The organism is Allocoprococcus similis, from assembly GCF_054660775.1.
The window spans coordinates 1-57,148 of the sequence record NZ_BAAHSG010000018.1; the positions used below are offsets into that span (position 1 = coordinate 1).

Sequence of the window (57,148 nt, forward strand, 5' to 3'; positions counted from 1 at the left end):
CACTTCATATTATCTATCCATGAAAGTATGCCTGTGGATGAACCGTATGTTCCTTAGCATTCAGCTGTGCCAGTATCTTATCCTGATACATAAATGCTCTCTGAATACTCTGATAGCCAAACCTTCCACGGATCTCATCTACCACCTGGTCCATCTTTTTGATTTTTTCTCTCTTCGTTTCATCCATAAATAAATCAAGCTGATACGGCATCTCTTCTGATACCAGATCACATCCTCGAACACCAAGACTACGAATTGGATGTTCCCAATTATAGTTTTTCTGGAATAACTCAAATGCAGTTCTGGCAATTTCTTCTGTAAGATTACTTGCCCTGTCCAACTTGCACTGTCTCGTGAAATGATACAATCCATTATCCCGAATCGAGATTTCTACTGTCCTGCATTGAAAACCATTTTCACGAAGCCTGGCTCCTACACTTTCTGAAAGAGCCATCAAAATAATCTTCACGTCCAATTCACTAACAAGATCTCTTGGCGTTGTTGTACTGTTCCCGATAGACTTGATCGGTACTTTATATCCTTCTACCAAAACTGGAGTTTCATCCCATCCATTTGCAAAGGTATGAAGTACCAATCCCATCTTTCCAAGATATGTTTCTAATATAGAAGGTTCTGCTCCTGCCAGATCTCCGATTGTACAAATGCCAAGTTTCTTCATCGTCCGTTCAGTGCTTCTTCCGACCATGAGTAAATCACCTACTGGAAGTTTCCATGCAATATCCTTGTAATTGTCTTTGGAAAACTCTGTAATGGCATCCGGCTTTTTATAATCAGAACCGAGCTTTGCAAATATCTTATTCCAGGAAACACCAATACTTACGGTAACCCCCAGTTCATATTTAATCCGACTGCTGATCTCTTTTGCAATCTTCATTCCGTCTCCCTTGATAGAAGTACTGGCGGTCACATCCAGCCAGCTTTCATCAATCCCAAATGGTTCTCTCTGATCTGTGTATTCACTGTAAATCTCCTGTGCCATTCTAGAAAACCTCAAATAAAGATCCATGCGAGGCGGTACAAAGATTATTTCTGGGCAAACCTGTCTTGCCTGCCACAATGCCATGCCTGTTTTTACTCCGGCTCGCTTCGCAATATAATTCGCAGTCAGCACAATTCCATGTCTTGCTTCCGGATCGCCCCCAACTGCCATCGGCTTTCCGGCAAGTTCCGGATGATGCAGCATCTCAACACTTGCGTAAAAGCAATTCATATCTGAATGAAGAATTGTCCTGCTCATAACATTCACCTACCAGTCTAAAAATCGTAATAAAACTTCTTTGCTTCATATTGACTTTGTGAAGTTTTTGAATTATAATTTCTACTAACTTCACGAACGTTTGTTTGTATTCTATACGTGATAATGAACTCTGTCAATAGTTTTTATGAAGTTGATGAAGTTACGATTTCAAAAACTTGGAAAGGATCCCACTATGAATTTTTCAGACAAGATTAAATTTCAACGAGAACAAAATCATCTGACACAGAAAGAACTTGCAGAACTGGTCGGCGTATCCCAGCGTGCAATCGCAGCTTATGAAAGTTCCGGCACAATCGCACGAATCTCTACTATGAGAAAGCTCGCTCATGCATTAAATGTCTCTTATGATTATTTAAAACATGATGAGATCACAGATCCTTCTTATGGAATTGAAAAAATGGATTATATTGATGAAGTCAATGGACAGCTTGGTGAAAAAGGTGCCAGGGACATCAATGAGATTCTCGAAGCCAACCGTGCTCTTTTTGCTGGTGGCGAACTCGATGAAGAAGCAAAAGATGCTTTCTATCAGGCTGTAACCAAAGCATATCTTTCCTGTAAGATGGAAGCTAAAAAGACATTTGGACGGAAAAAGAAAAACACTGAAACGGAAAGGGATTCATAGGTGTCCGTATTTTCGTACAGCACTTTTGCTACTCTATACTTGCAGCAAACTATCTTATGAAATATCGAGGTGTTTTTATGAGTTCAAAATGTATAAGAGACACTGTTAGTAAAGTAAAAACAAAATATCAGGAAAGTGATCCGTACCGCCTTGCAGCCGCTATGCATATTATTGTTAAAAAGCTTCCGCTTGGAACTGATCCAAACTGTTGCAAAGGCTTCTGTATGCGGGAATGTCGAAAGACCTGCATCGTCATTAACTGCGACCTACCGGAAATCATACAGCAGATTATCCTGATCCACGAGATCGGTCACGCACTCCTTCATCAGAAACCCCTTCAGATCAAGTGTTTTCATGATTTTGAATTATTCGATGGAGTGTCACAATGTGAATATGAAGCGAATTGCTTTGCCGCTGATTATCTTCTGGAAGATGAAGATGTCCTGGAGATGCTTAACGCTGATATGTCCTTTTTCCAGGCTGCCGCAGAACTGAAAGTTCCACCGGAACTTCTTGATTTCAAATTCCGAATGATGAAACGAAGCGGCGTTCAGATTGTAGATTCTCCGATTACTTCCAACAGTGACTTTTTAAAAGATATCCCTACTTCGGGAATAATAGAAAATTACTAAATATGCTATTTTTGAAAAAGGAGATTTTTGAAAATGATCAACTTAAATAAACATAGAATAGACTTTGGAAAAGGGGATGTAGGCATTGGTGTCATCGGTAACACTACAGATTCCGCACAACTGGCATTTTATAATCAGAGTGCACGTCCCATCCATATACTCAAGAATCCAGATCAGAATCCTGGGTTCGAACCCATGGAATTTAAAGAAGAACCTTTTATCATGAGCTTCTCCAATCCTGAAAGCATTGATGCAGTTATTTCAATTTTACAACGTGCCAAATATATTAATTTCACTTCCAAAAACGAACCGCAAAAAACAGAATAGATGAATGATGTATCTTATAAAGAATGGCTGTCTTTTCTCCAATGAGCAGGCAGCCATTTCTCATGTAATTCTTTAATACAAGTCTCCCACATATCCATCTGCTTCCAGATGCATATAGCACTCGTCCACCTTCTCTGATTCCAGAATCCGCAAAACGTGTTCCATACCTGTAGCAAGTTCTTTTGTTTTTAACTCTTCCAGCGGAATCCAATAAACTCTTCCTTCCTCAGAACTCTTTAATTCTCCGGTAAACTTATCCGCTTTATACAAGGTAATAACATAGTGCACTCCGCTCTTATGCCAATGATATAATCCTCCAAGCTTCGGTGCTTCAACCGTAAGTCCTGTTTCTTCCCAGACTTCCCGAATCATAGATTTCTGAAAAATCTCATTTGCTTCTACGTGACCGCCTGGAAAAGTTGTACCGGTATAGCTATCATTTACTTTATCCAGAGCCAGTACATTCCCTTTATGATCCTGAATCATACACATATTCATAAAACAGACCTTCTCAATCTGACTCTCTTCTTTTTCATTCAGAGATTTTCTGACACGTTTGTTGATATCCGATCGTTTGGATTTATAATGCTTGAAGACCTCTCCATACGGAATCCAGATTTCTGCATCTTCAATTTTTTCATAAACAGAATCCACCACTTCTTCCAGATGTTTGTCACTCGGAAAAGTACATTTTTTCATATAATAATCTCTGGTTGCCTGAAACATCCATTCCGCAATCTTTTCTTTCTGCTTCATTTTTAACTGGGAATACTTCTTATTCGTTTGCAGTAATCTCCCATCTATCATCTTATGGTTTTTCCGTGACATCGGTTTGACCTCTTTTCTTCTTTTTCATTCAGATTTTACTATACCACAGAATCATGCTTGCGTCATACTTCTGAGCTTCGATGTCCTCTTTTTCTTCTCTCAGTACCTTATTTATAGAGGGTTCTTTTTTAAGACTCTCTTCCGGCGGCTGTGCCACCGGTAAATAGCAAGGACAGGAAGTGTATATACACTTCCGGAAAACCAGCAATTTAGGGAACCCTGCCCTAAATTAAAAACACAGAAGTCACTACTTCGAAGAACCAAAGAAAGGAGAATCTGCCTATGGCAAAGAGAAAAAGAAATATACAGATTTTGTTTTGTGTTTCCCCAGAAGAAAAAAAGCTTATTCGTAGAAAGATGATTGAATCAAAGACAAAAAATATGGGAGCTTATCTTCGTAAAATGGCAATCGACGGTTACATCGTCAACACCGATACCACTCCACTGAAGAAACAGTATGAGGAAATGCATAAGATCGGTGTGAATATTAATCAGATTGCCAAAAAAGTAAACAGCACCGGTGATCTGTATCCGGAAGAAAAGCAAGAATTAAAAGAGATGGTGAAAGAATTATGGCGTATCTTAAGATCTTCCCAATTAAAGTAACAGACAAGAAAGCTCTGGACTACATCACGAATCCAGATAAAACAGAAGAAAAACTGTTAGTTTCCAGTTTTGGCTGTTCCCCGGAAACTGCAGATCTTGAATTTTCTATGACAAGAGAAATGGCAAAAAAGAATGGAATGGACAAAGGTGATAACCTGGCATTTCATCTGATCCAGTCATTTAAACCTGGAGAAGTTGATGCCGAAACTGCCCATCGCTTAGGGCAACAATTTGCAAACGAAGTACTGAAAGGAAAATATGAATATGTGATAAGCACCCATGTTGATAAAAATCATATCCATAACCACATCATCTTTAATGCAGCAAGTTTTGTTGATCATCACAAGTATGTTTCCAATAAGCGGAGCTACCATAAAATCTGCCGGATCAGTAATCGTATCTGCCATGAAAATGGACTTGCCACCAGTATGCCAACCGGAGAAAAAGGCAAAAGTTATAAGGAGAACATGGAATATCATCGTGGCACCAGCTGGAAAGCCAAGCTACGTGTTGCAGTTGATAAAGCAATCTGGACTTCCATCAACTATGAGGAATTTTTACAAAAAATGCAGTTAGCCGGATATGAAGTCCGACAGGGAAAACACCTGTCCTTCCGTGCACCGGAACAGAAAAACTTCACTTATATGAAATCTCTTGGAAGCTATTATTCAGAAGAAAATGTCCGCATCCGTTTGGCAAAAAACCGTAACAAAATAAAAGCTCCAAGGCATCTGTCCAGAGAAGCTCGCCTGTATATCAATATCTCCACTTATGTTACGACCGGCAATCGAGAAGGATTTGAACGATGGGCAAAACTAAATAACCTGAAAGAAGCGGCACGCACCTTCAACTATCTTTCCGAAAATAACCTGCTGAATTATGAAGATTTCCAACAGCATGTTTCTGATGTTGATGCTTCTGTTAAAGCGGCTGATCAAAGAATAACGCAAATCAACAGTGAGCTGAGCACACAGAAAATCATTCAAAAACACTGTGATTCTTACCGTCTCTGCCGAAAAGTGATTGAAGATTGCAAATCTGCTAAAAATCCAAAAGCATACCGAACCAAACATCAAGCAGAATACCAACTGCACGATTCACTAAAAAAAGAGCTTCAGGATCTCGGTGTTACCAAAATCCCAAGCTCTAATAAAATCCAGAATAGGATAGAAAATCTTGAATCTGAACAAGCTGCTACTGTCCGGGAAAAACAAGAATTGCAGAAAAAGCAGAAGACACTGAATATCATTAGACAGAATTTCACAGCACTACTTAATGCTCCGGAGATGCAAATTCCCATATCAGAAAAAGAGCTAACTCTCTAAAAAGAAGGAGGTACCTACTTTAACGGTGCCTCTTGCTTTTCGTCTAATCTATTTATATCTTCCTCTTTATGCAATTTCCCATATTACAGTTGCCGTATCAGTAACATTAATATCGTCTGCCTCAATATCTATATCATATGCTCCCGGTGCACTCATTTCACATTCCGTACACTCCATTAATCTCATTTCATTCAATGGCTTTGTTACAAAATCTATCTCTCCCCAAGAATAATCAATTGCCTGTATTTCACCCAATTTCACATTTGCTGCTGTTGTAAGCACCTGTGCCTTTTGAATGGAATCCTCGATTGCTTTATGTAACAGCTCATTTTTACATTTTTCTACATCTGCCACTGTATACTCAATAGAAAACTCTGGCCTTAATGAGCTATGAGCCAAAGCGTAAAGGACTTGCCCTAATCTTTTATTATCAGCTGCAAACTCTATTTTCATATGGTGATTATACTTATAACCTTTAAATCTTCGCTTCCAGCTCTTATCTCTGTCCTGATAGCTTTCATATTCTGTATCGACATTAAAATATACTGTTTTAAGGTCTTTTCTCTGAAAACCAAGTTTCTCAAACAAATCCTTGAGAAGCTCTGTATCTTCTGTTGACCTTCGGAGAGTATCTTCATATTCTTTGCAAAGTTCTTCCTTGTTGACATATAACCGGATTTTATCCGGCTTTACTGCTATTTTCCCTTTTCCTGTAACTTTAATTGTTCTCATCATCTTTGCTCTTCCTTTCATTCTCATTATATTCATACCCATTGATTAAAAGCTCTATCATCTTCTTTGTCATCTGAATATACTTACCAAACGGATTAATCACAATTCCATTCACCTGTTCCCAATTAAGTGCCAGACGAAGTATTGATTCAATAGACTGATTCATCTGCACATTTCCAGCAGAACCCTTATGCATCTCTTCAGAAGATGTAAATACTCCAATCCATTCTTTTTCATCAGCATCTTTTACAGTCTCTATTTTAAGTCTTACATCATGGTCAAGCGAAATCGTGTCACCAGCCTTTACTTTACTTATCTGTTCTTCCGACATAAAAGGATTTTCCGTGATATATGGAACAATAACTTCTCCTGCCTGCTGCATTCTTGTTACCATAACTTCCATAAATAACAGCATTCCATTTTTATCCTGCTGAATATAATACTGGTCGATTGCTGCCTCAATCATCTGATTTGCCTGTGTCTCATCCACTTCATCTGAATAAGTATCCACGCTCCTGCCAAGTACATGATCAAATTCATCAAGAACATCCGTCATCAGTCCCTTATCAATCCGGCTTTTACACTCTGCAATCAGCACAGCTGGGATCCCATAAAATGCTTCTGCAATACTTCCTGTAATAGCACCAAGCGTATCCGTATCTCCACCAAGTGATACTGCATTCCGTATGGCATCCTCAAAATCTTTGGATTCCAGAAATGCGATGATTGCCTCTGGTACTGTTTCCTGACAGCTTTCAACATGATGGTAGTAGGTTCGGATATTATCCAATGTTCTACTCAGATCATAATGAAATTCCCTCTCGATATAAGCTTTGATTTCTTCTTTTGAAGATCCATTCCTTGCCATATATATTGCACTTGCAGTTGACTCTGCACCCTTTATACCTTCTGGATGATTATGTGTCACATTCGCTGTAGCTCTAGCTACCTCTCTGGTTCTTTCCATCGAATCATAAAGCCAGCCTACCGCTGACACTCTCATGGCTGAACCATTTCCATAGCTTCCGTATGGCTTCGGATTATTTTCTTTAAGCCAATGTCTGAAGCATCCACCATAGCCTGCATGTGGATATCTTTTTCCCCAATCCTGCATATTGGATGCTACCGCATCTTCAATTTTCTTTACTGCTGCTTCCGGTCCGACTGCCAGGAGAGCTTCTCCAACTGCTATTGTCATAACAGAATCATCTGTAAAGCCACAGCCTTCACTAAACAAATCAAAATTCTTTGTTTTATCACCTCTGTCAAACTCAAACGGACTTCCTATAATATCTCCTAAAATTGCTCCGTACATATATGCCTCCAATTCCCGGATTACTCCGGCACCTCTCTTTCTCTGTTACAATATGAGTATAATTAAAAGGCATCTTCATATGGTCGCTGTTTGGGCGACACTTTCAGAAAATAAAAATGCCGGTACAATATTGCACCGACACTAATTTCTCTAATATTTTTCATTTTGTTCTGACCATACTGGCGTACCATATTTTTTTCTTGCCACATCGCAAATTGCCATTAAAGCATAATAATTAACCCGATTAGGATAATGCACAGCAGGGTGATAATAATCAAGCACCAATGTATCCTTCCAAAGCGCCAACATATTATCCCATGTATCATCATTCTGTAATTCTTCCCCTAATACAAGTTTCAATAGACTGAGATTATTCCCACATACAATGATATCCGGTTGTATAATTTCCAATTCACGCTTTATTTCCAGCCTGTCTTCAAGTGCGTATTTTTTCAAATCTTCATATTCAGATTCGCTTCCGCCATTGCTTTTTTTCACATTGACCACTGCAATACGGTCTATGATTTCTTTTTCCTTAGAACGTAATACTTCATCGTCATACTCACAGATATTATCGTTAAATGCATTATATATTGCCTGTGTCCATATTGCTACCTTTCTCCACATAGTCCATGGACGTTCACAATCATGCAAATCTTCTACCAGATTATAACCATTTTCATTAGAAGTGTATGCTTCCTTTAAGAAATAACATACTCTTGGTGTATGCTGTGCTTCCCATTTTTCTTCACACACTATACCATCTCTGATAAAACGCTTATATGCCTCTCTTATTCACTCTCTTCTTAAAATCGCAGTTGCACAGATATGTCTGCATCATAAGATTCGTTATAGCACCATCAAATCCCTTTTCTCCATCCTTACCAAATCCAGCCTGTTTTTTCAATTCATTTGAATAAATCTCTGAATCAGCATTATCTTCCATAAAATTGACCATTATCTTTTTATGCTTATTAGGTGCTTTCCCATCATCATATAATGCATCAAAATCATATCCATCCCGGCGATAATTAGCAAATACAGGAAGCCACTTTTTTGATATAAATCCTGCCTTCTTATCAAAGAACTTTCCATAGACGATATCATGCCGCCTTGCTATAATAGCCCGCCACATCCATGGATCAATCTCCGGATTATCACTCCACCAGTACTCTGGAACAGTTCTTTCTTCAAGTGAAAACCCATCTATATCATTCTTAAATAATGGTAAAAAGCCAAATTCATTTATATACTTGATTGCTTCATCTACAGAATGGATACATTCCGGGTTGTCCCACTTCATGCCATGCATAATCCATTCACCTGATTCGTTTCCCATAATATATGTACCTCATTACTCAGCGTACTTGTCAATCCAATTTTCGCCATCATATTCATCAATCTGTTTTACTAATCTCGTAAGATAATCTTGTAACCGGCTATCTTCTTCACTTGCATACCACACATTTGCCCGTCCAAATCCATAAGCCCAACCATTTGATTTTCTTGGGACTTCCCATTGTACCTTTCTTGATCTGATCCCTGCAGGAAGTAAGACACAATCAGATGAGTTTGCAATTGCATTGTAATATTGTATATCTTCTGGAGCAAACACTGCCTCTTGATAATGTCTGTAAACTGTAGCATGTTTATACCATCCCACGACCGTCGTAAACTTATGTGCCGGATGCTTTGCACAATAAACAACAAGCACATCATCTACTGATTCTTCTTTTTTTAATAGTTCACAACCTGCAATATTCTCAATCCGCATTTGATTGACATCTTTACCATTATGTGATTTTGTCTCAAAAAATCCCAGACAATATAAGCCTTCCCTTCCCTCCATATTCACCGGTGTAAAATTATATTTTTCATGAGCATCTCCTGTCTCATCAACATAGCTTCCACCATTTAACGGAATATCCTTTCCATCTTCATTTCCTCGATACTCCTTCATCCACGCTATGTTACAAAAAAGTATTCTCATCATATCAACCTTCTTTTCCCTTTGAAAATGGACTCAAGTCGATAAACAATTTCTTCAATCCACTTGTTTCCTTGAACTCTTTGAATAAATACTCCAGAAGTTCTTCCTGCCTTGCCTGCCCTAATGTAAGCCGGTAAAGAGACAGAATCTTTATCAGCCTTTCATAATTAACCTCATCCTTACTCATAGGATACATTGGCACAAGCCTTTCTATTTTTACACTCTGATTTTTTCCGAAACACCAGAATGGTACAAGCTCTGACTGGTCATTCTGCTTTTCCGCTTTAGCAGCTTCAAACATTTCTGTCCATATGTCTCGCTTAAATGTGATACCATCTGCCTTACCATATTTATCAGCAACATTCTGTCTTATTGCCAGACACTTAAATCTATTGATTCTGCCTTCCCTTTGTTCCAAATCAGTCGGTCATTTTTTGCGGACAGTTCATACATGCTATCTGTCCTATCTGTTTTCATGTCCCATTGCGTACATTCTAAGCGGACAGCCCCTCATTGTCGAAGGTGTCGCCCTCGGCAATCTTCTTCCGAATATCCTCGGAGATAATCGGGACAAACGCTTCTGTAACGGTCTGTGTGCCGACATATTCACGGCTGATTATCATCTGCACTGGTGCTTTTGGCACGATACGCTTTCTCTTTTTATCTGCTTTCTTATCCTCGCCCATACTTAAATCTTCCTTTCCAGACAGGGCAGGGAAGAGTTTGGAAATGTCCCCGCCCTGCCAATCAGATACCATTAATCCTCGCTGTTTAATTCTTTCTGTAATGCTTTAAGGAGTGCCGCCGCTTCATCAGCGTTCAGCGTGATTCCCTTGCCGCACTTTTCACGGTTCGGGGAAAAGCTGCGGATGTCATACTTCGGCTCTTTCCCATTCCATGAAATGAGATTGATTTCCTTTGTGTAGCCACTGTCGCCCGTAGACAATACTGCGATTTCCTTTACGATTTCATACTGGATTTCTCTCATTCTCCATACCTCAACTCTCTGTATTTACTTCCCGAAAAAAGAAGATTAGCGGCTGTCACGGTTGCGTTTCCTCTGCAACTCACGCTCCAAAAGTTTGATGATGGTTTCCTCCATCTGCTTCGGCGTTGTGTTCTTCGGAAAGTATTTTTTCAGCTTGCTTGTGTTGATTTTCAAGGTTTCTTTCTGGTTGCCCTTTTCCTCCGTCATAATCGCAAATATCGTATCCATGTCAAGCCGCCCGCTCTGGCTTAACTGTTTCATCCGCTGTGCCTGTGAGAGTGAGGGCGTTGCTTCTTCGCTCTCCATCGTGGCAAAGAGGTTTTCCTGCTCGTCTTTCTTCAAGAAGGACAGTTCCACCGCAGGCGTGAGGGCGATTTTCCCCTCGTCCACCATCTGCAAAATCGGCGGTATCAGTTCCGTCAGGCGGATAAAACGCTGCACGGTCATCCTGCCCACGCCGAAGCCCTGTGCCACCTTGTCGTCCGTCCGCAACTTCGTCACAACTTGTGACGAGGTTAAGTCTGTGCGGAAACCCTGCCGCTTCATGGCTTCGGATTTCATCTTGTAAGCAAACGCCCGCTCCGATGGCAGGATATTCTCACGCTGCAAATTGCTGTCTACAAGGGTGATGATGGCTCGGTCACGGTCTAAGGGCAGGACAAACGCAGGCACGGTATTTATCCCTGCAAGTTCAGAAGCACGGACACGCCGCTGTCCTGCAATCACTTCATAACCGTCCCCGTCCTCTTTCGGGCGTGTGATTATCGGCGTGACAATGCCAAATTCCTTGATGCTTTCCGCTAACTCTGACAGTGTTTCATCTTCTGCCACATGAAACGGATTGTCGGGGAACGGGTACAAGTCTTTGGTCTTTAACACCTTAAAATCCTGTTTCTTCATTCACATATCTACCTTTCTTTCGCTCTGCTTCTATGATTTTTCTGCAATTCTTCCAACACTTCGGGCGGTATTTTTGACAGCAGCCGCCCCATCTGCTCGTTGGTTCTCTGCAATTCAAATATCTTCTGATTCGCTTTCTGCACCTTTAGTTCCTGCTCGTACTTTTCATCACGCATACGCCCCGCATAGTCTGATTCCTGCCCAATTCTCTCTTTCAAACTGTCGATATACGCCTGCTGTTTCCCGATTTCCTTAGAGAATTTCTCCACGTCTGGCAGCCATGCAGAGAGTAAATCTAACGCTTTATCCCTTTTCTTCCCTGCGTTAAAGGCGTTGATGTCGGATAGGGCAGACACGATTTCTTCATACCGTTTATCAAGCCTGCCGCCTAATTTATAGAGCCATGTGGGGACGTGTTTCCGCTTGGTTTCCATTGAGGACTGCCCCCGTTCAAGCTGATTCCACCGTGAGGACATCCGCTCATGGTAGGCGGTCTGCCACTCGGATAATGATTTCTGGTTGCCTAAGATAGCTTTCGCTGACAGCTTATTGTCTGGCGTAATCGGCACAAAGCAGAGGTGCATATGGGGCGTTCTCTCGTCCATATGGACGACAGCGGAGAGGATATTCTGCTTTCCAACACGCTCCGAAATGAAGTCAAGAGCCGTCTGGAAATACGCTTTTTGTTCTTCGGGCGGTAACTGGTTCATAAATTCTGGTGAAGCTGTGATGAGCGTTTCCACCATCATCACGCTGTCTTTCCTTGTCCTGCACCCCGCTTCGGCTACCATGCGGTTAATCTCTTTCTTGTAGGTGTACTTTGGTGGTGCTATGAGATGGTAATTGTTTTTAGAGCGTTCCATATCTATATCTGGGTTGCTTTTGTAGGCTTCTTTCTTCCGCTCGTTGTGGCGTTCACAAGCCGCAACGCCGCCCGCTTTTCGTTTCTGGAAACGCAGGATTGCATAAGGCATAGGCGGATTCCTCCTTTCTTTCGGCGGGTGACCGTCCTTTGGGGTGACAGCGGTGACGGTGGTGACAGCAGTTTTGGGATACCCCCTGCCGACTGCCGCAACTGTCACCCTCACCCCCTGCATGACGGTCATGTCGATGATGACGGTGTTTTTGGGATACCCCCCTCGCAAGAGCCGTCACCGTCATGCCGCCATTCTTTTATCCGAAGCCGTAAGGCGTAGGATAGCAGGGCACAGCCCTGCCTTAAGGGAGTCCAGAGGGAACGTCTGGCACACGACTTTGCAGGGCAAAGTGTAGTGTGTTACACCCTGTAAACGCAGTCGGAAAAATCGGAATGATTTTTCTGACCGCAGGGGTGGTTTTACACGACCGAAAAGGGCGAGTAAATCTCACGCCTGCATTTTGCGTTTACGGGGTGTTCTCCCGTAGGGATGACAGCGGCAGGGTATCCTAATATCGCTGTCACCACCATCACCGCTGTCACCCGCCCTCCTTGCAAGGGCAATCCGCCTGCCGTCTTTCCTGCGGCTGTACTGGTAGCAGATACGGTTCTCGCTTAAAAATGTGGTGCGGTATTCATTCAGCCATTTCGTAATCACCGTGGGTATGGTTTCCGTTTCCCCCATAGCGGCTAACAGTTCCGTTGCCGTGCCTATCCATTCTTCCTTATCCCTCATAAAATCCACCAACCGAAAAAGGACATCTGGTATCGTTTCTTTCGCAAGCTGCTCCTGCGTTTTCCGCTCCACAAGCTCCCAACGGCAATCACGGAAACGCAGCGTGTATTCCTGATAAGGCGTGTCCCTGCCCGTCACATACAGCTTGGCGGTGTCAGACGCACGTTTCTCCTTTTCCAGAACAAAGGTAGCGTCCGCACTCCCCGTTAATCCTGTCGTCCCAGACACCTTGTTGAACACGTCGCTGTCATTCTGCTTTCGGATGTGGTGTACGACAATGACCGCCAGAGAGTGCCTGTCGGCAAAGTCTTTGATGAGGGAGATGTCCCCATAGTCGCTTGCATAGGCATTGTCTTTTGAAGCTGTACGGACTTTCTGCAAGGTATCAATGACAATGAGCCTGCTGTCTGGGTAATCTTTCAGATAATCTTCAAGCTGCACGATAAGACCGTCTGACAGCTTGCAGCTTGCCACGGCAAAGTGGAGCCGCCCGCTTGCTTCGTCCGTCAAACGAAATAACCTGTCCTGTATGCGGCAGAACGTGTCCTCAAGGCAGAGGTAAAGCACATCGCCCTCCATTGTCGGCATATCCCATAAAGGGATTCCCTGCGACACGCATAAGCATAGCTTCAGCATGAGCCAGCTTTTGCCTATCTTCTGTGAGCCGCAGAACAGCGATAAGCCTGTCGGGATAAGGCTGTCCACCACAAAGGATGGTTTCTCAAGCGGTTCATAAAGGAGCGTTTCGGCGTTGACTGTCTGTAACTTCTGCATGGCTTTCCTCCTTTCGGGCGGTGTCTTTGTTTTCGTTGCACATAGGCGTTGACCTCCTTAAAAATAGATTTACTCCCACGGAAAAAAGTGAGAGTATGTAATGCCGCCAATCCCACACAAATAAAAAACAGATTTCTTTTTCGGGCGGTGTCGGTCACGGTTGGAGATATTTCTTCAATTTCCGCCTTTACTTTCTCCTTTGCAATCGCAACAGATTTCTGTATTGCCGAAGCGGTGCAATGCTCCATAGCGGCGATTTGGTAAAAATTGAACTCATACTCGTAGTAGAGCAGGAAACGCCGCCTTTGTATCTCTGGAAGGCTCCCAACCGCCTTATAGAGCGTTTCATTCCGTTCTTCCTCAACCATGCGTTCATCAAGGCTCTTAGGCACACGCAACGCCCGTCTGTAAAGGGTTTCGTCCCATACCTCGTTAAACTCCCTGTGCCGCTCGTCCCATTAGAAAAGATTCCTGTTCCTGCGCTCCATCTGCCGAAACTCCATAAAGAACTGTTCCGACACTTCCAACTCGTGGGATTTGCCCTGCCCGTCCTTAAAGCTGATAAAATACCTTGTGCCGCTTTCCGTGGATTCCTCCCGAAGCGTGTATGCCTTAACCCTGTATGCCATCCTGTTGTCCTCCTGCAAAAAATGAGTGAGGGGATTTCCATCCCTCACCCAGTAGCCCGCAGGATGGCAGGCTGTTTTAGAAGCTATAAAATTTTCCGCAGCTTCTTCCGCAGATGGTCTAACCTCGCATAGATGGCACCAGTCGTCAAATGCACAAGCGGGGCAATCTCCTTTGTGGAATACCCCTGCATTTTCAGCAGGACGATTTTCAAGGTACGCCCGTCCACCGTGACTAATACTTGATAGAGATTTTCGCTCTCAATCTCTTCCAGTAACTCCGCAACCGTACCCACTTCCGCCTGCCGCTCCCTGCCTGCCATGTCCTCAAGATATTCCGCAACGTCATTCGTCCATCGGTAAAACCGCCTGTTGGAATTGAAGTCTGCCCTGTCCGCCATGCGTATCTGCTCAATGGTCGCTTCATCAACGCCGCACTCACGCAGCAGCTTTTCCTCCGCTTCTTTCCAGATACGCCATTTCCTGTCCTCCCGTCCGTGGTTGTATGCCATTCTTACTTCCTCCAATCAGAATTGATTGAGAGGGCAGAGAAAAGCCCCCTCATCTTCCCAAAGGAAAAAACAAGGGGGCTGAACGCCTTAAATTTTAATTTTCTATTATCTTTCTTAGTTTTATTAGGATTCTGGCTTTGCGTTTGTTTACAACGCTCTGGGTTATGCCCAACCTCGCCCCGACTTCACGCTCGGAAAGTCCGTCAAAAAAGATTGCCTGTATCAGCTCCTGTTCACTATCCGACAGCAAAGGCAGGGCGGCTTTCAGCCTGTCCACCATGACCGCATTGACAACGGTTTCTGCAATGTCCACCGCTTCATCAGTGATAAAGTCCAGAGGATTCCCCTCGCTGTCCGTAAATCCGTCGAGAGATAGCAGTCTATTCTTTGTATCTAATTTTTGCAGATAACGCCACCGTTCCTTGTCACGGTAGAAGTCTGTGTATTGCTCCCTCACGACTTCAAGCAGACAGCCTTGAATGGGGATAAACAGCTTGTCCATATAGGTCTGGTCGGATTCCCTGCAACGGCAGAACTCCGTGTAGGATAATTCCACATAGCCGCCACTTTCTCTGATATATACCTTTCTTGGTGCATATTTCACCATAAATACCTCCCATCTGAATTTTTGAAATGTAAAAAATCCAGATGGAGAGGCGGAGAACGACACCGCATATCAGAAACAGCCCTACGGCACTTTCCAACAAAAATCGACAAAAGAAAAACCGCAAAGGCTCTGTGACCTTTACGGTTATAGGAAATAGTAATTCTATTGTATGGAGATTGTACTTCTACTTTCAAGGTGAGAAGTACCGTTGCACTGGCAGAAATTTTTTTAACTGGTTTCCTGCCGTTCTCTGATATGCTATGTATTGATAAATTTTGCTTCGTATGAGCAGATAGATAACTGCCCGAAAAAAGGACATAAAAAAATCCCTCCAAATTTAAAAACAAATTCAGAGGGTAATTTAGGGTATAACAAAATAACCCACCCGAATATCGTTTTTTTTATTTGGTGAGTTTGTTCTTTCAAATACGAAACAAAAAGAGCCGATGATTCGTGAATTGTTCCACAATTTCATCGGCTCTGCGTCTTAAGCGTCTGGCTCTTTGATGACAGTTATCTTCAAGTTGTCAACTTTAATCAATCTTTCTTGTCTGCATTTTGGACAATAAAGGGGATAATTCTCCAAAACAGTGTCCTTCCTAATTTTATTACGGGTTTTGCTCCCACAAACAGGACACAATATCCATTCGCATTTCATCATAATTAGTCTCTAATCCTTTCAAATCTCATTTTATATGACTTTTGCAAGCTGTTAAGCTAACTTGTGGAACATATGCCGAACCTTATCTATACGGCTATTCGGGCGGCGGGGTTGGCAAATAAATTTACCAATAGCTGGCTGGTATCCTTTTAACTCTGTCAAGCAGACTCCCTGCCCATTTGTGAAATAAGTTAAATCGTTCCTGTATTCTTGAATACATCTAGCAGGGATTTCTCCTTTCAGAATGACCTCGTCATTCTTTATCTGAGTACTTACAATATCTGCACAATACCTTGGAGCATCATGATACGCCCGTGAGAGATATTCCTGCGGTGCATAAATTTCAAAGTGGAGATATGGCTCTAATAGTTCTGTCCCTGCTTTTTTTAAAGCCTGCTCCAATACGATAGGGGAAAGCAGCCGAAAGTCTGCGGGGGTACTTACAGGACTATAATACAATCCATATTCAAAACAGATTTTACAGTCTGTCACTTTCCATCCATACAGCCCCTGCTCGCAGCCATAAAGAACCCCCTCCATAACCGCATTTTGGAACGATTGATTTAAATATCCAAGTGAAACTCTGCTTTCATACTGCACTCCGCTTCCAATAGGGAGCGGCTCTATGGACAACCCGACAGAAGCCCAGAAAGGATTTGGCGGGACTTCTATGTGGATGGTATATTCTGCTTTTCTAAGCGGTCTTTCCATATATATAACAGTAGGCTCTTTTATTTCTGCCTCCACATGATATTTTTCCTCAAGGATGGCACAAATGACTTCCATCTGCACATTCCCCAAAAAAGATAACATAATCTCATGTGTAACAGTATCAATGTCAAAATGCAAAAGAGGGTCTGTATCAGCAATCTCTGCGAGGGCATTTAACAGGGCTTCCCTTTGCTCCGGCTTTTGCGGCTCTACCGTTGTCCGAAGTAATGGCATGGGATTATCAATCCATGTTTTGTGAGGCAGGAGTTTTTCATTTCCCAGAATGTCGTTCAGTTTCAAAGTATCATCAGCTAAAATAACAATTTCTCCCGGACAGGCATGGTCAGCCGGGACGATTTCACCGTTTGTCGGAACATACATCTCTGTGATTTTTATTTTCTCTTTTTCAGATATTCTAATAACATCCCTCAAATGCAATGTTCCGCTATATATACGCACATAAACAAAACGCCGCCTTTTCTCTGAATATTCAATCTTAAAAACCTGCCCGCATAGTTCAGATTGACCTTCAGGCGTTGATGAATAAAATTTACTGGCAATTACTTCTATAAGCTGCCGAATCCCCAGATTGTTTTTAGCGCTTCCGTGATAAACGGGAAATAACGTTCCGTTTTGGAATCTCCTGTTTTCTTCCTGTTCCAGTTCTGACATTTTAAACGGTTTCCCTGACATATATTTCTCTAATAGTTCATCGTTTCCCATAATTACCGCATCCCACTGTTCCATATCGTCATTGTCCGTTACATTTATATGGGGATGCTGCCCAACCTTTTGCTTCACTATAATTTCCGAAGAAAGCTTTGCTTTCATTTCCCGATATACCATTGGCAAATCAATCCCCTCTTGGTCAATTTTATTGATGAAAAAAATTGTCGGAATCTTCATTATCTGTAGTGCATGAAACAGTATACGGGTCTGTGCCTGTATGCCATCCTTTGCAGAAACTAATAATACTGCTCCGTCTAATACGGATAAAGAACGGTATACTTCCGCCAAAAAATCCATATGGCCTGGCGTATCTATAATGTTGACTTTTACATCCTCCCACTGAAAAGATGTCACTGCTGTCTGGATAGTGATTCCCCTTTGACGCTCCAAATTCATTGTATCTGTCCTTGTTGTGCCTTCATCTACGCTCCCTAGTTCTGCAATTGCACCACTGGTATACAATAAACTTTCCGTTAATGTTGTCTTTCCTGCGTCAACGTGAGCCAGAATGCCTAAGTTAATTATTTTCATGTGATTTTCCTCCTATCAACACCCAAAAAAGGGCATAAAAATACCCAGTGATAAATACTCCTATCACTGGGTAAATAACTCCAATAGCCCCAAAACACTTATATGTTTTCGGGCATATAAAATTACATGATAAAAGTATTCTTAAACTGGGTACAAAAAACTAAGCCCCATATTAAAAGTGAAACGGGACTGCTACTTTTTGTTCCCACTATCAAATTGACAGTTTATTTAAGAATACCTTGCCGCATATTTATTAACTCCTTGTATAATACTGAATCTAATTATATTCCTTAACCCTTTATTTGTCAAGCTGACAAACTAAAGCAGAAAAAGCGGCAGGATTTCCCCCTGCCACTAATCATCTGTTTATGCAAAAATAATTTCCTTTTCCACAATCTCCCTCGCACAAGCCCTTATGTTATTGAGGCATCCTGTCCATTCTAAGGCGTTTTCTGCCTTTAGCTGTTCCGTTATGCCCTGTGCCTGTTTCATACCCTCTATGAGCCTTTCAAAGCGTTCCTGTGCCTGTCTGTTGATGTCGGCAAGGTAGGCGTTTAGCCTGCCGCTTGTAAGAAGATTGGTGTATGTAACTTTACGGTACTGTTTTAGATAATCTAAATGCCGTTGCCCCCAGATGCCTATTGCCTGTTCTTCTTCGGCGGGTACAGTTAAGCACGGTATCAAATAATCCCCTTGCCTTTCGTATTTGCCGCCCAGTTCCTCAAATAATGATTTTGCCATTGTCTGTTACCTCCACATTCTTTTTTATTTTGAATGTCCGCAAAATCCGTCCTACATCTATGGGATTACTTGGAAGATTCCAGTGCATAATCACACGACAATAATTATGAAAATCCAATCCTTCCTGTCCGATTGATGTTGTGGCGAGCACAAATGGACGCATTGGTGAGTTAAAGGCATTTCTGATATTTTCTTTACGCATGACTACCTTGGAATTATCTCCTGCATCCTTTGTAAATCCAACTGCATAACTCGACCTTATTCGACATCCATCACTCTTCCTGTCAGCTCCGTTAATACGTTTTTTGAAATCAGGATAAGTATCAGCGATATAGGTGGCTGTATGTATCTTCAATGAATCCATCATCATGTCATGCACAATCTGATACTGATTTCCATCCGACTGAAAACCTGCTGTTTCTTTCAGCATATGGATATATTCATCAATCATTGCCTGAAAACAGCCATCTTTACAGTATTTAAGTACATTCTGCCAATGGGAATTATCATCCCTGCATCTGCCATAAGCAAGATCAATGATAGCTGTTGACTCCGGCAAATTGAAATTATTGACAAATACCTTTGCAAGCGATGTTGCTCTGGCTGTGCTTCTTCCATTAGAACGATAAATGCATATTGCTGGCGAACCCAGTACCATATTTACCAATGTTTCCAGAAGATCCTCCGGCTTTCTTCCAAGATGAATCTCCTCCGGGGCATCCAAATAACTTCTTAGCTTATCAATATGAGCAATAAAGCCCTTATTTCTCTTATCCTTTGAACTGCTTCTGACCTCAGATGTTGTATCCTCTTCGTCTGTATTCATTTCCCACACAATATCCTCTATCCAATGCTTTGCATAGATGACTCCATCCATGAGCATCGGTGCAAGATAATACCACCTGGCATCTTCCTTATTGTTACCCGAATCACCATACTTTTCTTCGATTATCGCAAGCTTCTCTTTCAGTTTCAGCCGTACAGATTTCTCTATTACTTCTAATGATTCATGATTATTCAATGACTCAATCGGTAAATACATATCAGAAAGTGTCTTTGAAGGATAAAGCAATGCAAACAGGCTCATGCCTCTTACTTCTCCATTTGAAACATTAAACCTGAGCCTTGCCACCGGGTATCGTCTCGAACCATCCGCAAAATACCCCGTATTCTTCTTATCCTGATTCTTTATCTGATGTACCAGTTTTCCAACTGTAAGTCTTTCCGCCTCATAGGAAACAAGCGCACCTATCATTCGTGGAACCATCTCCCATGCAGAAAATACAAGTATTTTTGAAAAGCCTTTGCTGTTTTTATATGCTCCCTGCATCTCATAATATGGCAGTGATGGAGGAATCCACAGATATTTTTCTGCACCGCCGGTAAATGCTTTTTCTTTCAGTGCCTCAAGCCTTGCATTGGTTTTCGGCAGTTCATCATATTTATTGATTTTATTGCGATTCAGCCACAAGAGACATTGTTCTCTTTCACTTCCAAATTCATCTGGATGTTTTATATAATATTTTTCAATCTGCTCTTTAATCTTATATTTCTTCATAAAGGACATAAGATACGGACAGCTCTTTGCATAATCTACCGGTAAAGAATGATTTGAATCCGTTTTTGACAACAATCGTGACATCTGTATATAGGAGTTTATGTCATTTTCATCTATCTGCAAATGATGCTTCACGCTGCTGTCATCCGTATAATCACCGGAATCCATGACAGATATACGCTCTGTCCTGCTGACTCCCTGATACATGGCATTTTCTGCCAGCTCCTTCATACGGATAATTGCACTGTCCCCTGCCTTCAACTCACTTAGAGCATGGGAATAATTCTTCCACACTTCCTTAAATTTAATGTCTTTGACTTCATCATCAAAAAGAAAGTTCATAACCTGAAAAAACTCTGCATAATGCTCATCAAGCTGATTTTCATCTATCTCTTCAAGGGTAGAATACAATTTATATGGTGTAGCCGACAACAGAAGTACCCTTGTATCATGTCCACTAAGGAAACTGTGTGCAAGAATACCAAGCTCACTGTCATCGGATGACAAAAGAAACTTAAATCTCTGAAACTCATCCATGATTACCAGATCCGGCTCAAGCATAGATACACTGATTCTCGCAAACATCACACGAAGCTTATTCATCACATAGTAATTGGAATATGTAAGCTGTTTATTGTATCTTCTTTCATGCAAATGATTAAGCAGCATGTCCCTTATACTTTCATACTCCTGATAATTAAGGATTTTTTCTATCACATTTTGTGGATAGACACCCTTCGTCATCTTTTCGCATTCTGCCACACGATTTTCAAAGTTCCATTTTGCCCATCCATCCCATGCTTTTACAGCATCCATTATCATAAATTTTTCAAGAGAAGTTACATGTCCTTTAAAGTCCGGCATTCTCCTTAAAATGGCATACATAAGTGCTCTTTCCTGCACACTTCCACCTCCGGTGGTCATGCGGAAAGATGTTTCCGGTGTAAGTGGGATAAGCTGTATAAAACCTTCCTTTATCTGCGGATCATTTTCCTGCTCAGTAATCTTTAAATGCTGCATAGACAGTCTGGTATCTGATACTGAGCCGATGGCATTCTTTCCTGTTACATCAAGTTTTCTGATATTCTGATTTGCTATGTTCTGATTAGAGCAGATATAAATTACCTTAAACAGATCATCTTTCTCTTCGATTCTAAGTCTTGCTGTCTTTACAATTGCTCCTCTGGCAATAAGAGTTTTTCCCATACCCACTTCATCTGCTACAAGCACACGATTCTGATTATGCCGGAACAGATAATCCACTCTCTCCACAGTCGCTCTTTGAAAATCCTTCAGACCGGAAAGGGTACGCTTTTCAATTTCATCTATATTAAATTGTAACATGACATCACCTCGTTATCTTCTGATTTTCAAAGTATTACAAAAAGTCTCATACAGTTCACGGAATTCATCCGGTATAATATCCTTATCTGTAACCATCTTAAGCACATATCCAATGTCTTTTATTCTTTCCGGCCCTTCTACAGATGTCTTTAACATCTTTTCATAGAGTGCCGGCATTGCATCACTCGAATTGGCAAAAAAGCCGGATTCTCCCATCTGCTTTCCTTCAAGCATAGATGCTACATAATCATCACCAAGTACAAACGCTATGTACTCAACAAATGATGCCCTATCTTTTACCACACTGTTTACTGCAGCACTTTCTCTGTCATCCGGGAAACCACTTGTAGGGATCATAATAATTCTGCGAATTGTATCATCACCTGATCTTGCAGTAATCACATATGGTTCGTGTACCACTTTTCCTGATTTATCTTTCATAATATTTCCATTCTTATCTTTCTTAGGTGGTCCCTTTGCTAACATCTTCCCGCACTCCTCGATCAGAGTGCCTTTCGGATCTGTAATGACCATGGAACAGTTCATCTGCATGACTGACGGCTTAACGAAAAATCGAGTTTTTCCGGAACCACTGCCGCCAATGACCACTATATTTTTATTTCTTGCATACTTTGGCTGTTTAGGTCTACTTTCCATAGTCAATGCTTCTGTTGCTGTTAATGGAATATTCATCCAGGGATCTTCCGACATATAAGGTTTAATATCCTCAGCGTTTCCCCATCTGGCTGAACCATACTCGATTCCTTTCCGGAGTTTCTTTGCATCTGACTGTTTCTGCCATACCAGTAATTTCAGAATGACAGCTGCTACAATTCCTGTCAGCATATCACGCCAGTTAAAACTTGGCTGCAATCCAGTAAGAATCCTGTCTGCATGTTCCATCGCATATAATAGCTTGTTCCCAATATCTTCTCCCAGACTGTTTCTGTAAAGAAATGATGCCCGATTTGTATAAAAAGCAGTTAAGATATATGGGATATTGGTAAGAACCAGTTTCTTTTTATCCAGGGCGGACAGCCTGACCCTGATCTTATTCTTCCATTTTTGCATCAGATTTTTACCGATTTGCTTTTTCATCGGCTCTGCTCCTGATGCCGGTTCTTTACTTTGTCCTTCGATTTCTTTGGCATCATTGCTCTGTAAGTTGCAAGACGCTTGTGAATAGAAGGCTTATTCGCTTTTTGAATCTGTTTCTGGGAAAACTCACGGAAAGCAGCATTGAGGGCATCCTGATCACGTCCTTTAAAAAACACCAGATACATCGGTGGATCTTTACTCTTATCTTTTTTCAAAGCATAATTGATCCCGTATTTTCTGGCATAACGTTCAAAGGACTTGATATTCTTATTTGTGATCTCGATATTGACCATCCCGGCATTTTGTTTTGCCAGCTCTTTTACCGTGACCTTTCCCTGTTTCGGCTGATTCTTCTTCGCTTTCTTCTCTACCGATTTCTGCTTCTGATGACGCAGATAAGCAGCAAGAACCTTTTTCAATAAATCTGCTGTTACTTTGGTAGTCCGAATGCAGAACGTGACCGTTTTCTGAGTTACCTCTTCCTGCATGATTTTCCCTCCTTTCAGCGATTTAACTGCTGTCCAGATCTGTAATCATGGCAACCACCTCCTTCATTCTTTACTCTTCCTCCGCACACAACGCTTTAAAAAATTCTTTTCCTTTTGGTGTAACCAATGTCTGTGAACCAAGATGTCCATTGTTAAAATAGTCTTTTACAATAAACAGATCATTGTTCTTCTCCACCGCATAGGGTAACAGCGTGCCGGATGGACTCCTATATAGAAATCCTCTATTTAAAAGAAGTTTCACAAATTTTCTTTCTGGAAATTCAATCTCTTTTGCCGTCGTTCGAATATTGGTGCATTCTCCTGTAATCATGAAATGATCATAATAATCTGCTTTTGGCTGCATATCCTTTACACGATTTTGCAATTCTCGATTTCGATTGTTTTCTGCCAAAAGTCTCTCGGCAAATTCCAAAAGAAGTTCCGGGTTATCTTTTACCCTGTCTAAAAGATCGGTCTCTAAATATCCGCCTGTTTTCCTAATAGCCGGAAGTACCTCATCAAATACCCACTTCTCAAAATTCTGTGCTGACTTTAAACGACTTTTTGTAATCAGCCGATATACATCTCCCTCTGGAATAAAAATCATTGGCTGTACCCCACCTGATGTAAGGACGCCCCGTTTCAGGGCCCCCTTGCAATGAACATTTATCGCATTTCTTGGTTTTGCATATCCCAAAGCAAATGCTACATCAATTCCAGAAAATAAAAGTCTGCCTCCATCTTCAATCATACGGATGGAACCAAACTCCGAATTGTGAAACTCTGTGATTTTATAATCCGTCTTCTCCATCCTCTTCTCCATCCTCTTCTCCTCCTGAACCGGCAAGTAACATCAAACCATTTTCAATGATTGTGCTCCTAATAAACTCTGCTACATTCACGGTTAAATAACCAAGATATTCTGCAAGGAAACTACTATATTCCTCTTCTGTCAACAATTCCTCCAGTGCTTCCAAATGAGCTGTCACTTTAGAAGTCTGCTTTCCGCCAAGCAGCTTGCCTAATATTTCTGTAAATTCCTCTGTGTCACATGACTCAAACATACATAAGATCATCTCCATTGTTGTTTCCAAAACCAAACGATCCATTTTCATTTGCGTCAGCTCTTCCATTGTTTTCATGGCAGTCATAAGCGCATCACTTGTCATATGTTCTGTATTGATTCTTCCTTCTGAATCAACCAATCCTATTGCAAATAATTCTAAAAAGTATTTTCTCATAAATCTTGTCCTCCTATCGAAATGGCATTTCTTGTTCAAGTTCTTCTGGTATATCGAATGGAATCTTCCTCTTCTCTGCTGGTTGAAATCCGTCAGATTCTTCTTTTTTTGTTTTGGCTTCTGCAAACTCTACATTATCCATAATGACTTCGGTATAATAGGATGCAGTTCCAGTCTGTTCATCTTTGATCTGAGAGATTACCAACTCTCCGGAAAGAGCAATCTTAATTCCTTTTTCAAGATATTTCTCCACAAATTCTGCATTATTTCCATAAGCTGTGATCATCACTACAAATGCTTTGCTTGTGCGATTTCTTTTTACTACCAGTGGAAACCTAGATACTTTGGTTTGTCCCTTTTGCGTAGATGTCAGCTTAGTTTCTGGATCTCTGGCAAGTCTACCCATTAAAACAATCGTATTCATTCTTTTTGTCCTCCCTTTCTTCCTGCAACACCCTTCCCTGGTATTTCAAACAGGATAATAATCTGTGCATTTTCTGCACGAAAAAATGAGGAATGGATTCGAACCATTCCCCACTTGCTACAGGATTTCTCCTGTAATATAAATAAGAAAATCTAAGTATTCACATTTGGGCTTTGTCTGTACATATACATCTGATCGTTATCATTCCAGATAACCCGGCTGTAAAAATACAGTCACAGTCTCTGTTTCAGCAGAGGTCCTGTACCCTTCGGTGGTATCATTATTGCTTCGCTCTTCCCGTAGGAGTCTTCGCCTGCACGAGCCGGATTATCTCCGGTAAGCATGTTCCTCAAGATGTATCAGCTCCTTCAATTGTCAAGGTGCAATCGGAAGAACTGTCTGAACCTCTTTTACGTTTGTGATTTTTGGAAATCAGAGGATTTTCAATTTGCCTTCCATATACTCTGTATTGGGAGCGACAAAATCGGACATGATTTTAGAAATTTTTTGAAATTATTTTTTGAAGTGTAAAAAGATATAAAAAAAAGATGCCAGGATTTCTCCTGACACCATAGTGACTATGCCAACTTCGTGCCCACTGGGCACAAGGTTGATTGTATTATTCTTCATTTCCTAATGATATTGGTTCTTTCTTTGTTTTCTTGTTTTTAGATATCATCTTATGACCTGTGTAAATAGCCATAATCATACAAAGCAAAGAACTTGCCGCAAAATATTTATGGCTTGATTTTGAACCTTTATATCCGCTATAAAAAGTTCCTAGCATCGTTATCAATGCTCCGACAGACCAATATTCATGAGCTTTCATTCTAACATCTCCCTTTGTGTTAATTTTAATATGTACCGTTTGATGAAATATGCAAACAGGAATTTGGAACGTGCTTTATAAATTTTTTCCGATCCCCTCAAGTTCGTTCATGGAATCCTTGTTTTTTTCAAGTTCATCTCTGGCTGTTGCATAATATGATTTTTTGAAAAGCATATCCCATGAAAGATATTTTGCCATACAGTCAAACTGCTTATCAATCAGCTCATACTGGATACTGTCTACGGGAGAACCGCCTACAACAATCGTGCCAACTTTTTTATTTTTTAACTGCAATCCACGGCAGTAGCACTTATCAATGATAAGTTTCAATTGTGCTGACATTCCCCACCAATAAACTGGTGTAGCAAAAAGAATCATATCTGCGGCAGCAATTTTATCAATTGTAGGATTTGTATCATCCTTATCGACGCATCCCTTAGAGCATTGACAGACACCACATCCCTTGCATGGTGCAATGTTGAGTTTGTCAGGTTCAATGATTTCAATTTCATTCTTTTCTGATGCTCCTTTTATAAATGCATTGATTGCTGTCAGCGTGTTTCCTTTTCTGGCACTTCCATTAATGATTACAATTTTCATGCGTGTATCCTCCAACTTCCGATTTCATGATATCATTTCTAATACAGATTTTACCGTATTTTTCAGATTCAGTCCATCTTTTAATCCCAGTCGATAGAAAAATTCTTCTGTTTCTGCTCCACTGCTAAAAATTGCATTACAGTATTCCGTAATCACTTCTTCCTGTTCTTGGGATAACGTTTCCAGTAATTTCTGGTATTTCTTATCAATCTCACTTACTGGCTCTTTATCCTGCTTTAACTTCCATTCTGAATATGCTTTCCCCATATGCTCTGTAATTGTCAGATTCACAAATTCCTGCACTTCCTCGGATATGGTGCTCGCAGATTCCTGTTTATCTTTCTTTTTATCATTTGATTTTTCAAGTGTCGTGTCATCAATATAACGAATGATTTCTCGAATATTTGACTTCATCGACTGCAGATATCCTTTCATCAGCACAGCTACTTTTCTAGCATCCGATTTTTCGGTTTCTTTTTCCAGCATATAAAACTCTTCCAGTTCTTTCAGAATATCCATCCCTGCTTTCATCTGAAATTCCACCTCAAGCAAATCATCCATCACTTTATATAATTCTTCCATTGTTTATTTCTGCCTTTCCATATAGCGCCACTATATTTTCCACAATCATCCAAAAATAAATTCCTGTAATCCACATTTCACAACTTCAATTACTGCAACTATCCCCATACCGATATGTGGGAGTAGAACAAACACTACTGTCGTAATAATCGCTGATTTCATTGTCCAGTCCGTACTGATTCCAAACCCAATACTCAAAACTTCTGTCACAACAGAGATTCCGGCTATCAGATAGCAGAATCCAGCAGATAACCCAACCAGGAACACCAGCACAATATTCACCGCTGCAAGTACCAGCCAAACAGGAGCTGCAATAATTCGAAATGGCAGTTTTATCATAAATCTCAACATAATTCTTCCTCCTACTTTGTGCCCAGTGGACACAAGGTTATTTTAGCATATCTGCCAGATATGACTATCTCTTTTTAAACTTCGTGCCCAGTGGGCACAAAGTTCTTACCTGTCTGGAATATCCTTCCCCCAGTACATGTCATGTCGAACTTCAGCATCATAAAACTGATTGATTGTTGCAGGAGCGTTATACAATACCGTCAGCATATACTGCCGGATATTCTTCACTTTGCTTGTACTCCTGTCAAGACTGAAAAACACATACTGGATGTGTTCATACCCGACTTTGAGCAAACGGCTCTTGACCACTTGTGTAGGCACAGCTTCCCCATTGATCTGTTGATATGTCTTTGTCGAACATATTGCATCCAGCATCATCTCTACCAGCTCTTCTACTCGTCCAGTTCCATAGCTCTGACAAAGGATCTCATATTCGATATTATCATGAATTAACTGTCGATACTCATTTCTCTCCTGTATCCTATCTCTCCCTTTCTCTTGTTCAGATAGATATTGATAAGATTCATTCTCACTAAATTCAGTATAATTATATTCAGTATTATTACAGTTTGTTTTTGAAACTTCTTGAAGTTTGTTTTCTAAACTTCTTGAAGTTTGTTTTTCAAACTCCTTGAAGTTTGTTTTTGAAACTTCTTGAAGTTTATTTTTCAAACTTCCTGAAGTTTGTTTTTCAAACTTCTGTGTATTTACGGGCTTTTCCGGCTCTTTTTTCGCATATTCTTCTATTTCTGTCTCTGTATTTTCTTTTCTCTCTGCTACATTTTCCGGTGTTTCTTCCGAATCAAAGATTGCTGGCTCATCTGGATATTCTGTCAGGCTGAAATTTTTCACGTAAATAACATTTGTTTTTCCAAGTCCGATTCGCCTCTTCTCAATCAATCCAATCCCTTTTTCCTGATCCAGCTCTTTTAGACAATTCACAGCCTTATTCCTGCCACAGTTAAGCATTTCCATAATCTCTTCCACCGAAAAGAAAATATATGCCCTGTCCTCTTCATCAAACCACCGGTTCTTGATGGACAGTGACATCCGGTCTAACATCAGTCCGTACAGCACCTTTGCTTCGCAGGAGAGATTTTTAAAATATTCACTTGTAAACAGCAGTTTGGGAATACGATAAAAACTGTACATATCGCATTCCATTCCTTGAAAATAATGGAATGTTGCTCTTATACTCATGACACATCCCTCCCTTCGTACTTATCAATGATTCTGATTGCTCCATTCCTCCAAAAGCTGACATATAACAGTCCGTATCTTCTGTTCATCATACTCTGGAGGAAAATACTTCTTAATTTCATCCTGTTTTAATGTTACCGTTGTTTTCTTTTTACGCTCTCCTATAACCAGGAGCCGCACAATCTCTTTTGTCAGCGTTTTTTCTTCTCGATGTTGCCTTATTTTTTTTGCCTGTTCCAGACTTGGATATTTTCCGGTACTCTCATGCACTTCCTCCACCATCTCCTGTTCTGGAACCGTAAGGTAGGAAAGCTCTACACCTACCTGCAATCCGATCACATCACGATCTACTGCGTTTAATAGGTCATTCATCAGATAAGTAAGCCGGATATAGCGATACACCTGCCTTGCACTGTCATTTGCGTTCTTTCCAATGTCTTTCGCACTGATACCGCCTGATGTTCCCTGATGATTCATTGCTTCCATCTTCATACGGTAAGCAAATGCCTTTTCACTTGGGAGTATATTAGGTCTCTGCAGATTGCTGTCTACCATCGCACGGACAGCTGTATCTTGATCCATATTTCTGATAATAACCGGAACCTCTTTAAGACCAGCAAGTTGTGCCGCATGTCTCCTTCTGTGACCGGCGATGATTTCATATTCACCATCACCCAGCGGTCGTACCAGTAATGCTGTAAGAATTCCCTCTTCTTTCACACTTTCCACCAGTTCCGCCATTGCCTCATCATCATTTACTTGAAATGGATGGTTCTCGAAAGAATGTAAATGCTCAAGTGAAACCTGCTGGATATCGTTCGTTTCTTCTCCTCCTCCAAGTAATTCATCATAAGATGTCAGTTTTATCTTCGATGCACTTCTACCTTTCATCCAAAAGCACCTCCTGTGTCATCTGCCAATATGCAGCCGCTACTTTTCCTTTTGGATCATGCTCAAATATGCTGATTCCTTCCGCACTGATTTCAGCTGCTCGTACTGAAAATGGAATACTCTGTGGAAAAATCTTAATCTGGTTTCCATATGTATCAAAAATCAGATCAGATATATCTCTTGCATAGTTCGTTCGGTTATCCACCATTGTGATCAATATACCTCCAATTTTCAGTTGTTTGTTAAGCTGTCTTCGCACCTTTCCTATCGTCCGTATCAGCTGTTCTAGACCCTTTACAGGAAGATAAGCCGCCTGGACAGGTATAATAACTGCATCGACACTGGCAAGTGCATTGATCGTCAGCATTCCAAGTGATGGCATACAGTCAATCAATATATAGTCGTATTCTTCTCTCATTCTTTCTATATATTGTTTTAAGACAAGTTCCCTGCTCATAATATTTACAAGTGAAACTTCCATTCCAGAGAGTTCGATGTTTGCCGGAATCAAATCAATTCCTTCCTGGTGATGTAAAATTCCCAGTGTATTTTCAAATAGTTCATCTTCTACAATCTTTGTCAGAATAGTAGCCAGTGTGATTGGTAATTCATCTGGGTTATGATACCCAAGACTTGCTGTCATACTTCCCTGCGGATCATTGTCAATCACAATCACTTTCTTCCCTGCTTTTGCAAGTCCGACTGCCAGATTCACGCAACTTGTTGTCTTGCCAACCCCGCCTTTTTGTGAACACAATGCCAGCACTTTACAATCCTTCATTACTTTCTCTTCCATCCTTTTTATCCTCCCATAAATAACTTGAACCTTTCAGCATCCATAATGCTGCTTCCAAAAATGCAAGATACCGTTCTGTCATACTATCAAGAACCGGTTCTGAAATAACTGGTTTTTCAGACTTCAAATCTTTTGCCACATCCTCCAAAACCAAACTCATTTCCTTCATTTCTGACCGGATAATCTCAATTGTTTCTTTCTTTCCAACAACACATACATGATTGTAAATGCATGATCGGACGATATAATCCTGTTTTTTCATTCCGCTCACTTTCACTCGTTCTTCAATTGTTGCTTTTTCATAAGAATTCACCCGAAAAGAAATGGTCGTTGTGTTGTGTTTTCCATGTCTGTCACCAGCCATCGCTTATTCCTCCTCTTCCTCATGTTTCTTATCTAGCAAACCTGCTAATTTACTCTGTGTAGACGGATACAGATGTGAATAAGTGTTCAACGTGGTTTCCACCTTTTCATGTCCAAGGCGTTCTGCAATCTCCAATGGAGCCACCCCCATATCAACCAGCATACTGGCATGGGAATGGCGGAGATCATGAAGTCGTATCCGCTTTACACCAGACCGCTCGATTCCGGTAGCCATACAATGTTCCATATGCGATTTGGTAAACCGAAAAAGTCTTTCCTTTTTCATAATTCCATACAAATGACTGCAATACTCCCTAAATTCCTCTGCAAGAAAATCCGGCATCGTAATCACACGGATACTCTTTGGAGTTTTCGGCTGCGTGATCATATCCTTTCCTTTCAGTCTCTGATAAGATTTATTGATTGATATGGTTTTCTCTTCAAGATTGATGTCATTATAAGTAAGTGCAAGCAATTCACCGATACGCATTCCGGTCCAGTACAACAAAAGAAACGCCATTCTTGTCTCCGGCTTATCACTTACTGTTTCCAGAAAAGCATTGAACTCTTCCTGCATCCAGAAGTCCTTCGGTTCTCCTTTACTCTTGCCAATCGCTCCTGCCTTCCTGCAGGGATTATCCTGCAGGTTATAATACCGCATTGCATAATTGAAGATTGCAGTCAGCTGGCAGTTCACTGTTTTCAGATAAGTAGGAGAATATCCTTTTCCATTCTTATCCTTATACGTCAGCAACTCATTCTGCCATGCACGGACGTCTGCCACCGTAATTTCACTGAGAATCTTCTTTTCAAAATAAGGCTTGATTTTCAGGTCAATAATATATCGCTTCGTGTACATAGTGTTTTCTCTGAGACGGACATCCATATCTTTGTAATAAATCTCCAGAAAATTTCCAAATTCAATATCCACACCCTGGCTCTGCTGTTGCAGGAAATCTCTTTCCCATTCCTTAGCTTCACCCTTGGTCCTGAATCCTCTTTTCTGTTTTCTTTTCCGATTTCCCTGCCAGTCTTTGTAATAGACCTGTACTTTCCAGTTTTTTCCTTCTTTGTAAACCCCCATTGCTAATCCTCGACTTTCATGCCATAAATCTTTTCTGCCAGGAATTTCGTAGAGATTTTTCCAGCTACTACAATATAGCCTTTTGCCTTCAATTCTTTGTTGTATTCTCGCATCAGACTATATGCATAAGTTTTTGAAACTCCAAGAATTGCACACACATCATCCACATCCATATACATTTTTTCCTGCATCATACTCATACCGCTTTATCCTCCTTCAAATACTGCTCAACATGTTCCAGACCATAGATCTTGTCCTCTACATAGCGGGTTGGCACCCGACCGAGAATCACATAATAGTTCTTGCTTGCCAGATCGGCATTCATTCTTTCCACTACCCGGTAAGCAAACGAAACTGATAATCCAAAGAGTTCTGCAATGTCTTCCACTGATAAATACATTTTTCTCTTACGCATGAAACCATTCCTTTCCCTCTTCCTGTGGAATCTCACAAGTATCTTCTACTCCGTAGAAACGCTTCACAAAATACTTTGTCGGAACTTTTCCTCTAAGCGTCAGGTAGCCCTGTTCTTCCAGTTCCTTGTTCAGATTTCCGATGATTTCATAAGCCGATGTCTGTTTTACTTCCAGAAGTTCACATATATCGGCTGCCTTTAAAAATAATTTATTCTGCATAATCAGTACCTCCTGTGTTTTGAATATTTATCTCTTCATATACTCTGTACTGGCAGATGCAAAATCGGACATCATTTTCCGAAATTTATCAAATTTTCTTGTTTTTTAATTCTCCATCAGTGTGATTACTGTGTCATGGAGTTTAAGCTCATCGAAAGTAAAGAACCTTTCTGTGGTATCTGTTTTCTAAATGCAGGCAACAAAAAAACAGTCTGCCTTGACGAAAATCACTTCAATCAAAACAAACTGTTCTTCATATTTACTCTAATTTTATTTTATGAGAATAACCGATTTCACGAAATTTGCAGGTGAATCTGGAATATAAACAAGAGAAAAAAATAATTTTTAAACTCCATTTGCACTCCATTTGGTCTTTTCGACACCCCGCAAAGCCTTTATTTATGGGCTTTTCCGCGATTTTTCAAGCTACTCGAACTCAATAGTTCCCGGCGGTTTACTCGTCAGATCATAGAATACTCTGTTAACCCCACGAACTTCATTGATAATTCTGCTCATTACTTTATCAAGTACTTCATACGGAATCTTTGCTGCCTCGGCAGTCATAAAGTCAACCGTATTAACCGCACGAAGCGCGACTGCATAATCGTAAGTTCTCTCGTCACCCATAACACCAACGCTTCTCATATTGGTCAGGGCTGCAAAATACTGTCCAATGCTGCGGTCAAGTCCTGCGTTTGCAATCTCTTCTCTGTAAATTGCATCTGCATCCTGCACGATCCGTACTTTTTCAGCCGTTACTTCTCCGATAATACGGATTCCAAGTCCCGGTCCCGGGAATGGCTGACGGAATACAAGCTTCTCCGGAAGTCCAAGTTCAAGACCTGCCTTGCGGACTTCATCTTTGAAGAGATCACGAAGTGGTTCAATGATTTCTTTGAAATCAACATACTCCGGAAGTCCTCCTACGTTGTGATGAGACTTGATCACTGCTGATTCTCCGCCAAGTCCGCTTTCTACAACGTCCGGGTAAATGGTTCCCTGTGCAAGGAATTCCACTGCACCGATCTTCTTTGCTTCTTCTTCAAAAATACGGATAAATTCTTCTCCGATAATTTTACGCTTTGCTTCCGGTTCTGTAACTCCGGCAAGCTTGTTGTAGTATCTTTCCTGTGCATTGACACGGATAAAGTTCAGGTCAAACTGACCATTCTGTCCAAATACTGCCTCAACTTCATCGCCTTCATTCTTACGAAGAAGACCGTGATCTACAAATACGCAGGTAAGCTGTTTGCCGATTGCTCTGGAAAGAAGTCCTGCTGCCACAGAAGAATCAACTCCGCCTGAAAGCGCAAGAAGTACTCTTCCGTCCCCAACTTTTTCACGGATTTCCTGGATGGTATTTTCAACAAATGCATCCATCTTCCATTCGCCGACACATCCACAGACATTCTTTACAAAGTTATTGATCATCTTGGTTCCTTCCGGTGTATGAAGCACTTCCGGATGGAACTGGATTGCATAAAGCTTTTCTGCTGCATTTTCTGCTGCTGCTACCGGACAGTCTGCTGTGTGTGCAGTAATCTCAAATCCCGGTGCCACCTGCGAAATATAATCAAAATGGCTCATCCAGCAGGTTGTTGTTGCAGATACATTTTCAAATACTTTGGAATCTTTCTTGTCGATGATGACTTCTGTCTTACCATATTCTCTGACGTCAGCTTTTTCAACTTTTCCGCCAAGTACGTGAGACATAAGCTGTGCGCCATAACAAAGACCAAGTACCGGAATGCCGAGCTTAAAGAGTTCTTCAGAATAAGTCGGTGAATCCGGTTCATAACAGCTATTCGGTCCTCCTGTCAGGATAATTCCCTTCGGGTTCATTGCTTTAATCTTTTCGATATCAATCTTATAAGAATAAATTTCGCAATATACATTACATTCCCTGACACGTCTTGCGACAAGCTGGTTATACTGTCCACCAAAGTCAAGTACAATCACTAATTCGTTCTTCAAGGTTTTCCTCCTGTAAAATACGATCCTTTCAGACCGCTTTTTCTATTTGTTGCTTTTATATTTTATTATAGTAGAGCTCTGGATGTTTTACAAGCATTTTCTATCGTCCCAACCAAAGTTTGAACTCTGGTCTGCAATTAAAACTCATATTCAGACATCATCTTTCTAACCATCTTACAAATGACAACTTTCTTCTGTATTTACACAATTGCCCCATGTTTCCACTTTCCATTAAAGTACCGGATAACAAAACAGATTGCACGTACTACCCAGTCGATCACCATTGCAACCCACACGCCAAATACTCCCAGTCCCATATATTTTCCTACCAGATAACTGAATCCGATCCGGAAAATCCACATCGACACAATCGATGTATACATACAGGCTTTTGCATCTCCTGCCGCACGATACGCTGCTGGAAGGGCAAATGAAAGTGGCCAGATAATCATTGCACTTATCCCATGGAAATGAATAATATTTGTTGCTGCCGCTGCTGTCTGGTCTGACAAATTGTATGCTTTCAAAATCAATGGCAGTGCAAGGAAAATAAGTGCTACCGTTCCCGCCATTGCCACATAAATGATCACAAGCAGTTTTTTCAGATAGTAATGTACCTGTTCATAGTCATTTGCGCCGACACACTGGGAAATAACTGTCGTAATTGCCAGCGAGATCGCCATTCCAGGAAGAATCTGGAACAGTGCAATCGCATTGGAAACTGCATTTGCCGCAATTGCATAAGTACCGAAGGTTGAAACCAGACTCAGCACTAAAATTTTGCCCAGCTGAAACATACTGTTTTCCAAACCATTCGGAACCCCAATTGCAAGTATTTTCCGTATCATTCTTCCATCAAACCGGAATTTCAGTGTCCGCTCAATATGCAAGATACGTGTCTGATTGCAGAGCAACACTGTTATCACTATCGCGGCAACCATTCTGGAAATCAGTGTCGGTATTGCAACACCTGCCGTTCCGATCCGTAATCCGAACACAAGAATTGCATTTCCGGTTACATTGATCGCATTCATCAAAAGCGATACCCGCATGGATACCTGCGAATTCCCCATCGCACGGAAAATTGCTGCCCCACCATTATATAACGCGATAAATGGAATCGAAGCCGTTACAATTAGCAGATAAATATCTGCATGTCCTTTTACTTCCGCTGTAATGTGACCAAATACCTGATTCAGAATTATATCTTTTCCAAAGTAAACCAGTATCATGATCACAACCGCACTAAGACTCACAAACCATACCAGCTGTGTTGCCGCTTTACATGCTGATTTTTCATCTTTCCTGCCAAGATACTGTCCGGCAACAACTGCTCCACCAGTCGCCAGTGCTGCAAAAATATTGATGATCAGAATCATAATATTGTCAACCAGCGACACGCCCGACACAGCTGCTTCTCCAACATTTGCAACCATAATAGAATCTGCCATCCCAACAAGAACTGCCAATAACTGCTCGATTACCAAAGGTCCGATCAGATTTGCCAGTTCCCGATTGGAAAACAGATAATGACTTCGATCCTGTTTTTGTTTCGTTTTCCCCATTCTTCTCTTTTCCTGTCCCTTCTCTTTTGTATATCCCCGTTTTTTCTATTATATACTGTAAAAATGTAATACACCATCTTTTTGCAAAGAAAAGGATTTTTTATGCGTGCTGATGCAGGTACTTTTCTCTGGTAGCAAGTCCGCCCCGGATGTGCCGTTCCGATTTGTTCAGATCCAGAACCTTTCGCGCCTCACCTGCAAGAGATGGGTTGATCTGGAAAAGGCGCTCTGTTACATCTTTATGTATCGTACTCTTACTAACCCCAAACTCTTTCGCAGTCTGGCGCACAGTGGCTTTATGTTCGATGATATAATATGCAATTTCTACTGCCCTTTCCTCAATGTAATCTTTCATAAAAAAACCCCTGCATAAATTGTTTTTTACAATCTATGCAAGAGGATTTTGATGTATGTCTGCATTTTTTGCACTCTCAGACTTTTCTCAGATGATGTGGCAGCGCTCTTGTATCACAGGAAATCATACTCCCCGTCATCATCACAATCAACTACTTCATATCGCTGTTGTAATTGACTCTCCATGTTTGAGAACATTCTTTTTGTAAATTCATAATAATCTCATCCAAAGTGTCTCCGCTCATAATTTCTCCTTCGTATTTTGGCGGGTACATACTTTGCCACAACTCTATCAATTAAAACAAATCAAATAATGCGGATGTATCAAAAATTATGTCCTGTGGCAATTCCAATTGATATTTTTCAGCAAAAGCTTCAATAAATTCATCCGTAGGTTCTTTATTTTCTTTGTATTCTTTCTCCAAAACTTTTTTTATTTCCTCTAATTTAGCATATGCATCTTCCGCATTACTATAAATGACTCCATACATTCTTCCATACGATACATAGATCTCATATGGTTGACTTTCTGATGAAAATACACTTACTTCCACAGCTTCATCATAAACCTCACATATTTCTAAATACGTATTCCTATAATGTCTTCTTTTTTCCGAAAAAGTATTTGTCACATTTTTCCAGCTTTCCATATCGCACTATCTCCTATTACTTTTTTCTACAAGTATATTGAAGAGTAATTTCTGATTACTTTTCTTTAGTATAACATATTCTAATATCAATTTTCTACAACTTCTCAGTCCATAAAAATTACACAAATTCCTCTCACTTAATCACCCACATCAGCTTGTCTGTAAATATGTTTTTTTCGCGAATTCTTCAGATTGACTTTCCCCTCCCCATAAGTTATCCTTATCATAGTACGCCATACTGACATCTTTGCAGCACTGGTGGATTTTATTATTTTTACAGGTAAGGATTTGAGAAAATGAGTAAAACAAAAACAATCGACCTGACTTCCGGGCCGATTCTAAAGACGCTGGCAGAGCTGGCACTTCCGATCATGGCTTCCTCGCTGCTGGGGACAGCCTACAATATTACGGACATGGCGTGGATCGGCATGCTGGGTTCCAAAGCCGTTGCCGGGGTGGGCGTTGGGGGAATGTACGTCTGGCTCTCACAAGGGCTCGTGGCACTTCCGCGAATGGGCGGACAAGTCAATGTCGCACAGGCCTGCGGACGCGGTGACTATGAACAGGCAAGGGGATATGCCGCTTCCGCTCTGCGGCTTACATTTTTACTGGGAATTTTATTTGCCGCAGTATGTATCGTGTTTATTCATCCGCTGCTCGGCTTTTTTAACCTCGGAGACGCAGAGACTTATACCGCTGCGAAATTATATACACTGATCACCTGCGGACTGATTCTGTTTTCATTTTTAAATCTGACTCTGACCGGACTTTCTACTGCACAGGGAGATTCCAAGACACCGCTTATGGCAAATCTTCTTGGACTGGTTGGTAATATGATCCTGGATCCGATTCTGATCCTCGGATTTGGACCATTTCCAAGGCTTGAGGTTGTTGGCGCTGCAGTTGCTACCGTGACCTCGCAGATACTGGTTCTGATCGTCATGCTGATTCGGATTATGCGCTCTGATCTGAAACCAAATATTCTGCAAAATATGCATGTGCTGTCGCGTTTCCCTGCAAAATACTACATCAGTATTTTTAAAATTGGATTTCCGACAGCAGTACAGAGCAGTATTTACTGTATGATTTCCATGGTTCTCACACGAATGGTTTCTGTATTCGGGGCAGGTGCCATTGCCACACAACGAGTCGGCGGACAGATTGAATCTGTTTCATGGAACACTGCAGACGGCTTTGCTGCTGCGTTAAATGCTTTCGTTGGTCAGAACTACGGTGCAAAGAAACCAGACCGTATCCGGAAAGGATATAATATTTCATTTAAAATTCTCGCTGTATGGGGACTCATTGTAACCGGTGCTTTCGTATTCCTGCCAGGACCGATTGCTTCCCTTTTCTTCCACGAAAAAGATGTTCTGGCGATTGCGATCAACTATCTGATCATCATCGGATTCAGCGAAACCTTTATGACCATTGAGCTTATGACCATCGGCGCACTTTCCGGTCTTGGTATGACAAAGCTTTGCAGTATCATCAGCATTGTCCTCACCAGTGCCAGAATCCCACTCGCCATGATCCTCACCCAAACCAGCCTTGGTCTGAATGGTGTATGGTGGGCACTTACAATTACCTCTATCACCAAAGGAATTGTTTTCTACTTCACCTTCCACCACACCAGCAGACACCTACCTGACACTAATGACAATTAATTTAACTACCCACCCTTTTTATTTTTTCCTGGTTTGTTTATTTCTTCTTCATATTTTTTCGATTTTTTTTAGAGTTTGAACATATTTCTGTCACAAATTATCTGTACACTAATAATCAGATAGTTGATAAAGCAACTATCTCCCCCTCATAAAGTAGAAACAGTCAGAATTCTGATTGCTGCACTTTACTCTCATTCCTTTTAGATAACAATAAAAACACCAGGAACCTCTCCATTATGGAGAGGTTCTTGCGTTGTGAATATTTCTTTAAATATTCTATAAGCCTATTATTTTTTTGTTTTTAATCAGATTTTATAATTTCTTAACACTTTTGACATATTTTTATCGTATAGTAATGAATGGATAGTTGGGAAACAACTATCTCCCCCCTCATAAAGTGAGCGCAATCGGGCATGCCCGATTGCCGCACTTTGATTTTTACAGAATATTATTCTGGGACGAAGGTTATCCTCCGTCCCATATTTTATTTGTAAATGCAATACCATGTGCCCGGATATCTACCTGCACAGAACGTCAGTCACGGCCATTCATCATCAAATGAACCCAAATCTTTTACGACCTTGCACGAATGTCCCTCTGGTACATCATACTTTTTATCCTCAATTACCGGAAAGGATTTATTATGAAACGCCATACTTTACATAAACTTATTTTTTCAATTCTTTTATTTGCCATAAGTTTCCTTGTTCTTTTCACCAGCCACAAAAGCTCTGCATTCGCGGATTGGTATTCTTCCACCATTTACCCACTTTTCGTTTCGTCCATCGGACGCTTTTTCGGAATTTTCCCATTTTCTGTTTCTGAAATTGGATTGTATATTTTTGTCATTCTTCTGTTTCTTTCCTTGATCCGGATGCTGGTCATCTCCATTTACAAAATGTATGCACAAAAAAAGAACCCTGCCTGGCTCGGCTACGGTTCCTCACTCTTGCTTCTCTGTGGATGTCTGTTTACCATTTATACTTTTTTCTGCGGAATCAACTACGGGCATACTTCATTTGCAGAAAAATATCACCTGGAATCCGGTCAGTATACTCTGGCTGAACTGACCTCTTTATGCAACGAACTGACTGATCAGTTAAATACACTTTCTGACTCTGTAGACCGGGATTCTGACGGTCTGGCTGATATGGGTAAGGATCTGCAGGGTCGTGCACGAACTGCCATGTCCTCCCTCGGTGTTACCTACCCTGAACTTTCCGGATACTATCCACAGCCAAAAGGGCTTTTATTTCCGGCTTTTCTCTCTGTACAGAATCTTTCCGGGATCTATTCACCATTTACCATTGAGGCAAACTATAACTCCGCAATGGTTTCCTACAATCTTCCATTTACCATCTGTCACGAGCTTTCACATCTGCGTGGATTTATGCAGGAGGAAGAAGCAAATTTTATCGGTTTTCTCGCCTGTGTAAGTACCGACGATACCGCCTTCAACTACAGCGGCTATCTTCTTGGCTGGATCTACGCAACCAATGAACTTTACGAAACCGACTACGACACCTTTGAGGAAGTCTACAGCAGGCTTTCTGACAATGTAAAGGCAGATCTTTCGGCTAACAGCAGCTTCTGGAACCGATATGACAGCAAGGTCGCCGAAGTATCCGGTCAGATCAATGACCACTATCTGAAAGCAAATGGCCAAAGTGACGGGGTAAAAAGTTATGACCGGATGGTTGATCTGATGATCACCTGGTTCCGGTCAAAATAATTCTTTCTTATAAAATTTACTCTTTCTCTCCAGCCTGAAACAGCATCTCTTTCAATACGTTTGCCGCCATGCTGTGAGGGCTGCTCTTATCTTCCACAAAACAGATTTCTCTTACCGGTGGTTCTTCCAATAGGGGAACCTGAATGACAATGCCCTGCTCGATCACTTCCTGTGCAAGCGGTTCCGGAATAAACCCGATTCCCAGATTCTGTCTTACCATCGGCAGAATCTGATCGATGGTTGCTGCTTCGGTATCTGCCATCATTGCAATTCCATGCTCCAGAAAAAATCTGGTATAAAAATCATAGGTTGACGTGTTTTTCCCCAGGCAGATAAATGGATACTCCACCAGATTTTTCAAACTTACCGGTTCTTTAAATATATCTTTGTACGCCACATTCGCAACCAGGATTTCTTTAAATGAAAGAAGCGGAGTTGCCTTTAAAGGCTTTTTCACCTCTGCCGGTGTAGATGCTACCGCAAAATCTGAAAGTCCGTTCCGAACCGTCTGTATCGCCTGTGGTGCTGTATAACTCGAAATGCGAAGTCTGATTTTAGGATACTTTCTTCTGAACTCTCCCAGCACCGGAAGCAGAAGCAAATGCAATGCAATCTCACTTACCCCGATCGTTACGGTTCCCTGTTCCAGTTTCTTTTCATTTTCAAGCTCTAGTTCTGCTGCATGCAGATGCTCGTATGCAATTGCAACATGTGAATAAAGCCGTTCTCCCTCCGGTGTAAGCTCTGCCCCCCGGTTAGATCGGATAAATAGTCTGCATCCAAGCTGACTTTCCAGATTGTGGATTGCCCTTGTTACGTTCGGCTGATTACTCATCAGGATTGTCGCCGCCTGTGAAAAACTTTTATACTTTGCCGCATAATAGAAAATGCGGTAATAATCATAGGTAACTTCCATCTTCCTGCTCCTTGTTCCGTATATCTCCGGCATATCCAGTGCCGCCTTTAACTGAACGGAATCGTAACCGGTGTACAGTCAAATTTTTCAAAATAACTGTCGGCCAGATGCTCCTCTTCGCCTTCGATCAGAAGGTGCATCTTCTCTCCCATTCTTATCGTCATCAGTCCCATGATCGATTTGGCATCGATCTCGAAACGTCCTGTCACATCCTTTACCGTAATATCTGCATTCATCTTCTGGCAGACATTACAAAAAGTCATCAATTGTCCTGTAGTCATAAAACGTATATTCTTCTGTACCATAATAGGTTAACCCTCCGCAAGTCTTTTTTCCTGATGTCTAGTTTACACAATATCGTACAATTAGAGAAATATCTCTTTGAAATATCTGATATGTCATTTGGATATATCAATTGCTTTTTCATTTTACATACTACATGGCAGTTTGTCAACACTACCGGTCATTTAAATTTTTATATTCTCGATACTCTGCCAGCGGCATATATGCCGGACGAATAATCTTATCCACATTGATCAGCTCTTCCAGACGATGTGCACTCCATCCAACGATTCGCGCTGCGGCAAAGATCGGCGTATAAAGCTGCTCCGGAATTCCAAGCATATGGTAAACCAGTCCGCTGTAAAAATCGACATTTGCATTTACACCTTTATACATCTTCCTTTTTCCGGCAATGATTTCCGGTGCCATATGTTCCACTTTCTCATAAAGTGCGTATTCTTTATCGTATCCTTTCTCATGTGCAAGCTGAGCCACAAACTTCTTGAAAATCTCAGCACGTGGATCAGATACTGAATAAATCGCATGACCCATTCCGTAGATCAAACCTTTTTTATCAAACCTCTCCTTTGCAAGCAGACCTTCCAGATATGCTCTTACCTCATCGTCATCTTCCCAGTCTTTGACCTCTTCTTTCATATCAGCAAACATCTGCGTCACTTTGATATTCGCACCGCCGTGCTTTGGTCCTTTTAACGATGCCATTGCCGCAGAAATTGTAGAATAAGTGTCTGTTCCTGACGAGGTAACAACGTGGGTGGTAAATGTAGAGTTATTTCCACCACCGTGATCCATATGCAGCACAAGTGCCATATCCAGGATCCTTGCTTCCAGATCCGTATACTGTCGGTCTTCACGAAGCATCATCAGAATATTTTCCGCAGTGGACTTCTGCGGATCCGGTGCATAGATGTACATATCCTGGCCCTGACGATAATTGTATGCATGATATCCGTAGACCATCAGCATCGGAAATTCACTGATCAGGTTCAGGCACTGTCTGAGAACATTCGGGATCGAGGTATCATCAGCTTTTTCATCATAAGAATACAGATTCAGAATCGCCCTTGAAATATTATTCATCATATCACGGCTCGGTGCCTTCATAATAACATCTCGCACAAAATTCGGCGGAAGTGTCCTTCTCTCCGTCAGTGTCTCATGAAACCCATCCAGCTGTGCAGCCGTCGGAAGTTCACCAAAAAGAAGTAAATATGCAATTTCTTCATATCCAAAATGATCCGCATCCAGAAATCCACGAACCAGATCCTTGATGTTATAGCCTCGATAATACAAATTACCGGCACACGGAACTTCTTCGCCGTTCACAATCTTTTTGGCACATACATCGGAAATGTTGGTAAGTCCGGCAAGAACTCCTTTTCCGTTCAAATCACGGAGACCTCTTTTTACATCATACTTTACAAAAAGTTCTTTGTCGATCCCGGTATTCGCTTCACATAATCCGGCAAGCTCCTTGATTTTTGGCGAAATATCAAACAGAATACTATCCAGATCTTTCGCACTGTTCACTGAATTTGTCATACACCTGCTCCTTTCTGTTAAACGCTCTGCAAAATACTGCAGAAAGTATGAATGAGGGACGGAAACACGCACTTTTAGCATCGTCCCCCGTCCCTTCTTCTTATTTATAAACTACTTACTACTTGTTGGAAAATATGGTCTCAGTGAATCTGCCACACTGCTGATCGGCATTGTCTGAAGCCATACATGTCCCGGTCCTGTAATAACCGTATTAAATAATCCTTCTCCGCCAAAGACAATATTCTTAAGTCCCGGCACGGTCTGGATATCCATCTGGCATGTTACACTCATCGCTGCCAGATAACCGGAATCAATCACGATCTGCTGACCCGGTTGTAATTCGTATTCTACCACATGTCCATCGAATTCTGCAAATACAATTCCATTTCCGGATACCTTCTGCAGAACAAATCCTTCTCCTCCAAACAGTCCTGAAGCCACTTTCTTGTGAAAATGAACAGATAGATTTACTCCCGGCTCACCTGCCAGAAATGCTTTTTTCTGAAAAATATATTCCTGCCCCGGTCCGATTTCAAATGCCTTGATCGAACCTGGAAAGCTGGATGCAAATGCGATCAGTCCATTCCCTCCCTGTGCGGTATAAATGTTCTGGAACATCGCTTCTCCAGAAAACATTCTTCCAAATGCTTTTCCAAATCCTCCATTTGTCGAAGTCTCCATCTTCATATTCGGAGACATCCATGCCATGGATCCCCGCTCTGTGATCATCCGCTCGCCGGCTTCCAGATAGCAGATCACTACAGGAAGGGTATCACCCTTGATTTCATACCTCATGCTCCATTTCCTCCTTTATAATATTAGTCAGTCTGGCAAATTCTTCCAGATCCAGTGCTTCTCCTCGGACACTGCTTCCTTTTCCGAGTTTCTCTATCGCAGCAGTGATGACTTCCTTCGAAAGATTCAGCTCTCCTGAATTCTTAAGGCCATTTGCCAAAGTTTTCCTTCTCTGATTAAAGGATGCCCGTATAAGGCGAAACATCAGCTTTTCATCCATAACCTCTACCGGAGGTTTCTGATGTCTTGTCAGGCGGATTACTGCTGAGCCGACTGCCGGACGCGGCATAAAACAGTTCGGTGGTACATTTGCAACAATATACGGTTCAGCATAATACTGTACAGCAAGTGAAAGTGCACCATAATCCTTTGTTCCCGGTCCTACCTGCATACGGTCAGCCACTTCTTTCTGAACCATAACCGTAATACTCTCTAGCGGCACATGACTTTCAAATAAGCCCATGATGATCGGTGTCGTTATATAATATGGAAGATTCGCAACCACCTTGATCGGCCGTCCTCCGTTTTTCTCCTTTGCAAGTGCTGCAATATCCACCTTCAGGATATCTTCATTGATGATCGATACGTTGTCGTATTCTTTCAGCGTGTCTTCCAGAATTGGAATCAGCGCACGGTCGATCTCAACTGCAGTTACTTCTCTTGCCGCACAGGCAAGGTACTGTGTCATCGTCCCGATTCCGGGACCGATCTCCAATACGTAATCATCCTTTGTGATCTCGGCTGCACGAATGATCTTATCCAGCACATGCTCATCGATCAGAAAGTTCTGTCCGAATTTTTTCTGAAAATTAAAATTATATTTTTGCAGAACCTCAATGGTATTCTGCGGATTTCCAAGTGTAGGTGTTTTCATCTGTTATTCTCCTGATTATTCATTGCCTGCGTCTTAGATGCCGTACAGATCTCTCGCATTTTTCTCTGTCACAGCAATCACTTCTTCCAGACTCATCTCTTTTAACTCTGCAATTTTCTCAGCCACATACCGGATATAAGAAGACTGATTCCGTTTGCCACGGTACGGCTCCGGTGCCATATACGGGCAGTCTGTCTCCAGCACGATCTTCTCGATCGGGATTGCAGCTGCGACATCTTTTAATTTCTTTGCATTCTTAAATGTGACGACTCCGCCGATTCCAATATAGAATCCCATCTTCACATATTCTTCAGCCATTTCACGCGAATAGGAATAGCAGTGAATAACTCCGCCAAGCCCCTGTGCATAATTTTTCATGATATACATGGTATCTGCGGCAGCTTCCCTGCTGTGGATGATTACTGGTTTTTTTACTTCTCCCGCGAGCTTCAGTTGCCGGATAAACCACTTCTGCTGTACCTCATGCGGTTCATTATCCCAATAATAATCCAGACCGATCTCTCCGACTGCAACCACTTTTTTGTTACGGCAGAGTTCTTTCATATGCTGGATCTTATCTTCGTTAAGTTCTCCAACCTCATCCGGATGCACACCGATTGCAGCATAAACATATGGATACTTTCCGGCAAGTGCCAGAACCTTCTCACAGGATTCATAAGTCGCACTTACATCCACGATTGTTCCGACTCCAAGATCCGACATAGATTTTAAAAGCTCATCCCGGTCCTCGTCAAACTGTTCATCATCATAATGTGCATGTGTATCAAATATCATTTTCCTCGTCTCGCTTTCTTTTTACTGACTGCTCTCAGATGTTCTAAGTATACCACACATTCTTAGCCGCTGAATAGTCACTTTTTTTACTTGCTTATCCGGTTTCTTCTATGTATACTATAGATAGTGCAAATAGATCACATCTGCAAATGTATGGGGAATATATTTCTGAAGATTCTGATCAGATATTATAGGAGGATTTTAAAATGAAAGTATTTGACACTGTAAACAATGTCGAGCTGGAAGCCGACACAAAGAAACTTGTAGACATTATGGTAGAAGGACGTCAGGTTGATGTATACCTGAAAGAAAAGAAGTCTGACGAAGACGGATACATGAGCTGGGATGTAGAGCACTGGTCAGCAATCGACAAAAAGCGTTTCATCCGCTGCTACTCTCTGGAAGGCCGTGTCCTCAGCGAGTCTACCGGACACAACATCTATGACCTTTACAATGAATTCAAACCGGAAGATGCTTTAAAGGTAGAACTCAGCTAATCTCTGCTGTATTCTACATAAGACGGTAATGAAATTCCGGACGGGCAGAACCTTCTGTCCGTCTTTTATTATACAAAAATCTACTCTGATTCTGCACAATGTCTTTTCTGAGATACTTTTTCATTTCCTCTTGTCAAATCCGGCTTGCCGCGCTATAATTCTACTTGTACAAGTTCATATGTACCAGGGAGCTGGAGATTACCGGCTGAGAGGGGATTTATTTGTCCCGACCTGTAACCTGATTTGGATAATGCCAACGGAGGGAATGTATACCATGTATTTGATAGAGATGCCTCCGCATCTCTTATTTTTTTACATGACATATCAGGAACACGAAGATGATGTGTTCAGTGATTACGGACAGCAGGAACTCCACTCAGGTGTGGGGTTTCTTTTTTATTTAAAAGGAAGGAGAACTCTACTATGAAACAAAATAATACAACAAAGAAACTCGCACTTGCCGGTGTTCTCACCGCGCTTGCAATCGTCGGAAGCTTTATCAGCGTACCGGTTGCCGGAAGCAAATGCGCTCCGGTACAGCACATGGTCAACATTCTTGCCGCCGTAACACTTGGTCCTGCATGGGGCGTTGGCATTGCATTCTGTGCAAGTTTACTCCGCAATCTGCTCGGTCTCGGAAGCTTTATGGCTTTTCCGGGAAGCATGGTCGGTGCTTTATGCTGTGGTCTTGTCTACAAAAAATGCCACATCTTAAGTCTTACCTGCCTTGCCGAAGCGATCGGAACCGGATTCCTTGGCGCACTTGCCGCTTATCCGGTTGCTTTGTATCTGATGGGAATTGCGCCGGCAGGACTTTTCGTTTATGTCGTTCCATTCCTTATTTCCACTGTCGCAGGAAGCATCCTTGCTTTCATCCTGATCACAGTTCTGGAAAAAGGCGGCGTTATGTCTCAGATCCGCGAAGCATAATCATCGTTCATTTTTACAGCACTCTGCTGTAAATGAAACCGCGTTACACCGGGGACACCACCTTGTATCGCGTAATAAAAGGCAGAGATTTTCAAATAAAATCCTGTTCATTGCCGGAAATTTTCCGACAAAGGCGTTAGCAATTCTATCATTCCGAACTGGAAGTGTACCCATCAGGCTGTGTCTGGTTTTTTTCGTGTACGCTGTCCGTGTTTTGCTGACGCCAGATTTTTGTGATACTCACAAACCAATAAGAAACGGAGGCAAAACAACATGAGAAATTACACAACCCAGATGGACGCTGCCAGAAAAGGAATTCTGACTCCGGAAATCGAAACCGTAGCAAAAAAGGAACATATGCCTGTTGAAAAGCTGATGCAGCTTGTCGCAGAAGGCAAGGTTGCCATCTGTGCCAACAAGAACCATACCTGCCTTGACCCGGAAGGTGTCGGAAGTATGCTCCGTACCAAGATCAATGTCAACTTAGGCGTTTCCCGCGACTGCAAAGATTATAATATTGAAATGCAGAAAGTTATGAGTGCCGTTAATCTCGGTGCAGAAGCAATTATGGATCTTTCCAGTCACGGTAATACCCAGCCATTCCGTCAGAAGCTGACACACGAGTGCCCGGCTATGATCGGAACTGTACCGGTCTACGACAGTGTCATCCATTATCAGAGAGACCTGGCAACTCTTACTGCACAGGATTTTATTGATGTTGTCCGTCTTCACGCAGAGGATGGCGTTGACTTTGTCACTCTTCACTGTGGAATCACAAGAAAAACCATCGAACAGATCAAAAAGCATAAACGTAAAATGAACATCGTAAGCCGTGGCGGAAGTCTTGTCTTTGCATGGATGTGCATGACCGGAGAAGAGAACCCATTCTATGAGCATTACGATGAAATCCTCGACATCTGCGAAGAATATGATGTTACCATTTCCCTTGGTGATGCCTGTCGTCCGGGATGTCTTGCTGACGCTACTGATGTGTGCCAGATTGAAGAACTCGTCCGCCTCGGAGAACTGACCAAGCGTGCATGGGATCACAATGTACAGGTTATGGTAGAAGGTCCTGGACATGTGCCGCTGGATCAGGTTGCTGCGAACATGAAAGTACAGCAGAGCATCTGCATGGGTGCACCTTTCTATGTACTTGGACCTCTGGTAACAGATATCGCTCCGGGTTATGACCACATCACTGCAGCCATCGGTGGCGCTGTTGCTGCAATGAGCGGAGCCGCATTCCTGTGCTATGTCACACCGGCTGAACACCTTGCACTTCCAAACGTAGATGACACCAAGCAGGGAATCATTGCTTCCAAGATCGCTGCTCACGCAGCTGATATTGCAAAAGGAATCCCACATGCGCGTGATATCGATGACAAGATGGCGGATGCCCGCCGCGTCCTCGACTGGGAAGCACAGTATGCATGTGCTCTCGATCCGGAGACAGCAAAAGCCATCCGTGACAGCCGTAAACCGGAAGATGACCATAGCGATACCTGCAGTATGTGTGGTAAATTCTGTGCGGTCAGAAGTATGAATAAGGCGCTGGCTGGAGAATATATTGATATTCTGTAAACTTAGAACTTTCCCGTGTAGAGCAGAAAATTCTATCACATTTTTGGTGTAAATGAGAAGAGAACTGTATTTTTCAGTTCTTTTCTTTTTGCCCAATTTTTGCTCTGTTTGTTCTATAAAATATAGCACTTTGACAATGGTAAATTTTTTTGTTTGATGTATAATAATTACACAAGAAAAAAGGATATAGCGGGAGGGATTTTTATGAAAAATAAAGTAATGTGGAAAGATGTGGCACTGATCATTTTAACAATTCTTTTAATTTTTTCTATGTGCAGAATACATACGCTGCATCAGTCAAATAAGAAACTCTATTCGCAGACTCTGGAGCTGAACAATCAGCTTGCTACACTCAAGGAAAAGAATGCAGGACTAGAATCAAAACTGAGCAGTGAAGAAAGTATTACAGATTCCGTAAAGACTTCTGATAAAACGACTCACGACACTTCCGATAACACACAGTAATCCCAAAAGAGGAAACAACTACATTATCTGTGGTCGTTTCCTCTTTTTCTGTTACATCACAGCAATCTCTGTGATATATTGATCTCTTATTTTTTTAATCAGGCAGATATTCCCAATCTGCCTCACGACTTGTCTGCTCCGTTTTAATTAACAGATCTCTGCTCCTGCCGGCATCTTCTTCTCCGGTGTCATCAGCGCAAGATTTCCATCTGCATCTTCTGCGCAGAGCAGCATACCTTCTGAAAGCACTCCGGCGAGTTTTGCAGGTTTCAGGTTCACAAGAACCATAACCTTCTTGCCTACCATCTCTTCCGGTGTGTAGTGTGCTTTGATTCCGGATACAATCTGTTTTACCTGGCTTCCGATCTTAACCTGTGAGCAGAGCAGTTTTTTAGATTTCTTCACTGCCTCGCAGGAAATGATCTCACCTACCTGGAACTGCATCTTTTCAAAATCTTCAAAAGTGATCTCCGGTTTTGCTTCGATGTCGATTCCTTCTTCTTCCTCTTCTTTCTCTTCTTTAACTGGTGGATGAAGTTCTGCTACTTTTTTCATAACTTCTTCCAGATCGAGTCTCTGGAACAGGATTTCCGGTTTGTCAGTTACATTTCCGCCACCAAGCTGTGCAAGAATCTTTTCTGATGTTTCCGGCATGAAGGATTCCAGAAGTTTTGCACCTTCGGAAATACTCTGGATCAGATTCCAGAGTACTGTCTCCAGACGGTCCTTTTTACTTTCATCCTTAGCAAGTGCCCAAGGCATTGTCTCATCAATATATTTGTTGCAGCGTTTAAACAGATTGAAGATCTCTGTAATCGCATCTGCCACACGCAGTTCTTCCATTTTTGCTTCTACGAGCTTCGGTGTATTTTCTGTTACAGCTTTCAGATCTGCATCTACTTCTTCTGTCACACCTTTATTTGTCACAGTTCCACCAAAGTATTTATTTGTCATAGAAATAGTACGGTTTACAAGGTTTCCAAGTGTGTTGGCAAGATCTGAATTCAGTCTTTCTACCATCAGTTCCCATGAAATCACACCGTCATTTTCAAATGGCATCTCATGCAGAACGAAGTAACGTACTGCATCGACTCCGAAGAAATCTACCAGCTCATCTGCGTAAAGAACATTTCCTTTGGATTTACTCATTTTTCCATCGCCCTGAAGCAGCCACGGATGTCCGAATACCTGTTTTGGAAGCGGAAGTCCAAGTGCCATCAGGAAGATCGGCCAGTAAATTGTATGGAAACGAATGATATCTTTTCCGATCAGATGAAGGTCTGCCGGCCAGTTCTTGTTGAACAGTTCTTCACTTTCACCGTCACAGTGATATCCGATACCGGTGATATAGTTGGTAAGAGCATCAAGCCATACATAAACAACATGCTTCGGATCAAAGTCTACCGGGATTCCCCATTTGAAAGAAGTTCTGGATACACACAGATCCTGAAGGCCCGGAAGAAGGAAGTTGTTCATCATCTCATTCTTACGTGCTACCGGCTGGATAAATTCCGGATGTGTATTGATATACTCAATCAGTCTGTCTGCATATTTGCTCATCTTGAAGAAGTATGCTTCTTCTTTTGCAGGCTGTACCGGGCGTCCGCAGTCCGGACATTTTCCATCTACAAGCTGGGATTCTGTGAAGAAGGATTCGCATGGAGTACAGTACATTCCTTCGTAGTGTCCTTTGTAAATATCTCCCTGGTCATACAGTTTCTTGAATATCTTCTGTACTTCTTTCTCATGATAATCATCCGTTGTACGGATAAATTTGTCATAAGAAGTGTTCATCAGATCCCAGATTCTCTTAATCTCCCCGGATACGTTATCTACAAATTCCTTTGGTGTAACGCCTGCTTCTTCTGCTTTTAATTCGATCTTCTGTCCATGCTCATCAGTTCCTGTCTGGAAAAATACATCATATCCCTGACTTCTCTTATAACGTGCAATTGCATCTGCCAGCACGATCTCGTATGTGTTACCGATATGTGGCTTACCTGATGTATAGGCAATTGCAGTTGTAATATAATATTTTGGTTTGTCTGCCATGGTTCTTTATCTCCTTTTTCTTTTAATTATTAAGTAAAAGAATGTGCCTTGGCACATTCTGGTGCCTGCGCGGTCGCTTGCGACATCTTCCTTGTGCGCCGCAGTGCGCATCCTCGCGGAGCGTTTTTTATATATTAGAAAAGAGCATTTTCTAATATATAAAAAAACCGCCTTCTATAAAATATAGAAGACGGGATTATTACCGTGTTACCACTTCTCTTCATCCTTCCCTCACAGGAAGAATCTCACCGGGTACAGTCTGCTGCTTTTGGCAGTCCATATCTGCACTCGCCGCTGTAACGGGCGGAACCCATCGCACGCTTGCACAGGAAACTGATTCGTTGCTTCCTTATGTTCACCTACGCTGCTCAGAAGCCATCTTCAATCCTTCTCCAGTCATCCCTCTCAGCCTCTGCGGGACTTCTCTGTAAACATTCAAAAGACCTACTCTCTTCATCATCGCTTTTCTCATATCAAAAAAATCCTATCACAGATATCAGAAACTTGTCAAGGCGTATTTGACACCAGATAGCCTTTTTCCTTCAATACCTGCTCGATCAGATCCAGTGTCTCTTCCGAATCCGCTTCAACTGTGTGATAGTGATAGTTGGAGGTGATATTCTTAAGCGGACTGGACTTTCCACTGTGGATCCCTTCCATGAATTCTTTGACATTTCTCCGCGATGCCACATCAAGAGGTGCTTCCATATGTCCATAAATCCGGTGATTGATCATTACATTTACCACCTTGCCACCCAGATCTACGATCGAACAAAGCTCATCCTCCATCTGTTCATCCGTATGACTGACTTTGAACACTCTCGTTACCGAATGCGGCGCATTCAGAATATATCCCCGGTTGGTCGAAATGATATCATATCCGGCTGCACGGATCAGTGCAATGTCCTGTACAATGACCTGACGGCTTACATCATATACCTTCGCCAGTTCTTTCCCCGGTACCGGAACCTCACTGCTCTTTATTTTGCTGACAATCTCTTCTCTTCGTCTGGAACCTGTCATCCCGATATAACTCTCCTTTTTCTGCAATTCTGCCCTGTATCTGATTCCTTACCTTTCTGTCATCCGGCGTCTTCCCTTTTGCGGAAGCGCTTCTGCATTTTCAGGCTAAGACCAGCTTAAACCGCATGCAGATTCTTCAGTGAAATATCAAGAACAGGAGCAGAATGGGTAAGTGCCCCACTTGATATATAGTCTACTCCAAGAGACGTCAGACGGTCAATATTTTCTTTTGTCACATTTCCGGAACACTCTGTCTCTGCACGTCCGTCAATAATCCGGATTGCCTCCTTCATATCCTCCGGCGACATATTATCCAGCATAATGATATCTGCTCCGGCATCGGCAGCCTCTCGAACCATATCCAGATTCTCTACCTCCACTTCGATCTTGCGTACAAACGGTGCGTATTCCTTTGCCATCTGTACCGCTTTTGTCACGCTTCCTGCCGCTCCGATATGATTGTCTTTTAAAAGAACTCCGTCGGAAAGATTATATCTGTGGTTATATCCGCCACCGACACGAACCGCATATTTTTCAAAGATACGCATATTCGGTGTGGTCTTCCGGGTATCCAGAAGCTTCGTTTTTGTTCCTTCCAGAAGCTTTGCAACCGAATGGGTATAGGTTGCGATACCACTCATTCTCTGCAGATAATTCAGTGCGACTCTTTCGCCGGAAAGCAGCGCACGGATATCTCCAGTAACAACACCCATCAGCTCACCTTTCTTCACTTCATCGCCGTCTTTGCAATAAAAATCAATCTTCACATTTTCATCCAGGATCTCAAATACTCTGCGAAATACATCCAGTCCGGCAACGACTCCGTCCTGTTTGCAGATCAGCTGCACCTCACCGGTCACGGCTTCTTTCATCACCGCATTGGTGGTCACGTCCTCACTGGAAATGTCCTCCTGCAGCGCTTCTTTTATCAGATGGTCTACATTCAATGTCATCGTAATCTTATTCATTTCTTTTTTCCTCACTCTAAACATATCTTTTTCTTTTATATTGCCTCTTTACAGAACACTGCCGGCTTCACTGCATTTTCCACTCCTGATATCTTATGTGCCGCACGTTTTGCAAACACCAGACTCTCAAGCAGAGAATTACTTGCCAGACGGTTTGCCCCATGGACGCCATTGCAGCTGGTCTCTCCAACCGCATACAGATGCTCCATCGAAGTTCTGCTGTCACTGTCTACCCAGATGCCTCCCATGAAATAGTGTTGTGCCGGAACAACCGGAATCCACTCTTTTGTCACGTCATAGCCTTCTTCCCGGCACCGCTCACAGATATTCGGGAAATGTTCCAGAATTGTATTCTTATCTATATTTTCCATGGAAAGCCACACATGATCCGTTCCATCTTTTTCCATCTGCTCACGGATTGCTTTTGTCACCACATCCCGCGGAAGAAGCTCATTGACAAACCGCTCTCCGTCTTTGTTATAAAGAACTGCACCTTCACCACGGACAGATTCTGAAATCAGGAATCTGCGTCCTGGTTTTGAAGAATACAAAGTGGTCGGATGGATTTGCACATAGTCCAGATGTTCCAGACGGATGCCATGCTTTTCGGAAATATCAAGCGCATCCCCGGTCAGATGTGGGAAGTTCGTAGAATGCTGATATCTTCCGCCGATTCCACCACTTGCAAAGATGGTATCCTGCGCATAGATCTTCATTTCTTCTCCGTCCTGCATCTTCGCTAAAATTCCTGCACACTTTCCATTTTTAACAATGATGTCTGTCATAGTTGTAAATTCGTGTATTTGTACATTTTTTCGTTTCTTTACTTGTGTAAGTAATTTACTTGTGATCTCTTTTCCTGTAATGTCTTCATGGAAAAGGATTCGCGGTCTGGAATGTGCACCTTCTCTTGTAAATGCAAGATTTCCGTCTTTTTTAGCAAAATCCACCCCATATCCAATCAGATCATGAATAATTTCCTGCGAGCTTCGGATCATAATATCCACGGATTCTTTCCTGTTCTCGTAATGACCTGCGCGCATTGTATCTTCAAAATACCCCTCATAATCTTCATCATCACGAAGTACACAGATTCCGCCCTGTGCAAGAAATGAATCACTGCTTTCCAGATCTGACTTGGTAATCATAACAATCTGTTTATCCTCCGGAAGATTCAGTGCAGAAAATGCACCACCAACTCCGGTTCCTACGATCACTACATCTGTCTTAATCTCCAACTTTATCCCTCCAACTCCGGTTCTCTTATCCGGTCACCTATTGTTTCTTATTTCTGATTTTCCGGTTCTTTTATTTTGCAGCAAGCTCCAGCATTTTCTCTAACGGTTTCTTGGAATTTTCCCGAAGCTTTGCATCTACGTGAACCTCATTTTCACCAGTCTGCAAAACATGCAGCACCTTCTCCAGAGTATTCTTTTTCATATTCGGACATACCGGAAGCTTGTCCGGATAATAGAATGTCTTCTCCGGGTTCTGTTCCTTCAGCTTGTAACCAACACCCTCTTCTGTACAGACAATGAATTCCTGACAGTCACTTGCCGTTACATACTGAATGATTCCTGATGTGCTTCCCACGTAATCTGCCATCGCAAGAAGCTCTGCACGGCATTCTCCGTGTGCGACGATCTGTGCCCCTGGATGTCTCCTTTTCACCTCGGCTACATCCTCAGGTTCCATCCGTTCATGAGTCGGACAGAATCCATTATTGTAAACAAAATTTTTTTCCGGTACATGATCGGCTACAAAATGTGCCAGATTCCGATCTGGAATAAAGAAAATATTCTTGTTCGGAAGTTCTTTTACGATCTTCACTGCATTTGCAGATGTCACACAGACATCTGAATATTCTTTCAGTGCTGCCGTTGAATTGATATAGCAGACAACAGCAAGATCATTATATTCTTTCCGCATCTTCCGGATCGTCTCCACATCTGCCATATGTGCCATCGGACAGTCTGCTGTCATATCCGGCATCAGAACCGTTTTCTCCGGATTCAGGATCTTCGCACTCTCCCCCATAAAAGAAACGCCACAAAATACGATTGTCTTTTCTTTGAGCTTCGTTGCTACCTTGCTCAGGTAAAAAGAATCCCCTATATAATCTGCTATCTCCTGCACCTCCGGCCGCACATAATAATGTGCCAGAATGACAGCATTCTTCTCTTTCTTAAGCTTCTGTATCTCTTCCACCGTTGTCATAACGTGATCCTCCCTTACTGACTCTTTTCTCATCTCTGATCTTTTTTCAGCATAGTGCCCATTATAGCACTGCACTTTACATCTGACAAGACACTTGTTTTGTTTCTGTAAAGTTTCGTTTAAAAAACATATTCTCGGAATCAAAATCATATACATAGAAACAACATCATTTCTTCTGGAGTTTTATGTTTCATCTAATTCTTAAACACCGGAAAAAAATATTTCTGATCCTTCCCTGTTGTCTGCTGGTCATTCTGATTTCTTTTCTGTCTGGCAATGCATTTTGGAACTCCCTGCATGCAGAATCTTCCGACCGGCAATTCCGTACTTTCACACGCCGCCTCTTCCAGACGGAAGTATCCGCAAATACCATCAGTCTTCACTATACCTTGCGTTCTCCTTCTGACTATGGCATCGCGGACATCCCGGCTACATATGGCAGTCTTTCTTCTGATCCCGTTGCAGCGAAAGCTTCTGTCAGAAATGTTCTCTCTTCTCTGCAGGAATTTGATCCCGGCACTCTTTCTTCGGAAAATGCACTAACCTTTAAAATCCTGGATACCTATCTTGAAAATGCATCCACAGGGACGGATTATCTGCTCTACCAGGAGCCACTTGGTCCGGTATCCGGCATCCATACCCAACTGCCCGTTCTGCTCTCGGAATACAGCTTTTACGACACACAGGATGTAGAAACCTATCTTGCTCTCTTAAAAGAAACGCCTGCCTATTTTGATTCTGTCATCCGGTTTGAGCAGAAAAAAGCTGCTTCCGGTCTTTTTATGCCGGATTACCAGGTTGATTCTGTTCTGGACACCTGCCAGTCTTTTATCGATATGGGTAAAGAGAATTATCTTGTCAGTACATTTGATGAACGAATCGCGTCACTGGATCTTTTACCTGAAAACAAAAAAGATTCTTTTCGGAAAGAAAATATGGAACTTGTAACAGAAGAGATTTATCCGGCTTATCAAAATCTGATCACCGCTATCAAATCGCTGAAAGGAAAAGGAACGAATGAACAGGGACTTAGCCATTTCCCTTATGGAAAAAAATACTATGAATATCTGGTGCGTCAGACTACCGGCTGCAATGAATCCGTTTCCCGTCTGCGACTGATGACCAGGGCACAGATACTGGAAGATCTAAATGCCATGCAGAAGGTTCTCTTCCCTGCCGACGCAGCACTTACCCAGGCATCCGTTTTGGAGCAGACACCTCCGGATTCCATGCTGGACGATCTCAGGTCTAAAATCACAGATACATTCCCGGAAATTCCTGATGTTGATTTCCAGGTCAAATATATTCCGGAATCCATGCAGGATTATCTAAGTCCCGCTTTCTATATGATCCCTGCCATTGACAATCTGACGGAAAATGTCATCTACATTAACAACGGACAGACCGCCTCAGGGCTGAATCTCTACACAACCCTTGCTCACGAAGGCTATCCCGGACATCTGTACCAGACCGTCTATTTTTCTGCTTCTGAGCCGGATCCTATCCGGAGCATTCTTGATTTTGGTGGATACGTTGAGGGCTGGGCCACCTATGCGGAAATGATGTCCTACTACCTTGCACCTCTCTCTAAGACGGAAGCATCCCTTCTCCAGAAAAACAGTTCTGTCATTCTTGGACTTTATGCGCTTGCAGACATGGGAATTCATTAT

The 57,148-nt window shown here is 41.9% G+C and carries 63 protein-coding genes, 1 pseudogene and 1 riboswitch (1 of these 65 cut by a window edge); of the genes and pseudogenes, 12 read left to right on the forward strand and 52 right to left on the reverse strand.

Annotation, left to right across the window (positions count from 1 at the left end):
- Positions 1–13: 13 nt before the first annotated feature.
- Positions 14–1,258, reverse strand: coding sequence for a DNA polymerase IV (gene dinB, locus ACYQ5K_RS09200; RefSeq protein ID WP_044924451.1), 1,245 nt, complete (start codon positions 1,256–1,258; stop codon positions 14–16).
- A gap of 193 nt (positions 1,259–1,451) precedes the next feature.
- Here dinB and ACYQ5K_RS09205 point away from each other — a divergent pair, with 193 nt between their 5' ends.
- The 3 genes from ACYQ5K_RS09205 (at position 1,452) to ACYQ5K_RS09215 (ending at position 2,863) form a co-directional block, all read left to right on the forward strand.
- A complete protein-coding gene (locus ACYQ5K_RS09205) occupies positions 1,452–1,904 on the forward strand; it encodes a helix-turn-helix domain-containing protein (RefSeq protein ID WP_055054213.1) in 453 nt (150 codons plus the stop codon).
- 77 nt (positions 1,905–1,981) lie between these two features.
- The gene (locus ACYQ5K_RS09210) at positions 1,982–2,536 is read left to right on the forward strand and encodes an ImmA/IrrE family metallo-endopeptidase (RefSeq protein ID WP_459777484.1); all 555 of its coding nucleotides are present in this window, start codon (positions 1,982–1,984) and stop codon (positions 2,534–2,536) included.
- A gap of 33 nt (positions 2,537–2,569) precedes the next feature.
- Positions 2,570–2,863 (forward strand): hypothetical protein, encoded by a 294-nt coding sequence (locus ACYQ5K_RS09215; RefSeq protein ID WP_026650130.1) that lies wholly within the window; start codon positions 2,570–2,572, stop codon positions 2,861–2,863.
- A 72-nt stretch (positions 2,864–2,935) separates the two neighbouring features.
- Here ACYQ5K_RS09215 and ACYQ5K_RS09220 read toward each other — a convergent pair whose 3' ends face one another.
- Positions 2,936–3,691, reverse strand: a complete 756-nt coding sequence (locus ACYQ5K_RS09220) for an 8-oxo-dGTP diphosphatase (RefSeq protein WP_049946956.1) — start codon at positions 3,689–3,691, stop codon at positions 2,936–2,938.
- A 282-nt stretch (positions 3,692–3,973) separates the two neighbouring features.
- On the opposite strand from ACYQ5K_RS09220, the gene ACYQ5K_RS09225 reads away from it, so the two are divergent.
- On the forward strand, positions 3,974–4,297 hold the full coding sequence (locus ACYQ5K_RS09225; protein WP_026650133.1) for a MobC family plasmid mobilization relaxosome protein: 324 nt from the start codon (positions 3,974–3,976) through the stop codon (positions 4,295–4,297).
- A complete protein-coding gene (locus ACYQ5K_RS09230; protein ID WP_026650134.1) occupies positions 4,264–5,622 on the forward strand; it encodes a relaxase/mobilization nuclease domain-containing protein in 1,359 nt (452 codons plus the stop codon). Before ACYQ5K_RS09225 ends, ACYQ5K_RS09230 begins: the two co-directional genes overlap by 34 nt.
- A 66-nt stretch (positions 5,623–5,688) precedes the next feature.
- Here ACYQ5K_RS09230 and ACYQ5K_RS09235 read toward each other — a convergent pair whose 3' ends face one another.
- The 39 genes and pseudogenes from ACYQ5K_RS09235 to ACYQ5K_RS09425 form a co-directional block, all read right to left on the reverse strand.
- A complete protein-coding gene (locus ACYQ5K_RS09235; RefSeq protein WP_432335062.1) occupies positions 5,689–6,381 on the reverse strand; it encodes an SIMPL domain-containing protein in 693 nt (230 codons plus the stop codon).
- Positions 6,341–7,669 carry an ADP-ribosylglycohydrolase family protein gene (locus tag ACYQ5K_RS09240; RefSeq protein ID WP_044924450.1) on the reverse strand — a complete coding sequence of 443 codons (1,329 nt, stop codon included), beginning with the start codon at positions 7,667–7,669 and terminating at the stop codon, positions 6,341–6,343. Before ACYQ5K_RS09240 ends, ACYQ5K_RS09235 begins: the two co-directional genes overlap by 41 nt.
- Before the next feature lie 150 nt (positions 7,670–7,819).
- The gene (locus ACYQ5K_RS09245) at positions 7,820–8,425 is read right to left on the reverse strand and encodes a hypothetical protein (protein ID WP_459777485.1); all 606 of its coding nucleotides are present in this window, start codon (positions 8,423–8,425) and stop codon (positions 7,820–7,822) included.
- Positions 8,426–8,447: 22 nt separating this feature from the next.
- Positions 8,448–9,008 carry an AlkZ-related protein gene (locus ACYQ5K_RS09250; RefSeq protein WP_459777486.1) on the reverse strand — a complete coding sequence of 187 codons (561 nt, stop codon included), beginning with the start codon at positions 9,006–9,008 and terminating at the stop codon, positions 8,448–8,450.
- Between the two features lie 15 nt (positions 9,009–9,023).
- Positions 9,024–9,662: a hypothetical protein gene (locus ACYQ5K_RS09255; protein ID WP_080656483.1), complete on the reverse strand. Its 639-nt coding sequence runs from the start codon at positions 9,660–9,662 to the stop codon at positions 9,024–9,026.
- 1 nt (position 9,663) lies between these two features.
- A complete protein-coding gene (locus tag ACYQ5K_RS09260; RefSeq protein WP_028086460.1) occupies positions 9,664–10,077 on the reverse strand; it encodes a hypothetical protein in 414 nt (137 codons plus the stop codon).
- 76 nt (positions 10,078–10,153) lie between these two features.
- Positions 10,154–10,345, reverse strand: coding sequence for a hypothetical protein (locus ACYQ5K_RS09265; RefSeq protein ID WP_001820669.1), 192 nt, complete (start codon positions 10,343–10,345; stop codon positions 10,154–10,156).
- Between the two features lie 71 nt (positions 10,346–10,416).
- The gene (locus ACYQ5K_RS09270) at positions 10,417–10,647 is read right to left on the reverse strand and encodes a YdbC family protein (RefSeq protein WP_001206986.1); all 231 of its coding nucleotides are present in this window, start codon (positions 10,645–10,647) and stop codon (positions 10,417–10,419) included.
- Positions 10,648–10,692: 45 nt separating this feature from the next.
- Complete coding sequence (locus ACYQ5K_RS09275; RefSeq protein WP_000743700.1) at positions 10,693–11,547, reverse strand: ParB/RepB/Spo0J family partition protein; 855 nt, start codon at positions 11,545–11,547, stop codon at positions 10,693–10,695.
- Between the two features lie 8 nt (positions 11,548–11,555).
- Positions 11,556–12,521, reverse strand: coding sequence for a MobV family relaxase (mobV, locus tag ACYQ5K_RS09280; protein WP_459777487.1), 966 nt, complete (start codon positions 12,519–12,521; stop codon positions 11,556–11,558).
- A gap of 390 nt (positions 12,522–12,911) precedes the next feature.
- Positions 12,912–13,973, reverse strand: a complete 1,062-nt coding sequence (locus tag ACYQ5K_RS09285; RefSeq protein WP_023612265.1) for an AAA family ATPase — start codon at positions 13,971–13,973, stop codon at positions 12,912–12,914.
- A gap of 154 nt (positions 13,974–14,127) precedes the next feature.
- Positions 14,128–14,602 (reverse strand): annotated as a pseudogene (locus ACYQ5K_RS09290) (RNA polymerase sigma factor).
- 83 nt (positions 14,603–14,685) lie between these two features.
- The gene (locus tag ACYQ5K_RS09295; protein ID WP_000323895.1) at positions 14,686–15,111 is read right to left on the reverse strand and encodes an RNA polymerase sigma factor; all 426 of its coding nucleotides are present in this window, start codon (positions 15,109–15,111) and stop codon (positions 14,686–14,688) included.
- A gap of 94 nt (positions 15,112–15,205) precedes the next feature.
- Positions 15,206–15,715, reverse strand: a complete 510-nt coding sequence (locus ACYQ5K_RS09300) for a sigma-70 family RNA polymerase sigma factor (protein ID WP_105116765.1) — start codon at positions 15,713–15,715, stop codon at positions 15,206–15,208.
- 490 nt (positions 15,716–16,205) lie between these two features.
- Entirely contained in the window at positions 16,206–16,379 is a 174-nt protein-coding gene (locus ACYQ5K_RS09305) for a cysteine-rich KTR domain-containing protein (protein WP_002779755.1), read from the reverse strand.
- 51 nt (positions 16,380–16,430) lie between these two features.
- Positions 16,431–18,350, reverse strand: a complete 1,920-nt coding sequence (tet(O), locus tag ACYQ5K_RS09310; protein ID WP_087378658.1) for a tetracycline resistance ribosomal protection protein Tet(O) — start codon at positions 18,348–18,350, stop codon at positions 16,431–16,433.
- 366 nt (positions 18,351–18,716) lie between these two features.
- Positions 18,717–19,091 carry a TnpV protein gene (locus ACYQ5K_RS09315; RefSeq protein ID WP_001129922.1) on the reverse strand — a complete coding sequence of 125 codons (375 nt, stop codon included), beginning with the start codon at positions 19,089–19,091 and terminating at the stop codon, positions 18,717–18,719.
- The gene (locus ACYQ5K_RS09320; RefSeq protein ID WP_231301769.1) at positions 19,072–21,993 is read right to left on the reverse strand and encodes a DEAD/DEAH box helicase family protein; all 2,922 of its coding nucleotides are present in this window, start codon (positions 21,991–21,993) and stop codon (positions 19,072–19,074) included. The genes ACYQ5K_RS09315 and ACYQ5K_RS09320 overlap by 20 nt, the downstream gene beginning before the upstream one ends.
- 12 nt (positions 21,994–22,005) lie before the next feature.
- A complete protein-coding gene (locus ACYQ5K_RS09325) occupies positions 22,006–23,091 on the reverse strand; it encodes a type IV secretory system conjugative DNA transfer family protein (RefSeq protein WP_459777488.1) in 1,086 nt (361 codons plus the stop codon).
- Positions 23,088–23,579, reverse strand: a complete 492-nt coding sequence (locus ACYQ5K_RS09330) for a PcfB family protein (RefSeq protein WP_026650181.1) — start codon at positions 23,577–23,579, stop codon at positions 23,088–23,090. The genes ACYQ5K_RS09325 and ACYQ5K_RS09330 overlap by 4 nt, the downstream gene beginning before the upstream one ends.
- Positions 23,580–23,649: 70 nt before the next feature.
- Positions 23,650–24,402, reverse strand: a complete 753-nt coding sequence (locus ACYQ5K_RS09335) for a phage antirepressor KilAC domain-containing protein (protein WP_226852932.1) — start codon at positions 24,400–24,402, stop codon at positions 23,650–23,652.
- Entirely contained in the window at positions 24,371–24,820 is a 450-nt protein-coding gene (locus tag ACYQ5K_RS09340; RefSeq protein WP_026650179.1) for a hypothetical protein, read from the reverse strand. Before ACYQ5K_RS09340 ends, ACYQ5K_RS09335 begins: the two co-directional genes overlap by 32 nt.
- A gap of 13 nt (positions 24,821–24,833) precedes the next feature.
- A complete protein-coding gene (locus tag ACYQ5K_RS09345; protein WP_049946959.1) occupies positions 24,834–25,244 on the reverse strand; it encodes a single-stranded DNA-binding protein in 411 nt (136 codons plus the stop codon).
- Positions 25,245–25,863: 619 nt separating this feature from the next.
- Positions 25,864–26,073, reverse strand: coding sequence for a DUF6219 family protein (locus ACYQ5K_RS09350; RefSeq protein ID WP_009300563.1), 210 nt, complete (start codon positions 26,071–26,073; stop codon positions 25,864–25,866).
- 75 nt (positions 26,074–26,148) lie between these two features.
- Entirely contained in the window at positions 26,149–26,673 is a 525-nt protein-coding gene (locus tag ACYQ5K_RS09355) for a flavodoxin family protein (protein WP_008119059.1), read from the reverse strand.
- A gap of 24 nt (positions 26,674–26,697) precedes the next feature.
- A complete protein-coding gene (locus tag ACYQ5K_RS09360) occupies positions 26,698–27,255 on the reverse strand; it encodes a hypothetical protein (RefSeq protein ID WP_044925306.1) in 558 nt (185 codons plus the stop codon).
- A gap of 45 nt (positions 27,256–27,300) precedes the next feature.
- Positions 27,301–27,606 carry a hypothetical protein gene (locus ACYQ5K_RS09365; protein WP_028087788.1) on the reverse strand — a complete coding sequence of 102 codons (306 nt, stop codon included), beginning with the start codon at positions 27,604–27,606 and terminating at the stop codon, positions 27,301–27,303.
- Between the two features lie 105 nt (positions 27,607–27,711).
- Positions 27,712–28,806 (reverse strand): DUF6017 domain-containing protein, encoded by a 1,095-nt coding sequence (locus tag ACYQ5K_RS09370; RefSeq protein WP_459777489.1) that lies wholly within the window; start codon positions 28,804–28,806, stop codon positions 27,712–27,714.
- 24 nt (positions 28,807–28,830) lie between these two features.
- Entirely contained in the window at positions 28,831–29,697 is an 867-nt protein-coding gene (locus tag ACYQ5K_RS09375; RefSeq protein WP_026650282.1) for a ParB/RepB/Spo0J family partition protein, read from the reverse strand.
- Positions 29,687–30,493, reverse strand: coding sequence for a ParA family protein (locus tag ACYQ5K_RS09380; protein ID WP_459777490.1), 807 nt, complete (start codon positions 30,491–30,493; stop codon positions 29,687–29,689). The genes ACYQ5K_RS09375 and ACYQ5K_RS09380 overlap by 11 nt, the downstream gene beginning before the upstream one ends.
- On the reverse strand, positions 30,465–30,857 hold the full coding sequence (locus ACYQ5K_RS09385) for a plasmid mobilization protein (RefSeq protein WP_044925303.1): 393 nt from the start codon (positions 30,855–30,857) through the stop codon (positions 30,465–30,467). The genes ACYQ5K_RS09380 and ACYQ5K_RS09385 overlap by 29 nt, the downstream gene beginning before the upstream one ends.
- Positions 30,858–30,860: 3 nt before the next feature.
- The gene (locus tag ACYQ5K_RS09390; RefSeq protein ID WP_024854000.1) at positions 30,861–31,940 is read right to left on the reverse strand and encodes a site-specific integrase; all 1,080 of its coding nucleotides are present in this window, start codon (positions 31,938–31,940) and stop codon (positions 30,861–30,863) included.
- A gap of 2 nt (positions 31,941–31,942) precedes the next feature.
- The gene (locus ACYQ5K_RS09395; protein ID WP_024853999.1) at positions 31,943–32,140 is read right to left on the reverse strand and encodes a MerR family transcriptional regulator; all 198 of its coding nucleotides are present in this window, start codon (positions 32,138–32,140) and stop codon (positions 31,943–31,945) included.
- The gene (locus tag ACYQ5K_RS09400) at positions 32,137–32,355 is read right to left on the reverse strand and encodes a hypothetical protein (protein ID WP_008393122.1); all 219 of its coding nucleotides are present in this window, start codon (positions 32,353–32,355) and stop codon (positions 32,137–32,139) included. The genes ACYQ5K_RS09395 and ACYQ5K_RS09400 overlap by 4 nt, the downstream gene beginning before the upstream one ends.
- Positions 32,348–32,575: a hypothetical protein gene (locus tag ACYQ5K_RS09405; protein WP_008705329.1), complete on the reverse strand. Its 228-nt coding sequence runs from the start codon at positions 32,573–32,575 to the stop codon at positions 32,348–32,350. Before ACYQ5K_RS09405 ends, ACYQ5K_RS09400 begins: the two co-directional genes overlap by 8 nt.
- A 426-nt stretch (positions 32,576–33,001) precedes the next feature.
- A complete protein-coding gene (gene guaA / locus ACYQ5K_RS09410) occupies positions 33,002–34,549 on the reverse strand; it encodes a glutamine-hydrolyzing GMP synthase (RefSeq protein ID WP_173689521.1) in 1,548 nt (515 codons plus the stop codon).
- Between the two features lie 200 nt (positions 34,550–34,749).
- Positions 34,750–36,114 (reverse strand): MATE family efflux transporter, encoded by a 1,365-nt coding sequence (locus ACYQ5K_RS09415; protein ID WP_173689522.1) that lies wholly within the window; start codon positions 36,112–36,114, stop codon positions 34,750–34,752.
- 100 nt (positions 36,115–36,214) lie between these two features.
- A complete protein-coding gene (gene spoIIID, locus ACYQ5K_RS09420; protein ID WP_173689523.1) occupies positions 36,215–36,469 on the reverse strand; it encodes a sporulation transcriptional regulator SpoIIID in 255 nt (84 codons plus the stop codon).
- A gap of 295 nt (positions 36,470–36,764) precedes the next feature.
- Positions 36,765–37,118, reverse strand: a complete 354-nt coding sequence (locus tag ACYQ5K_RS09425) for a hypothetical protein (RefSeq protein WP_173689524.1) — start codon at positions 37,116–37,118, stop codon at positions 36,765–36,767.
- A 296-nt stretch (positions 37,119–37,414) separates the two neighbouring features.
- Here ACYQ5K_RS09425 and ACYQ5K_RS09430 point away from each other — a divergent pair, with 296 nt between their 5' ends.
- Positions 37,415–38,785, forward strand: a complete 1,371-nt coding sequence (locus ACYQ5K_RS09430; protein WP_173688840.1) for an MATE family efflux transporter — start codon at positions 37,415–37,417, stop codon at positions 38,783–38,785.
- 643 nt (positions 38,786–39,428) lie between these two features.
- Positions 39,429–40,517, forward strand: coding sequence for a DUF3810 domain-containing protein (locus tag ACYQ5K_RS09435; RefSeq protein WP_243259207.1), 1,089 nt, complete (start codon positions 39,429–39,431; stop codon positions 40,515–40,517).
- 16 nt (positions 40,518–40,533) lie between these two features.
- On the opposite strand, the gene ACYQ5K_RS09440 is transcribed toward ACYQ5K_RS09435, so the two are convergent.
- The 6 genes from ACYQ5K_RS09440 to ACYQ5K_RS09465 all read right to left on the reverse strand — a co-directional run bounded on the left by ACYQ5K_RS09440 (position 40,534) and on the right by ACYQ5K_RS09465 (position 45,742).
- Positions 40,534–41,433 carry a LysR family transcriptional regulator gene (locus tag ACYQ5K_RS09440; RefSeq protein WP_195231017.1) on the reverse strand — a complete coding sequence of 300 codons (900 nt, stop codon included), beginning with the start codon at positions 41,431–41,433 and terminating at the stop codon, positions 40,534–40,536.
- Positions 41,434–41,480: 47 nt separating this feature from the next.
- Positions 41,481–41,738: an HPr family phosphocarrier protein gene (locus ACYQ5K_RS09445; protein ID WP_173688838.1), complete on the reverse strand. Its 258-nt coding sequence runs from the start codon at positions 41,736–41,738 to the stop codon at positions 41,481–41,483.
- 151 nt (positions 41,739–41,889) lie between these two features.
- A complete protein-coding gene (locus tag ACYQ5K_RS09450) occupies positions 41,890–43,278 on the reverse strand; it encodes a citrate/2-methylcitrate synthase (RefSeq protein ID WP_195231016.1) in 1,389 nt (462 codons plus the stop codon).
- Positions 43,279–43,389: 111 nt separating this feature from the next.
- Positions 43,390–44,073 carry a TIGR00266 family protein gene (locus ACYQ5K_RS09455; RefSeq protein WP_459777491.1) on the reverse strand — a complete coding sequence of 228 codons (684 nt, stop codon included), beginning with the start codon at positions 44,071–44,073 and terminating at the stop codon, positions 43,390–43,392.
- Positions 44,063–44,947: a 16S rRNA (adenine(1518)-N(6)/adenine(1519)-N(6))-dimethyltransferase RsmA gene (gene rsmA / locus ACYQ5K_RS09460; protein WP_118199149.1), complete on the reverse strand. Its 885-nt coding sequence runs from the start codon at positions 44,945–44,947 to the stop codon at positions 44,063–44,065. The genes ACYQ5K_RS09455 and rsmA overlap by 11 nt, the downstream gene beginning before the upstream one ends.
- A 33-nt stretch (positions 44,948–44,980) precedes the next feature.
- A complete protein-coding gene (locus ACYQ5K_RS09465; RefSeq protein WP_459777492.1) occupies positions 44,981–45,742 on the reverse strand; it encodes a TatD family hydrolase in 762 nt (253 codons plus the stop codon).
- 206 nt (positions 45,743–45,948) lie between these two features.
- On the opposite strand from ACYQ5K_RS09465, the gene ACYQ5K_RS09470 reads away from it, so the two are divergent.
- The 4 genes from ACYQ5K_RS09470 (at position 45,949) to ACYQ5K_RS09485 (ending at position 49,218) form a co-directional block, all read left to right on the forward strand.
- Positions 45,949–46,239 carry a hypothetical protein gene (locus tag ACYQ5K_RS09470; RefSeq protein ID WP_195479164.1) on the forward strand — a complete coding sequence of 97 codons (291 nt, stop codon included), beginning with the start codon at positions 45,949–45,951 and terminating at the stop codon, positions 46,237–46,239.
- A 174-nt stretch (positions 46,240–46,413) separates the two neighbouring features.
- Positions 46,414–46,521, forward strand: a riboswitch (TPP riboswitch).
- Between the two features lie 141 nt (positions 46,522–46,662).
- Positions 46,663–47,169, forward strand: coding sequence for an energy coupling factor transporter S component ThiW (gene thiW, locus ACYQ5K_RS09475; RefSeq protein WP_173688832.1), 507 nt, complete (start codon positions 46,663–46,665; stop codon positions 47,167–47,169).
- A gap of 273 nt (positions 47,170–47,442) precedes the next feature.
- Complete coding sequence (thiC, locus tag ACYQ5K_RS09480) at positions 47,443–48,753, forward strand: phosphomethylpyrimidine synthase ThiC (protein WP_195231015.1); 1,311 nt, start codon at positions 47,443–47,445, stop codon at positions 48,751–48,753.
- Positions 48,754–48,957: 204 nt separating this feature from the next.
- The gene (locus ACYQ5K_RS09485; RefSeq protein WP_195231014.1) at positions 48,958–49,218 is read left to right on the forward strand and encodes a hypothetical protein; all 261 of its coding nucleotides are present in this window, start codon (positions 48,958–48,960) and stop codon (positions 49,216–49,218) included.
- A 147-nt stretch (positions 49,219–49,365) separates the two neighbouring features.
- On the opposite strand, the gene metG is transcribed toward ACYQ5K_RS09485, so the two are convergent.
- The 5 genes from metG to nadA form a co-directional block, all read right to left on the reverse strand.
- Positions 49,366–51,270 (reverse strand): methionine--tRNA ligase, encoded by a 1,905-nt coding sequence (metG, locus tag ACYQ5K_RS09490; RefSeq protein ID WP_195231013.1) that lies wholly within the window; start codon positions 51,268–51,270, stop codon positions 49,366–49,368.
- 507 nt (positions 51,271–51,777) lie between these two features.
- Positions 51,778–52,293 (reverse strand): transcription repressor NadR, encoded by a 516-nt coding sequence (locus ACYQ5K_RS09495; RefSeq protein WP_118218414.1) that lies wholly within the window; start codon positions 52,291–52,293, stop codon positions 51,778–51,780.
- A gap of 116 nt (positions 52,294–52,409) precedes the next feature.
- Positions 52,410–53,261, reverse strand: a complete 852-nt coding sequence (gene nadC, locus ACYQ5K_RS09500; protein ID WP_195231012.1) for a carboxylating nicotinate-nucleotide diphosphorylase — start codon at positions 53,259–53,261, stop codon at positions 52,410–52,412.
- A gap of 35 nt (positions 53,262–53,296) precedes the next feature.
- A complete protein-coding gene (locus ACYQ5K_RS09505; protein WP_459777493.1) occupies positions 53,297–54,499 on the reverse strand; it encodes an L-aspartate oxidase in 1,203 nt (400 codons plus the stop codon).
- A gap of 70 nt (positions 54,500–54,569) precedes the next feature.
- Positions 54,570–55,478, reverse strand: a complete 909-nt coding sequence (nadA, locus tag ACYQ5K_RS09510; RefSeq protein ID WP_173688826.1) for a quinolinate synthase NadA — start codon at positions 55,476–55,478, stop codon at positions 54,570–54,572.
- A gap of 185 nt (positions 55,479–55,663) precedes the next feature.
- On the opposite strand from nadA, the gene ACYQ5K_RS09515 reads away from it, so the two are divergent.
- Positions 55,664–57,148, forward strand: the 5' portion of a protein-coding gene (locus ACYQ5K_RS09515; RefSeq protein ID WP_459777494.1) for a DUF885 domain-containing protein. It continues 279 nt past the right edge of the window; the window shows 1,485 of its 1,764 coding nt (coding positions 1–1,485); it begins with the start codon at positions 55,664–55,666; its stop codon lies off the right edge, out of view.

Excerpts from the sequence above, each read along its gene's own strand:
- dinB (WP_044924451.1), bottom strand. The coding sequence starts at position 1,258 with ATGAGCAGGACAATTCTTCATTCAGATATGAATTGCTTTTACGCAAGT.
- ACYQ5K_RS09205 (WP_055054213.1), top strand. The coding sequence starts at position 1,452 with ATGAATTTTTCAGACAAGATTAAATTTCAACGAGAACAAAATCATCTG.
- ACYQ5K_RS09210 (WP_459777484.1), top strand. The coding sequence starts at position 1,982 with ATGAGTTCAAAATGTATAAGAGACACTGTTAGTAAAGTAAAAACAAAA.
- ACYQ5K_RS09215 (WP_026650130.1), top strand. The coding sequence starts at position 2,570 with ATGATCAACTTAAATAAACATAGAATAGACTTTGGAAAAGGGGATGTA.
- ACYQ5K_RS09220 (WP_049946956.1), bottom strand. The coding sequence starts at position 3,691 with ATGTCACGGAAAAACCATAAGATGATAGATGGGAGATTACTGCAAACG.
- ACYQ5K_RS09225 (WP_026650133.1), top strand. The coding sequence starts at position 3,974 with ATGGCAAAGAGAAAAAGAAATATACAGATTTTGTTTTGTGTTTCCCCA.
- ACYQ5K_RS09230 (WP_026650134.1), top strand. The coding sequence starts at position 4,264 with ATGGCGTATCTTAAGATCTTCCCAATTAAAGTAACAGACAAGAAAGCT.
- ACYQ5K_RS09235 (WP_432335062.1), bottom strand. The coding sequence starts at position 6,381 with ATGAGAATGAAAGGAAGAGCAAAGATGATGAGAACAATTAAAGTTACA.
- ACYQ5K_RS09240 (WP_044924450.1), bottom strand. The coding sequence starts at position 7,669 with ATGTACGGAGCAATTTTAGGAGATATTATAGGAAGTCCGTTTGAGTTT.
- ACYQ5K_RS09250 (WP_459777486.1), bottom strand. The coding sequence starts at position 9,008 with ATGGGAAACGAATCAGGTGAATGGATTATGCATGGCATGAAGTGGGAC.
- ACYQ5K_RS09255 (WP_080656483.1), bottom strand. The coding sequence starts at position 9,662 with ATGATGAGAATACTTTTTTGTAACATAGCGTGGATGAAGGAGTATCGA.
- ACYQ5K_RS09265 (WP_001820669.1), bottom strand. The coding sequence starts at position 10,345 with ATGGGCGAGGATAAGAAAGCAGATAAAAAGAGAAAGCGTATCGTGCCA.
- ACYQ5K_RS09270 (WP_001206986.1), bottom strand. The coding sequence starts at position 10,647 with ATGAGAGAAATCCAGTATGAAATCGTAAAGGAAATCGCAGTATTGTCT.
- ACYQ5K_RS09275 (WP_000743700.1), bottom strand. The coding sequence starts at position 11,547 with ATGAAGAAACAGGATTTTAAGGTGTTAAAGACCAAAGACTTGTACCCG.
- mobV (WP_459777487.1), bottom strand. The coding sequence starts at position 12,521 with ATGCCTTATGCAATCCTGCGTTTCCAGAAACGAAAAGCGGGCGGCGTT.
- ACYQ5K_RS09285 (WP_023612265.1), bottom strand. The coding sequence starts at position 13,973 with ATGCAGAAGTTACAGACAGTCAACGCCGAAACGCTCCTTTATGAACCG.
- ACYQ5K_RS09295 (WP_000323895.1), bottom strand. The coding sequence starts at position 15,111 with ATGGCATACAACCACGGACGGGAGGACAGGAAATGGCGTATCTGGAAA.
- ACYQ5K_RS09305 (WP_002779755.1), bottom strand. The coding sequence starts at position 16,379 with ATGATGAAATGCGAATGGATATTGTGTCCTGTTTGTGGGAGCAAAACC.
- ACYQ5K_RS09315 (WP_001129922.1), bottom strand. The coding sequence starts at position 19,091 with ATGGCAAAATCATTATTTGAGGAACTGGGCGGCAAATACGAAAGGCAA.
- ACYQ5K_RS09320 (WP_231301769.1), bottom strand. The coding sequence starts at position 21,993 with ATGTTACAATTTAATATAGATGAAATTGAAAAGCGTACCCTTTCCGGT.
- ACYQ5K_RS09325 (WP_459777488.1), bottom strand. The coding sequence starts at position 23,091 with ATGAAAAAGCAAATCGGTAAAAATCTGATGCAAAAATGGAAGAATAAG.
- ACYQ5K_RS09330 (WP_026650181.1), bottom strand. The coding sequence starts at position 23,579 with ATGCAGGAAGAGGTAACTCAGAAAACGGTCACGTTCTGCATTCGGACT.
- ACYQ5K_RS09335 (WP_226852932.1), bottom strand. The coding sequence starts at position 24,402 with ATGGAGAAGAGGATGGAGAAGACGGATTATAAAATCACAGAGTTTCAC.
- ACYQ5K_RS09340 (WP_026650179.1), bottom strand. The coding sequence starts at position 24,820 with ATGAGAAAATACTTTTTAGAATTATTTGCAATAGGATTGGTTGATTCA.
- ACYQ5K_RS09345 (WP_049946959.1), bottom strand. The coding sequence starts at position 25,244 with ATGAATACGATTGTTTTAATGGGTAGACTTGCCAGAGATCCAGAAACT.
- ACYQ5K_RS09350 (WP_009300563.1), bottom strand. The coding sequence starts at position 26,073 with ATGAAAGCTCATGAATATTGGTCTGTCGGAGCATTGATAACGATGCTA.
- ACYQ5K_RS09355 (WP_008119059.1), bottom strand. The coding sequence starts at position 26,673 with ATGAAAATTGTAATCATTAATGGAAGTGCCAGAAAAGGAAACACGCTG.
- ACYQ5K_RS09360 (WP_044925306.1), bottom strand. The coding sequence starts at position 27,255 with ATGGAAGAATTATATAAAGTGATGGATGATTTGCTTGAGGTGGAATTT.
- ACYQ5K_RS09365 (WP_028087788.1), bottom strand. The coding sequence starts at position 27,606 with ATGTTGAGATTTATGATAAAACTGCCATTTCGAATTATTGCAGCTCCT.
- ACYQ5K_RS09370 (WP_459777489.1), bottom strand. The coding sequence starts at position 28,806 with ATGAGTATAAGAGCAACATTCCATTATTTTCAAGGAATGGAATGCGAT.
- ACYQ5K_RS09375 (WP_026650282.1), bottom strand. The coding sequence starts at position 29,697 with ATGAAAGGTAGAAGTGCATCGAAGATAAAACTGACATCTTATGATGAA.
- ACYQ5K_RS09380 (WP_459777490.1), bottom strand. The coding sequence starts at position 30,493 with ATGGAAGAGAAAGTAATGAAGGATTGTAAAGTGCTGGCATTGTGTTCA.
- ACYQ5K_RS09385 (WP_044925303.1), bottom strand. The coding sequence starts at position 30,857 with ATGGCTGGTGACAGACATGGAAAACACAACACAACGACCATTTCTTTT.
- ACYQ5K_RS09390 (WP_024854000.1), bottom strand. The coding sequence starts at position 31,940 with ATGGGGGTTTACAAAGAAGGAAAAAACTGGAAAGTACAGGTCTATTAC.
- ACYQ5K_RS09395 (WP_024853999.1), bottom strand. The coding sequence starts at position 32,140 with ATGAGTATGATGCAGGAAAAAATGTATATGGATGTGGATGATGTGTGT.
- ACYQ5K_RS09400 (WP_008393122.1), bottom strand. The coding sequence starts at position 32,355 with ATGCGTAAGAGAAAAATGTATTTATCAGTGGAAGACATTGCAGAACTC.
- ACYQ5K_RS09405 (WP_008705329.1), bottom strand. The coding sequence starts at position 32,575 with ATGCAGAATAAATTATTTTTAAAGGCAGCCGATATATGTGAACTTCTG.
- ACYQ5K_RS09415 (WP_173689522.1), bottom strand. The coding sequence starts at position 36,114 with ATGGGGAAAACGAAACAAAAACAGGATCGAAGTCATTATCTGTTTTCC.
- spoIIID (WP_173689523.1), bottom strand. The coding sequence starts at position 36,469 with ATGAAAGATTACATTGAGGAAAGGGCAGTAGAAATTGCATATTATATC.
- ACYQ5K_RS09425 (WP_173689524.1), bottom strand. The coding sequence starts at position 37,118 with ATGGAAAGCTGGAAAAATGTGACAAATACTTTTTCGGAAAAAAGAAGA.
- ACYQ5K_RS09430 (WP_173688840.1), top strand. The coding sequence starts at position 37,415 with ATGAGTAAAACAAAAACAATCGACCTGACTTCCGGGCCGATTCTAAAG.
- ACYQ5K_RS09435 (WP_243259207.1), top strand. The coding sequence starts at position 39,429 with ATGAAACGCCATACTTTACATAAACTTATTTTTTCAATTCTTTTATTT.
- ACYQ5K_RS09440 (WP_195231017.1), bottom strand. The coding sequence starts at position 41,433 with ATGGAAGTTACCTATGATTATTACCGCATTTTCTATTATGCGGCAAAG.
- ACYQ5K_RS09445 (WP_173688838.1), bottom strand. The coding sequence starts at position 41,738 with ATGGTACAGAAGAATATACGTTTTATGACTACAGGACAATTGATGACT.
- ACYQ5K_RS09450 (WP_195231016.1), bottom strand. The coding sequence starts at position 43,278 with ATGACAAATTCAGTGAACAGTGCGAAAGATCTGGATAGTATTCTGTTT.
- ACYQ5K_RS09455 (WP_459777491.1), bottom strand. The coding sequence starts at position 44,073 with ATGAGGTATGAAATCAAGGGTGATACCCTTCCTGTAGTGATCTGCTAT.
- rsmA (WP_118199149.1), bottom strand. The coding sequence starts at position 44,947 with ATGAAAACACCTACACTTGGAAATCCGCAGAATACCATTGAGGTTCTG.
- ACYQ5K_RS09465 (WP_459777492.1), bottom strand. The coding sequence starts at position 45,742 with ATGATATTTGATACACATGCACATTATGATGATGAACAGTTTGACGAG.
- ACYQ5K_RS09470 (WP_195479164.1), top strand. The coding sequence starts at position 45,949 with ATGAAAGTATTTGACACTGTAAACAATGTCGAGCTGGAAGCCGACACA.
- thiW (WP_173688832.1), top strand. The coding sequence starts at position 46,663 with ATGAAACAAAATAATACAACAAAGAAACTCGCACTTGCCGGTGTTCTC.
- thiC (WP_195231015.1), top strand. The coding sequence starts at position 47,443 with ATGAGAAATTACACAACCCAGATGGACGCTGCCAGAAAAGGAATTCTG.
- ACYQ5K_RS09485 (WP_195231014.1), top strand. The coding sequence starts at position 48,958 with ATGAAAAATAAAGTAATGTGGAAAGATGTGGCACTGATCATTTTAACA.
- metG (WP_195231013.1), bottom strand. The coding sequence starts at position 51,270 with ATGGCAGACAAACCAAAATATTATATTACAACTGCAATTGCCTATACA.
- ACYQ5K_RS09495 (WP_118218414.1), bottom strand. The coding sequence starts at position 52,293 with ATGACAGGTTCCAGACGAAGAGAAGAGATTGTCAGCAAAATAAAGAGC.
- nadC (WP_195231012.1), bottom strand. The coding sequence starts at position 53,261 with ATGAATAAGATTACGATGACATTGAATGTAGACCATCTGATAAAAGAA.
- nadA (WP_173688826.1), bottom strand. The coding sequence starts at position 55,478 with ATGACAACGGTGGAAGAGATACAGAAGCTTAAGAAAGAGAAGAATGCT.